The 52,068-nt window shown below is 61.2% G+C and carries 47 protein-coding genes; 31 read left to right on the forward strand and 16 right to left on the reverse strand.

Going from position 1 to position 52,068, the window contains the following annotated elements; all coding sequences use genetic code 11:
* Window positions 1-274: 274 nt before the first annotated feature.
* The 6 genes from QQJ96_RS05505 to QQJ96_RS05530 all read left to right on the forward strand — a co-directional run bounded on the left by QQJ96_RS05505 (window position 275) and on the right by QQJ96_RS05530 (window position 6,678).
* Window positions 275-568, forward strand: a complete 294-nt coding sequence (locus QQJ96_RS05505) for a co-chaperone GroES (RefSeq protein ID WP_126686521.1) — start codon at window positions 275-277, stop codon at window positions 566-568.
* 105 nt (window positions 569-673) lie between these two features.
* Entirely contained in the window at window positions 674-2,314 is a 1,641-nt protein-coding gene (gene groL, locus QQJ96_RS05510; RefSeq protein WP_284330967.1) for a chaperonin GroEL, read from the forward strand.
* 157 nt (window positions 2,315-2,471) lie between these two features.
* Window positions 2,472-3,659, forward strand: a complete 1,188-nt coding sequence (locus tag QQJ96_RS05515; RefSeq protein ID WP_284330968.1) for a YjgN family protein — start codon at window positions 2,472-2,474, stop codon at window positions 3,657-3,659.
* A 2-nt stretch (window positions 3,660-3,661) separates the two neighbouring features.
* Window positions 3,662-4,690: a M48 family metallopeptidase gene (locus QQJ96_RS05520; RefSeq protein ID WP_284330969.1), complete on the forward strand. Its 1,029-nt coding sequence runs from the start codon at window positions 3,662-3,664 to the stop codon at window positions 4,688-4,690.
* Window positions 4,691-5,080: 390 nt separating this feature from the next.
* The gene (locus tag QQJ96_RS05525) at window positions 5,081-5,836 is read left to right on the forward strand and encodes a hypothetical protein (RefSeq protein ID WP_284330970.1); all 756 of its coding nucleotides are present in this window, start codon (window positions 5,081-5,083) and stop codon (window positions 5,834-5,836) included.
* Window positions 5,837-5,934: 98 nt separating this feature from the next.
* Window positions 5,935-6,678 carry an MHYT domain-containing protein gene (locus QQJ96_RS05530; RefSeq protein WP_284330971.1) on the forward strand — a complete coding sequence of 248 codons (744 nt, stop codon included), beginning with the start codon at window positions 5,935-5,937 and terminating at the stop codon, window positions 6,676-6,678.
* 55 nt (window positions 6,679-6,733) lie between these two features.
* Here the strand turns inward: QQJ96_RS05530 and QQJ96_RS05535 are convergent, their stop codons facing one another.
* Both QQJ96_RS05535 and cysG read right to left on the reverse strand, forming a co-directional pair.
* Window positions 6,734-8,593, reverse strand: coding sequence for an LTA synthase family protein (locus QQJ96_RS05535; protein WP_345782686.1), 1,860 nt, complete (start codon window positions 8,591-8,593; stop codon window positions 6,734-6,736).
* A gap of 285 nt (window positions 8,594-8,878) precedes the next feature.
* Entirely contained in the window at window positions 8,879-10,264 is a 1,386-nt protein-coding gene (gene cysG, locus QQJ96_RS05540) for a siroheme synthase CysG (protein WP_284330973.1), read from the reverse strand.
* Window positions 10,265-10,562: 298 nt separating this feature from the next.
* Here cysG and QQJ96_RS05545 point away from each other — a divergent pair, with 298 nt between their 5' ends.
* Window positions 10,563-11,570 carry a LysR substrate-binding domain-containing protein gene (locus QQJ96_RS05545; protein ID WP_284330974.1) on the forward strand — a complete coding sequence of 336 codons (1,008 nt, stop codon included), beginning with the start codon at window positions 10,563-10,565 and terminating at the stop codon, window positions 11,568-11,570.
* 71 nt (window positions 11,571-11,641) lie between these two features.
* Here QQJ96_RS05545 and QQJ96_RS05550 read toward each other — a convergent pair whose 3' ends face one another.
* Genes QQJ96_RS05550 through QQJ96_RS05565 form a run of 4 tightly spaced genes read right to left on the reverse strand, consistent with a single transcriptional unit; the run spans window position 11,642 to window position 17,661 of the window.
* The gene (locus tag QQJ96_RS05550; RefSeq protein WP_284330975.1) at window positions 11,642-13,387 is read right to left on the reverse strand and encodes a bifunctional sulfate adenylyltransferase/adenylylsulfate kinase; all 1,746 of its coding nucleotides are present in this window, start codon (window positions 13,385-13,387) and stop codon (window positions 11,642-11,644) included.
* Between the two features lie 52 nt (window positions 13,388-13,439).
* Window positions 13,440-14,162, reverse strand: coding sequence for a phosphoadenylyl-sulfate reductase (locus QQJ96_RS05555; protein WP_284330976.1), 723 nt, complete (start codon window positions 14,160-14,162; stop codon window positions 13,440-13,442).
* Entirely contained in the window at window positions 14,159-15,856 is a 1,698-nt protein-coding gene (gene cysI, locus QQJ96_RS05560) for an assimilatory sulfite reductase (NADPH) hemoprotein subunit (protein ID WP_284330977.1), read from the reverse strand. Before cysI ends, QQJ96_RS05555 begins: the two co-directional genes overlap by 4 nt.
* Before the next feature lie 8 nt (window positions 15,857-15,864).
* Complete coding sequence (locus QQJ96_RS05565; protein WP_284330978.1) at window positions 15,865-17,661, reverse strand: assimilatory sulfite reductase (NADPH) flavoprotein subunit; 1,797 nt, start codon at window positions 17,659-17,661, stop codon at window positions 15,865-15,867.
* Between the two features lie 237 nt (window positions 17,662-17,898).
* On the opposite strand from QQJ96_RS05565, the gene QQJ96_RS05570 reads away from it, so the two are divergent.
* From QQJ96_RS05570 to QQJ96_RS05595, 6 genes are all read left to right on the forward strand, one after another.
* Window positions 17,899-19,104, forward strand: a complete 1,206-nt coding sequence (locus QQJ96_RS05570; protein WP_284330979.1) for an OprO/OprP family phosphate-selective porin — start codon at window positions 17,899-17,901, stop codon at window positions 19,102-19,104.
* 122 nt (window positions 19,105-19,226) lie between these two features.
* Entirely contained in the window at window positions 19,227-20,228 is a 1,002-nt protein-coding gene (locus QQJ96_RS05575; protein ID WP_284330980.1) for a sulfate ABC transporter substrate-binding protein, read from the forward strand.
* Between the two features lie 5 nt (window positions 20,229-20,233).
* Window positions 20,234-21,058, forward strand: a complete 825-nt coding sequence (gene cysT, locus QQJ96_RS05580) for a sulfate ABC transporter permease subunit CysT (RefSeq protein WP_284330981.1) — start codon at window positions 20,234-20,236, stop codon at window positions 21,056-21,058.
* Window positions 21,016-21,915: a sulfate ABC transporter permease subunit CysW gene (cysW, locus tag QQJ96_RS05585; RefSeq protein ID WP_284330982.1), complete on the forward strand. Its 900-nt coding sequence runs from the start codon at window positions 21,016-21,018 to the stop codon at window positions 21,913-21,915. Before cysT ends, cysW begins: the two co-directional genes overlap by 43 nt.
* Window positions 21,916-21,928: 13 nt before the next feature.
* Window positions 21,929-23,074 (forward strand): sulfate/molybdate ABC transporter ATP-binding protein, encoded by a 1,146-nt coding sequence (locus QQJ96_RS05590; protein ID WP_284331010.1) that lies wholly within the window; start codon window positions 21,929-21,931, stop codon window positions 23,072-23,074.
* Between the two features lie 159 nt (window positions 23,075-23,233).
* Window positions 23,234-23,566 carry a YnfA family protein gene (locus QQJ96_RS05595; protein WP_425605331.1) on the forward strand — a complete coding sequence of 111 codons (333 nt, stop codon included), beginning with the start codon at window positions 23,234-23,236 and terminating at the stop codon, window positions 23,564-23,566.
* Window positions 23,567-23,922: 356 nt separating this feature from the next.
* Here QQJ96_RS05595 and QQJ96_RS05600 read toward each other — a convergent pair whose 3' ends face one another.
* Entirely contained in the window at window positions 23,923-24,564 is a 642-nt protein-coding gene (locus QQJ96_RS05600; RefSeq protein ID WP_284330983.1) for a hypothetical protein, read from the reverse strand.
* A gap of 174 nt (window positions 24,565-24,738) precedes the next feature.
* Here QQJ96_RS05600 and glnE point away from each other — a divergent pair, with 174 nt between their 5' ends.
* Window positions 24,739-27,591, forward strand: a complete 2,853-nt coding sequence (glnE, locus tag QQJ96_RS05605; protein ID WP_284330984.1) for a bifunctional [glutamate--ammonia ligase]-adenylyl-L-tyrosine phosphorylase/[glutamate--ammonia-ligase] adenylyltransferase — start codon at window positions 24,739-24,741, stop codon at window positions 27,589-27,591.
* A gap of 12 nt (window positions 27,592-27,603) precedes the next feature.
* Here the strand turns inward: glnE and QQJ96_RS05610 are convergent, their stop codons facing one another.
* The 5 genes from QQJ96_RS05610 to QQJ96_RS05630 all read right to left on the reverse strand — a co-directional run bounded on the left by QQJ96_RS05610 (window position 27,604) and on the right by QQJ96_RS05630 (window position 31,085).
* The gene (locus QQJ96_RS05610; protein ID WP_284330985.1) at window positions 27,604-27,972 is read right to left on the reverse strand and encodes a hypothetical protein; all 369 of its coding nucleotides are present in this window, start codon (window positions 27,970-27,972) and stop codon (window positions 27,604-27,606) included.
* Between the two features lie 147 nt (window positions 27,973-28,119).
* On the reverse strand, window positions 28,120-28,761 hold the full coding sequence (locus QQJ96_RS05615; protein ID WP_284330986.1) for a response regulator: 642 nt from the start codon (window positions 28,759-28,761) through the stop codon (window positions 28,120-28,122).
* Window positions 28,762-28,965: 204 nt separating this feature from the next.
* A complete protein-coding gene (locus QQJ96_RS05620; RefSeq protein ID WP_284330987.1) occupies window positions 28,966-29,664 on the reverse strand; it encodes an LrgB family protein in 699 nt (232 codons plus the stop codon).
* A 55-nt stretch (window positions 29,665-29,719) separates the two neighbouring features.
* Window positions 29,720-30,088 (reverse strand): CidA/LrgA family protein, encoded by a 369-nt coding sequence (locus QQJ96_RS05625; RefSeq protein WP_284330988.1) that lies wholly within the window; start codon window positions 30,086-30,088, stop codon window positions 29,720-29,722.
* Window position 30,089: 1 nt separating this feature from the next.
* Window positions 30,090-31,085: an NAD(P)-dependent oxidoreductase gene (locus QQJ96_RS05630; RefSeq protein ID WP_345782687.1), complete on the reverse strand. Its 996-nt coding sequence runs from the start codon at window positions 31,083-31,085 to the stop codon at window positions 30,090-30,092.
* Between the two features lie 109 nt (window positions 31,086-31,194).
* On the opposite strand from QQJ96_RS05630, the gene QQJ96_RS05635 reads away from it, so the two are divergent.
* The gene (locus tag QQJ96_RS05635; protein WP_284330989.1) at window positions 31,195-32,154 is read left to right on the forward strand and encodes a LysR family transcriptional regulator; all 960 of its coding nucleotides are present in this window, start codon (window positions 31,195-31,197) and stop codon (window positions 32,152-32,154) included.
* Window positions 32,155-32,225: 71 nt separating this feature from the next.
* Here QQJ96_RS05635 and QQJ96_RS05640 read toward each other — a convergent pair whose 3' ends face one another.
* Window positions 32,226-33,224, reverse strand: a complete 999-nt coding sequence (locus QQJ96_RS05640) for an NADP-dependent oxidoreductase (protein ID WP_284330990.1) — start codon at window positions 33,222-33,224, stop codon at window positions 32,226-32,228.
* A 132-nt stretch (window positions 33,225-33,356) separates the two neighbouring features.
* Between QQJ96_RS05640 and QQJ96_RS05645 the strand changes: the two genes are divergently transcribed.
* The 10 genes from QQJ96_RS05645 (at window position 33,357) to QQJ96_RS05690 (ending at window position 42,715) form a co-directional block, all read left to right on the forward strand.
* The gene (locus tag QQJ96_RS05645) at window positions 33,357-34,259 is read left to right on the forward strand and encodes a LysR family transcriptional regulator (RefSeq protein WP_284330991.1); all 903 of its coding nucleotides are present in this window, start codon (window positions 33,357-33,359) and stop codon (window positions 34,257-34,259) included.
* Window positions 34,260-34,913: 654 nt separating this feature from the next.
* Window positions 34,914-35,489, forward strand: a complete 576-nt coding sequence (locus QQJ96_RS05650) for a fimbrial protein (RefSeq protein WP_284330992.1) — start codon at window positions 34,914-34,916, stop codon at window positions 35,487-35,489.
* 88 nt (window positions 35,490-35,577) lie between these two features.
* Window positions 35,578-36,327 carry a fimbrial biogenesis chaperone gene (locus QQJ96_RS05655; protein ID WP_284330993.1) on the forward strand — a complete coding sequence of 250 codons (750 nt, stop codon included), beginning with the start codon at window positions 35,578-35,580 and terminating at the stop codon, window positions 36,325-36,327.
* Between the two features lie 84 nt (window positions 36,328-36,411).
* Window positions 36,412-38,985: a fimbria/pilus outer membrane usher protein gene (locus QQJ96_RS05660; RefSeq protein WP_284330994.1), complete on the forward strand. Its 2,574-nt coding sequence runs from the start codon at window positions 36,412-36,414 to the stop codon at window positions 38,983-38,985.
* 80 nt (window positions 38,986-39,065) lie between these two features.
* Window positions 39,066-40,121, forward strand: coding sequence for a fimbrial protein (locus QQJ96_RS05665; protein WP_284330995.1), 1,056 nt, complete (start codon window positions 39,066-39,068; stop codon window positions 40,119-40,121).
* Window positions 40,122-40,296: 175 nt separating this feature from the next.
* Window positions 40,297-40,593: a hypothetical protein gene (locus QQJ96_RS05670; RefSeq protein ID WP_284330996.1), complete on the forward strand. Its 297-nt coding sequence runs from the start codon at window positions 40,297-40,299 to the stop codon at window positions 40,591-40,593.
* A 26-nt stretch (window positions 40,594-40,619) separates the two neighbouring features.
* Complete coding sequence (locus QQJ96_RS05675) at window positions 40,620-41,000, forward strand: hypothetical protein (RefSeq protein WP_284330997.1); 381 nt, start codon at window positions 40,620-40,622, stop codon at window positions 40,998-41,000.
* 17 nt (window positions 41,001-41,017) lie between these two features.
* Entirely contained in the window at window positions 41,018-41,386 is a 369-nt protein-coding gene (locus QQJ96_RS05680) for a hypothetical protein (RefSeq protein WP_284330998.1), read from the forward strand.
* Window positions 41,346-41,759 (forward strand): hypothetical protein, encoded by a 414-nt coding sequence (locus QQJ96_RS05685; RefSeq protein WP_284330999.1) that lies wholly within the window; start codon window positions 41,346-41,348, stop codon window positions 41,757-41,759. The genes QQJ96_RS05680 and QQJ96_RS05685 overlap by 41 nt, the downstream gene beginning before the upstream one ends.
* A 104-nt stretch (window positions 41,760-41,863) precedes the next feature.
* Window positions 41,864-42,715, forward strand: a complete 852-nt coding sequence (locus QQJ96_RS05690) for a hypothetical protein (protein ID WP_284331000.1) — start codon at window positions 41,864-41,866, stop codon at window positions 42,713-42,715.
* Window positions 42,716-42,897: 182 nt separating this feature from the next.
* Here the strand turns inward: QQJ96_RS05690 and QQJ96_RS05695 are convergent, their stop codons facing one another.
* The 3 genes from QQJ96_RS05695 to QQJ96_RS05705 all read right to left on the reverse strand — a co-directional run bounded on the left by QQJ96_RS05695 (window position 42,898) and on the right by QQJ96_RS05705 (window position 46,872).
* Window positions 42,898-44,136, reverse strand: a complete 1,239-nt coding sequence (locus tag QQJ96_RS05695) for an MFS transporter (RefSeq protein WP_284331001.1) — start codon at window positions 44,134-44,136, stop codon at window positions 42,898-42,900.
* A gap of 41 nt (window positions 44,137-44,177) precedes the next feature.
* Entirely contained in the window at window positions 44,178-45,098 is a 921-nt protein-coding gene (locus QQJ96_RS05700; protein WP_284331002.1) for a hypothetical protein, read from the reverse strand.
* A gap of 760 nt (window positions 45,099-45,858) precedes the next feature.
* Window positions 45,859-46,872 (reverse strand): mitochondrial fission ELM1 family protein, encoded by a 1,014-nt coding sequence (locus QQJ96_RS05705; protein ID WP_284331003.1) that lies wholly within the window; start codon window positions 46,870-46,872, stop codon window positions 45,859-45,861.
* An 81-nt stretch (window positions 46,873-46,953) separates the two neighbouring features.
* Between QQJ96_RS05705 and QQJ96_RS05710 the strand changes: the two genes are divergently transcribed.
* The 6 genes from QQJ96_RS05710 to QQJ96_RS05735 all read left to right on the forward strand — a co-directional run bounded on the left by QQJ96_RS05710 (window position 46,954) and on the right by QQJ96_RS05735 (window position 51,877).
* Window positions 46,954-47,547 carry a malonic semialdehyde reductase gene (locus QQJ96_RS05710; protein WP_284331004.1) on the forward strand — a complete coding sequence of 198 codons (594 nt, stop codon included), beginning with the start codon at window positions 46,954-46,956 and terminating at the stop codon, window positions 47,545-47,547.
* Between the two features lie 94 nt (window positions 47,548-47,641).
* Window positions 47,642-48,232, forward strand: coding sequence for a YceI family protein (locus QQJ96_RS05715; protein WP_284331005.1), 591 nt, complete (start codon window positions 47,642-47,644; stop codon window positions 48,230-48,232).
* A gap of 115 nt (window positions 48,233-48,347) precedes the next feature.
* The gene (locus tag QQJ96_RS05720) at window positions 48,348-48,557 is read left to right on the forward strand and encodes a zinc-finger domain-containing protein (protein ID WP_284331006.1); all 210 of its coding nucleotides are present in this window, start codon (window positions 48,348-48,350) and stop codon (window positions 48,555-48,557) included.
* 88 nt (window positions 48,558-48,645) lie between these two features.
* Complete coding sequence (locus QQJ96_RS05725) at window positions 48,646-49,770, forward strand: glycosyltransferase (RefSeq protein ID WP_284331007.1); 1,125 nt, start codon at window positions 48,646-48,648, stop codon at window positions 49,768-49,770.
* Between the two features lie 90 nt (window positions 49,771-49,860).
* Window positions 49,861-51,129, forward strand: coding sequence for an O-antigen ligase family protein (locus QQJ96_RS05730; protein ID WP_284331008.1), 1,269 nt, complete (start codon window positions 49,861-49,863; stop codon window positions 51,127-51,129).
* Entirely contained in the window at window positions 51,119-51,877 is a 759-nt protein-coding gene (locus QQJ96_RS05735) for a glycosyltransferase family 2 protein (protein ID WP_284331009.1), read from the forward strand. Before QQJ96_RS05730 ends, QQJ96_RS05735 begins: the two co-directional genes overlap by 11 nt.
* The last annotated feature ends 191 nt before the right edge of the window (window positions 51,878-52,068 follow it).

Here is a 52,068-nt window from a genome sequence, read left to right on the forward strand (position 1 = left end):
CCACTGGGTCGCTGCGAGGCGCGCATACAGTGCGGTGACGGGTACGTGGAATAGATCAGAGCGTCCCTAGCCATTTCCAAACCGCATCGTTCTATTGTCCTGCCCTTGAAAGCCCTCCCTGGCCCCCCATAACCCTTGCACGACCTGGTCGGCCCCTATTGCAGGGGTTTTTTTGGTGACTAGAATTGGCACTCGTATACCTCGAGTGCTAACAAAGGCGCCAAGGCCGGCCCGGGGCATCCCTTTTTTCATACCCAAAGCTGGAGTTCATCTCATGAGCAAACTGCGTCCGCTGCACGATCGCGTCATCGTCAAGCGCCTGGAGGAGGAGCGTGTCTCCGCCGGCGGCATCGTCATCCCCGATAGCGCTACCGAAAAGCAGACCCGCGGCAAGGTCGTCGCCGCCGGTGAAGGCCGCATCCTGGAAGACGGCAAGGTTCGCCCGATGTCGGTCAAGGCCGGCGAAACCGTGCTGTTCGGCAAGTATGCCGGCCAGGAAATCAAGATCGACGGCGAAGAGCTGGTCTTCCTGAAGGAAGACGACATCGTGGCGGTGCTTGAGGGCTGATGGGGGTTGGCGCGCAGTCAAAAGCGCGCACCCAGTCGCCTTCGGCTCCTTCCGAAGTCCTACCGCAAGATTTTCCGTATTCACTAAAAATTTGAGGCAATAGTTATGGCAGCCAAAGAAGTCCGCTTCGGCGAAGACGCCCGCTCGCGCATCCTCAAGGGCGTAAACACCCTGGCCAACGCGGTCAAGGTCACCCTCGGCCCGAAGGGCCGCAACGTCGTGCTCCAGAAGAGCTTCGGCGCTCCCACCGTGACCAAGGACGGCGTCTCCGTCGCCAAGGAAATCGAGCTGGCCGATCCGTACGAGAACATGGGCGCCCAGATCGTCAAGGAAGCCGCTTCCAAGACCTCCGACAACGCCGGTGACGGCACCACCACCGCCACCGTGCTGGCCCAGGCGTTCATCCGCGAGGGCATGAAGGCCGTGGCCGCCGGCATCAACCCGATGGACCTGAAGCGCGGCATCGACAAGGCCGTGCACGCCTCGGTGGAAGAGCTGAAGAAGCTGTCCAAGCCCACCGCTGACGACAAGGCGATCGCCCAGGTCGGCACCATCTCCGCCAACTCCGACGTCGCCATCGGCGACATCATCGCCACCGCGATGAAGAAGGTCGGCAAGGAAGGCGTGATCACGGTCGAGGAAGGTTCGGGCCTGGAGAACGAACTGGACGTGGTGGAAGGCATGCAGTTCGACCGCGGCTACCTCTCGCCCTACTTCATCAACAACCAGCAGAGCCAGCAGGTCGAGCTGGAAGACCCGTTCATCCTGCTGTACGACAAGAAGATCTCCAACGTGCGCGAGCTGCTGCCGGTGCTGGAAGGCGTGGCCAAGGCCGGCAAGCCGCTGCTGATCGTGGCCGAGGAAGTGGAAGGCGAGGCGCTGGCCACCCTGGTGGTCAACACCATCCGCGGCATCGTCAAGGTTGCCGCTGTGAAGGCCCCGGGCTTCGGTGACCGCCGCAAGGCGATGCTGGAGGACATGGCCATCCTCACCAACGGCCAGGTCATCTCCGAAGAAGTGGGCCTGCAGCTCGAAAAGGCCACCGTGGCCGATCTGGGCCGCGCGAAGAAGATCGTGGTGACCAAGGAAAACACCACCATCATCGACGGCGCCGGCGAAGCGGAGAAGATCCAGGCCCGCATCAAGCAGATCAAGGCGCAGATCGAGGAGACCACCTCCGACTACGACCGCGAGAAGCTGCAGGAACGCGTGGCCAAGCTGGCTGGCGGCGTGGCAGTGATCAAGGTCGGTGCCGCGACCGAAGTCGAAATGAAGGAAAAGAAGGCTCGCGTCGAAGACGCCCTGCACGCTACGCGCGCTGCGGTGGAAGAAGGCGTGGTCCCGGGTGGCGGCGTCGCACTGATCCGTGCGCTGAAGGCCACCGACAACCTGAAGGGCGACAACGAAGACCAGAACCTCGGCATCGCGATCACCCGCCGCGCGCTGGAAGCGCCGCTGCGTGAGATCGTTGCCAACGCCGGCGCCGAGCCGTCCGTGATCGTCAACCAGGTCAAGGAAGGCAACGGCAACTACGGCTACAACGCCGCCACCGGCGAGTTCGGCGACATGGTCGAGTTCGGCATCCTGGATCCGACCAAGGTCACCCGTTCGGCGCTGCAGTACGCTTCGTCGGTCGCTGGCCTGGCGATCACCACCGAAGCGATGGTGGCCGAGCTGCCGAAGAAGGAAGAGCACAACCATGCCCCGGCCGGTGGCATGGGCGGCATGGGCGGCATGGACTTCTAAGTCCGTCTTCCCGCGCAAAGTGTCGAAGAAAGCCCCGCGTCAGCGGGGTTTTCTTTTTCCCTGATAGCGTGACTTCCCCGGTAGTGTGACGCAGAGCACATTTTGCCGTTACACTCGGCCTTGCCGCGGGAGAGCGGCATCGAACAGGGGAAGGGACATGCACAACCAAGGGAACGCCGCGCATATTTTCCTGCCGGAGATCGAGGACACCGTCTTCGAAGGCAGCCACGGCCGGGCGGTATTTGAATTCCACGGCAATACCCGCGACTACTTCCGCATCTGGATCGTCAATGTCGCGCTGAGCATCGTTACGCTAGGCGTCTATTCGGCTTGGGCCTCGGTGCGCACCAGGCGCTACATGTACGCCAATACCACGCTGGGCGGCTCGCGTTTCGAGTACCTGGCCGAGCCCATGCCGATTTTGCGTGGCCGCTTGCTGGCTGCCGCCCTGGTGGCCATTCTTGCGCTTGCGCCGCACGTTTCCCTGCGTTTGCTGGCCGTCTGCATCGGCGTGATCGGCCTTTTGATGCCATGGTTCATCGTCAGGGGTTTGATGTTCCGCGCTCGCTACTCGGCCTGGCGTGGCGTGAATTTCCGCTACGAAGACGATTATGTCGGCGCCTATAAATGGTATCTGGTGATTTATGCGGTGATGGCGGTATTCGCGCTGGTGGCGATGAAGCTGTTGATCACCAACGGGCATCAAATCATCGCCGCGCTGCTGATCATAATCGGCCTGTTCGTGTTCCAGTTCATGCTCTATCCCTGGGTAAGGGGCAAGCAGCAACAATGGATGGCCGAGCAGCATTGCTTCGGCGGCAAGGCTTTCCACTTTCGCTTCGATGCCAAGGTGTATCGCCGCATTTATCGCCGGGTGTTGGGCATTTACATATTGAGCGCGATTCCCGCGGCCATTCTCGTGTTCGAGATACAGCGGTCCTTGGGCTGGACGCCGGCGGAATTGCACCAGCATCCCCTGACCGTCAAGGCGCTGAGCTATCTCTATGCCGGGCCGATCAATCTGGCGATCTGGGCGTACATCCGGGTGCGCATGACCAATGCGCTCTACAACCACACCAGCATCGGGCCGTTCCAGTTGGAGTCCTCGTTGAGTTATGGGGACATGCTGCGCATCTACTTCGTCAATGCGGCGGCGATCATCTGCACACTGGGCTTGGCCACGCCTTGGGCCGTTATCCGGGTGGCTCGTTATCGCGCGGAACATTTGCGGCTGGAGGGCACGGGCAGCCTGGATGACTTCGTGCAAACCTCCTCTCGCCGGACTCGCGTGGGCGCCGTGGGTGCCGAGGTCGACAGTCTGCTGGGCTTCGACATCGGGCTTTAAGCATGGTGAGTGGCGAGTATCACGACGGGCGGAGTACCCGCATACGGCGCGTGCAGGTCATGCTGGAAGGCGATCAGCTCAGCTGGCGTGGCGATGACGTGCAAGGCGCTGCGCAGCTTGTACAGGTGAACGTCAGTGCGCGCATGATCGGTGTGCCATTTACGCTGCGTTTGCCGAACGGTGCGCAGTTGCAGATCGCCCATGACGATATGCCGGGTGACTGGTTGCGTGGCCGGCATCGCATCGAAACGCTGGTCGATTGGTTGGAACGCAAGCGCTGGGTTGCCTTGGCCAGCGTGCTGGTCATCGGCTTGAGTCTGTTCGGTTGGCTGGAATACGGCATGCCGTGGATGGCCGATCGCATCGCTGCCCGCATGCCGCAGCGCATGGACGTGGCGATGGGCCAGCAGGCCCTGACTTTGATGCGCGGCCGCATGCTGTTGCCAAGCCATCTGCCAGCCGAACGGCAAGCGCACCTGCGCGAGCTGTTCGACCGGTTTTCGCGCAACGTCACCGGACTGCCCGCCGTTCATCTCGCCATCTACGATTCGCCGTCGATAGGCGCCAATGCGTTTGCCTTGCCTGACGGCACCGTGGTGTTTACCGATACCCTCCTGAAGGCCTTACCCGACGACGCATCCTTTATCGCCGTGTCTGCCCATGAACTGGGCCATCTGGCGTACCATCACCAGATGCGCGAAGTCATGCGCAACGTGGGCTTGACGGTGATGATCAGTATGGCGTTCGGCGATGTGACTTCATTGAGCGGGATCAGCGCCGCCGTGCCGACTTTCCTGCTGAACAACCATTACTCGCGCGCGTTTGAAGCCGATGCCGACGATTTCGCCTTCCAGGCGCTGGCGCGGCAAGGCATCGATCCGATCGCCTTTGCCGACGCCATGCATGCGCTGGAGCGAGCCCATCCGGGTGCGGCCGACGGGCGTGAGGTCCGCTATATGTCCAACCATCCCCTGGATGCGGAGCGGATCGCGAAGGCGGAAGCGGCCTCGCGCCAATTTCGCAAGTTGTAGGCTGGGATTGTCATCCTGAGGTATCCCCACGTTTTTTGCTCTTGGATCCCGTAAAAATCAGGCAGCTGCGTTTTAGCCCGCTGACATCCAAAGAAACGGGCCGTCATTCCCGCGAAAGCGGGAATCCATCTCGCTCTGATGCATCCTGAAAATGGATTCCCGCTTTCGCGGGAATGACGGCATTTGGGGCACGTATGCAGCTAAAGGAAAAACGTGGGGATACCTCAGGATTGTCATCCCAGCCTACAAACCTTCGTCATGCCGAAAACGGGTATTGACTCCGCCGCGCATGTCGGCTTTTGGGAGTTCGATCACGTTTCTTGTGGTGGCCGCTCAGCGTAAATTTCACTCCGTTTGCGAGGATGTGCAAAACAGGGAGAGCTTCATTCGATGGTCGAGCTGGAAATCCAGATCCTGTCCAGTCGCCGCGAAGGCCTGTTGGTGGAGCTAGGCCACGTGGTGGTCGCCAATGGCTTTACGCTGCTGCGCCAGCGCGTATATCAGGATCATCAAGGCGCATGGCTGGTCATGGTCGTGCGTGGCGAGCCAGCGAAACAGCTTGGCATCGAGGAAGTGCTGGCCACGCATGATCGTGTCCTGAGCTTCGAGGCAAGGCTGCTGACACACGGCGCTGTTACACAAGCTGCAACGTCGTGCGCGCCAGCAATTGGTTCGGCACCTGTCTCGATCAGCCCTGTCGGGCCCGATGTGCAAAGGGTCGAGAGCATGCTGCCTCAGCTTGCCCGTGATTATCCGAAGATCTATCCGTGGCTGCTCGCGTTGGAGCATGAAGTCGCCGCCGAGGCGCGCGAAGCATCGTTGTTGCTGGCCGGCCGGCGCACCGGAGTGTGGGTGTTCAAGCGCGACTATGAGGCAGGCGGCAAGCTGGGTCTGGCCGATGCGATCAAGCGCATCGCGGTGCCTGCCTTGCGTTCGCTGGTGGCGGTCGAGGTGCGCGATCGCCAATTGCATATGCAGGACAGCCCGATGTGCCCGCGGGGCGGCCAGTCAGGGTGCAAATTCTTTTGCGGCTATCTCGAAGGCATGCTCGGCGCGTCATCCGCGCCGCAGAGCGTATTCGTGCGCAGTCTGCATTGCCGCAGCAACCATGGCACGGCCGATTGCGTACTTGAAGTTTCGCATTGAGGCGGGCGTCAGCTGTCCGGTTGTGGCTGAGGGACCAGTCCGGCAACAGGGGGAAGTAAAAAACGCGGTACACGTCAATGCCACCGGAGGTAGTAGCCGTGCCTGATCATCAGCATTACAACACCTGGCTGGTCCTGCTCTCGTACCTGATATCCGTGCTCGGATCGTTTACCGCCCTGCAACTGGCCGTAGTCATTCCCTTGGCGAGTACATCGCGCCAGCGCATGGCGGCAGTGCTGGCGTCGGGTGCGGCCATGGGCGTGGGAGCGATCTGGGCCATGCATTTCATTGCCATGCTCGCCTGCGATATGGGGATGCCGGTGACTTACGACCCTGTGCTCACCGCGCTGTCGGCCATCATCGCCTTCGTCGCCTGTTCGCTGGGCCTGTTCATCGCCAGCAGTGGCGCCTTCAGCTGGGCCAAGCTCGCCGCGGCAGGCATCTGCATGGGCCTGGGCGTCACCGGCATGCACTACCTGGGCATGGCGGCAGTGATGATGGCGGCCTATGCGACGTATGACATGAACCTGGTTGCAAGCTCGCTGTTCATCGCTATCGTGGCCTCGATCGTCGCGCTGTGGCTGGCTTTCCATCTGCGCGGCCGCGTGCAGATGATCGGCAGCGCGCTGGTGATGGGGATTGCCGTATGCGGCATGCATTACACCGGCATGGCCGCGTTCAATATCGATGACAACGGTGGGCAACAGCCGGCGGGCTTTGCCCACGGCATGCGCGGCGACTATCTAGGCATGACCATTTTCGTGGTAGCCCTGGTGTTGCTGGCGGCAGCCCTGATCGTCCATTACAAGCGGCAGCAGCGGCGGGCAGCGATCACCATCTAATGGCAGAGGGGAGCGGGTGTTTTTCCCGTTCCCCCTTTTCCAGTGATGCATGTTTCTAGTGATGCATGCCGATGGCTGCGGCAGCTTTAACATTCGATGAGTCTCGGTCCTGTTTCGCCACCACGGTGTTGGCGGGCAACAGGCTGGCGGGCAGCAGCCGGTCGAGCTTGCCCTTCATGCGCAAGACGGCAACGCTGGCCATGTCCTGGTCGAACAGCTGCTGTTGATTGTCGACAGCAGGCGGTATCGCGCCGGGCGCGCGAGTGAGATCGGCCAGCGACGGCGCCAGCACTTGCGTCAGCGCGAAGTACGCGTCGTCATGGATGCCAGCGCGTTCCAGCAACAGGCCCGGCAACATCCACGATGCCATATCGATGCGTTGCGGCTGCCCAGGATTGCGTGGATCCACCAGCAGCCACGTGCCTGCCTGCGCAAGCATGTCCTGCCCATCGACGAAACCCGTCGCGCGATAGGCTCCGGTAAGGCCCGGCAAATGGTCGCCGTAGAACAGCAGCAGGGTGGGACGGTTGCGTTTGGCGAGCAGGTCGGCCAGGCGGCCTAGTTCGGCATCCGCGTGCTGCATGTGATACAGGTAGGTCTGCACCTCGGTCTTGTCCTTGGTGTTGACCGCGGCAGGCACCAGGATTGCGTTGCGCGCAGCGACATCCTTCGGCGGCACGTCATACGGTCCATGCGCTTCCAGGCTGATGGCGAACAGGAACTGGGGCGGACCGTAATCCTTCAATTGCGCCATGATCTCGTCGGTCATCGCACTGTCGGCCATGTACTTGCCGTCCATCGCCGCGTTGGCAGGAAAGCTCGACTGTGACGTGAAACGATCGAAGCCCAGGGCCTTGAAAGCGGTGTTGCGGTTCCAGAACGTGGGATCGTTGCCGTGGATGGCCACGGTCTCGTAGCCGTGCGCGCGCAAGCCTCGCACCATGCTCGGCACCACTTTGTCGTGCATTTGCAGATACGGGAACTGCATGTTTTTGAAATAGCGCAGCGACAATCCGGTGAGCACTTCGAATTCGGTACGGATGGTGCCGCCGCCATAGGTGGGAACGTGCAGCGGACCGCTCATGCCTTCGGCGGCGAGGCGGTCGAGATTAGGCGTGAGCTTGGCGTTTTCGTAGCCTCGCATTATGCGCGGATCGAAGAACGATTCGCTCTGAATGACCACGATATCGGGCAGGGCTGTAGCCGGATCCGCAACAGCTTGCATGCGCGCGCGCACTGCATCGCCAGTGGTCTGCAGCAGATTGTTCACGGCGTTGGGATCGGCTTTCTGCTTGCTGTTGCGGTCCTGCAAATGGAACATCACCAGCGAGCTGACCAGGCCGGAATGGCTGGCGGTGGCGGTGGCCGACCAGGGTTCCATCCACAGCTTGTGGCCGTTGTAGACATTGCGCCAGCCCGGCATGCCCAGCACCAGGGTGGCCAGGGTCACGCCCAGCAGCGTACCGGTCACCATGCGCCGGCCGCCGGTGCGCTCGGCGAACAGCGGCGGCTCGTAACGCCAGATGGCCGCGACCAGCGTGATGCCGCCCAGCAACGCCAGGTAAGGCCATGGGCCATGTGGCAGATAGCTGCCCAGCACATGCAGGCCGCCCTTGTGCAACTGATCCACCATGCGGAAGTCGGCCGGCAGCAACGGCGTGCCAAGATTGGCCACCTTCAGGGCGTTTACCCCGTACATGGCGCCTTGCATCAGGTAGGCGAGGCCGAACGACAGCAAGCTGCGCCGGGTCAGTACCAGCAACAGCAACGCCAGCATCAGGCCTGGCATGGCATTGGCCAGCGGGAAGGCGGGTTGTGCAACCAGTTGGGACGCCGCCACGCCGTCGTTGCCGTCAAGCAGGCCGGTGAGCAGGACGAAGGCGGCCGACAGCGCCAGCACCAGGATGGCGCGCACGGCCACGGATCGTTTTGACAGCAGGGTGGGGGGAGCCAGGGTCATACAGGCTTAAGACCCGTCATCTTGGGGGAGTTCGGACTGTAACGTACCTGTCATGAATCGGTTGTCAGCTGACCGGCCGGGGTCAGTACGGGTTCATGCCGGTTTGCGCTGGTTTTCAGCAAGGCGAAGGAAACCGCGCCGCGCCGTCATCGCCCGATGAAGGCCTATTTGGCCTATGTAGGCTGGGATGCCAATCCCAGCATCGGGATCCCCATGGCAAGCTGGGATTGGCATCCCAGCCTATGCCGCATCAGCCAGGGGGCTGGCCAAGGTGAAACTTGGTGGCGTCGCGCCGAGCAGTTCGCCATACCAGTGCGAGGCGTTCGCCTGCGCGGCCACCTCGCCAAGAATGAGCAGGGCAGGCGCCTGAATGGCGTGGCGTGTCGCTAGAGCAGGCAACTCATGCAGTGTGCCGGTCAGGGTGCGCTGCTGCGGCAACGAGCCATTCTCGATCAATGCGAAGGGCGTTGCGGCAGCACGTCCGTGGGCGAGCAATTGCCGGGCAAGTTCATCGAGCTGGCTCACGCCCATGTAGATCGCGAGCGTCTGCCGTTCGCGTGCCAGGTCCGACCAGTCCAGCGTGTTCAAGGATTGCTGGCAGTGCGCGGTGACCAGGCGCACGGATTGGGCGCAATCGCGATGCGTCAGCGGCACGCCGCTGTACGCGGCACAAGCAAGCGCAGCTGAAATGCCCGGCACGACTTCGTAGGCGATGCCATGTTCGCGCAGGTATTGAAGTTCTTCGCCACCGCGGCCGAACACGAAAGGATCGCCGCCTTTCAAGCGCACAACGCGCTTTCCCGCGCGTGCATGTTCGAGCAGCAGCGCATGAATGCTTGCCTGTGGCGTATGCATGGCGCCGCCGCGCTTGCCGACGGCAATGCGTTCGGCATCGGGGCGTGCGAGGTCAAGGATAGGCTCGCTGATCAATGCATCGTGCAGTATCACGTCGGCTTCGTTCAAGGCACGCAGGGCACGCAGGGTAAGCAAGTCGGGATTGCCCGGACCGGCGCCGACAAGGATGACCGAGCCGCATGCTTGTGCCGTAGCGAGCTGATTTTGCGCTCGCGCAAGCGGCGCCATGCGCACTGACCCAGGTGTCGAACTGGCATGAAAACGCCGGCGTGCGTGTATGCGCGCGCGATAACGATGCACAAGCTGCGGTAGCGATCCGAGCGCGGGATCGAGCAGGCGTTCGATGCGTTCACGCAGGCGGCGCACCAGCATCGGCGCGGTTCCTCCGCCGGAGATCGCTACCAGCAAGGGGGAGCGATCGATCAAGGCCGGCACCTGGAAGCTGGATAGCGCCGGATCGTCCACCACATTCACCAGCCGCTGCCTGGCGTGGCCATCGCCGGCGATGCGCGCGTTGAGTGGGCGAGAACGGGTGGCGGCAATCACCAGCCATGTCTGATCGAGCCAGTTGGCCTGATAGGCGCCCGCATGCCAGGTGATGCGTCCCTGTTTGGCCCATTCCCGCAATTCGGGCGCCAGCACCGGGGCGCCTACGGTGACCCTGGCGCCAGCCTTCAGCAACAGGGCGCTTCTGCGGACCGCGGCGTCGCCACCACCCACCACCAGCACATGACGGTCGCGAAGATCGGCGAAAAGCGGGTAAAGCGGCATGGGGCGTCCGAAAGGGATCTATGGACTGTCACGCTAACGCTGCTCGGCAGTGATGGGAAATGGCTGCTGAGACGGAAGATATGGCTGTTTGGCATAGGTTTCGCCGTCCAAAAGCAGGGACTTATAGATGTATAGACGTCCAAATAACGCTGTGTTAAGGTCGATCGACCACCGGCACAGAGGCCGGCAAGTGTGTGGAGATCGTGATGAAACGCCGTTCAGGGTGGTTCGTAAGCTGTATGTGTTTTGGCCTGCGTCAAGCACAGCCCTGCACGCGATTTTCTCCGGAGCCGATCTCATGACCCTTACGCAACTTCGCTACATCGTCGCCATCGCCGACGCCGGCCTTAACATCACCCTTGCCGCCGACAACGTCCATGCCACCCAGTCCGGCATCAGCAAGCAGCTCAAGCAGCTGGAGGGCGAGTTGGGTTTCCAGGTGTTCACCCGCCGTGGCAAGAGCCTGGATGCGGTTACCCCGGCCGGCGCACAGGTGCTGGAACGGGCTCGCACCATCCTGCACGAGGCGCGCAACATCCGCGCATTGGCCGCCAACCTGCGCGAAGAAGCGCAGGGCGAGCTGTCGGTGGCGACCACGCACACCCAGGCACGCTTCGTCCTGCCTGAGGCCATCGCCCGCCTGAAGCAGCATTACCCCGAGCTGGGTGTGCACATTCGCCCGCAAGGCGAAGGCCGCATCATCAGCCTGTTCGAAAGCGGCGAGGTAGACCTGGCGATCGTCAGCACCAGCGGCCAGGCGCCGGAGGGCGGCATCGCGGTGCCTTTGTTCCGCTGGTACCGCCGTGCCGTCGTGCCCAATGGCCATCCGTTGGCCAAGCTTGGGCGCCCCCTGCGAATCCAGGACCTGGCCGAATACCCGCTGGTCAGCTACGAATCCTCTCTGCAGCCTGAATCCTCCTTGCGCAGGGCGTTTTCGGCGGTGGACCTGAACCCGCGCATCGCCTGCACCTCGGTAGACGCTGATCTCATCAAAACCTACGTGCTCGCTGGCCTGGGCGTGGGCATCCTGGCCGAAATGGCGATCACCCCGGCCGATACGCGCGAGCTGGTCACGCTCGATATCGATACCTTGTTGCCGGTCTGCACCAGCTGGATGGTGCTGCGCCGTGACCATGTGCTGCGCAGCTACGTGGCGCAATTCGCGCGTCTGGTGGCGCCGCAGGTCGATGAGGCGGAATTGCGCCGGGTCGTGGCGGGCTACGCCGAGCCGAAGTGGCCGACGGCTCCGCTATGGAGCGAGCTTCAGCAGCGCAACGTGCGACGTACGGTGAATCGCGCGGCGTAGGCTGGGATGCTAATCCCAGCTTTCTCCATGGCATCCCGATGCTGGGATTGTCATCCCAGCCTACCAAAGGTCTAAGCCAGCGCCTGGGTTTGCAGCCACTCCCATACCTTGTCGGCCGCTTCGCTCACCGATACCTGGCTGGTATCGATGCGCAGCTCCGGCGCCACCGGCGTTTCGTAGGGATCGTCGATGCCGGTGAAGCCCTTGATCTTGCCGGCGCGGGCTGCCGCATACAGGCCCTTGCGGTCGCGCGCTTCGCAGATCTCCAGCGGCGTAGAGACATGGATTTCCACGAAGCGTCCATGCGCTTCCACCAGTTGTCGCGCCTCGGTGCGTGCACTGGCGTAGGGTGCGATCGGCGCGCAGATCACAATGCCGCCATGGCGCACCACTTCGCTGGCGACGAAGCCGATGCGGGTGATGTTGGCGTCGCGATCCTCGCGCGAAAACCCGAGCCCCTTCGACAAATGCCGGCGCACTTCATCGCCATCCAGGATGGTCACGGGACGGCTGCTGGTCTCCAGCAGGCGCGCCAATACGGCTTGCGCGAGCGTGGATTTGCCTGAGCCGGAAAGGCCGGTGAAGAACAGCGAAAATCCCTGTCGTTGCTGGGCCGGGTGACGTTCGCGCAGGATCTTCACCACGTCCGGAAAGGTGAACCATTCGGGGATCGCTTCACCGGTCTGCAGCCGGCGCCGCAACTCGGTGCCGGAGATGTCGCGCACTTCGTCTTCCGGCTGCACTTCCGTTTGCGGCACATAAACATCGCGATTGGCGGCGTAGACCATGGCCGGGAAGGGCACGATCTCGATGCCCAGTTCAGCCTGGTGCCTGGCCAGCAGATGCTGCGCGGCGTAGGGATCGTAGAACGGCTTGCCCTGCGAATCCTTGCCTGGACCGGCATGATCGCGTCCGACGATGAAGTGGCTGGCGCCATAGTTCTTGCGGATGATCGCATGCCACAGCGCTTCACGCGGACCGCCCATGCGCATCGCCAGCGGCAGCAGCGAAAGAGTGGCGTGATCTTGCGGATAATGCTTCAGCAGCGCGCGGTAGCAGCGCACCCGCGTGTAGTGATCGACATCGCCCGGCTTGGTACGCCCCACCGATGGCTGAATCAGCAGCTTCGCACCCACTTGTTCGGCTGCCCGCAAGGTCAGTTCGCGATGCGCGCGGTGCATCGGGTTGCGCGTCTGGAACGCCACGATGCGATGCCAGCCATGCTGGTGGAACCAGTCGCGCAATTCGCGCGGGCTACGGCGCAGCGAGGAGAAATCGTAATGCGCCGGTGGCTGGATGCCTTGCAGGCGTCCGCCCAGATAGACCGAGCCGGTGCGGTCCAGCAGTTCGGCTACGCCTGGGTGCGTGCGATCGGTAGTGCCGAAAACTTGGCGCGCTTCGGCGATGCGATCGGGAAAATAGACGTCTTCCACCGTCAGCACCGCCAGCGGCGTACCCTGCGTGTCGTTGAGGCTGATTTGAGCGTTCTCCGTCAACTTCGCCGCAAAGGCTTCGTCGACGTCGAGCGTGATCGGGATCGGCCATAAGCTACCGTCCGCCAGCCGCATCTCGCTTACCACGCGATCGTAGTCGGCGCGTCCCAGAAAACCCTGCAGAGGTGAGAAGCCGCCGTTGAGCAGCAGTTCCAGGTCGCACAGCTGGCGCTGATTGAGCGTCCACTGCGGCAGCGACGCGCTGCGCCGCTTCAACGCTTCGGCTTCGGCAGCCGGAAGATACAGCTCGCGCAGCACGCCGCCATGCGGCGCAACCAGCGCTTCAAGTTCGGCCGAAGCTAGTTCGGCGGCGAGAGCTTTCATAGGGATTCCTTGAATCGGGCAGTATTTGGTTCTTGAGTGTTATGGGTATCGCTTACACGTCCAGATGCAACCCGCATTCGCGCTTGATGCCGAAAAAGCGGGTGTCCTCCTCGCGCATGCCGGGTTCCCAGCGGCGCGTGGTATGCGTATCGCCGATCGAGACGTAACCCTGGTCCCACAAGGGGTGATAGGGCAGGTCGTGACGGCGCAGGTACATGCCGACGTCGCGGTCGGTCCAGTCGACGATCGGGTGCACCTTCCAGTGTCCGTGCCGGCGATCCAGTACCGGCGCTGCGGCGCGGCTCAACGATTGCTGGCGGCGCAAGCCCGCGAACCACGTGCCGGCGCCCAGCTCGGTCAAGACGCGCTGCATGGGTTCCACTTTGGCGAGCCGGTTGTAGTGATCGAGTCCTTCACGCCCCTGGTTCCACAGTTCGCCATGCCGGGCTTCGAGCCATGCGGAGGAAAGGCTAGGGTGGACAACGTGGAGATTGAGCGAAAGGCGTTCGGTCAATTCGTCGATAAAGCGATACGTTTCGGGAAACAGGTAGCCGGTGTCGATGACGATGACTGGAATGCCTGGCGCGCGCAATGACAGCAAGTGCAGCGACACCGCCGACTGCGCGCCGAAGCTGGACGAGAGCACGTGCTGGCCGGGCAGCTGTTCCAGCGCCCAATCAACGCGTGCTTCCGCGCCGAGCGCGAGCAGCTTGGCTTCGAGCTTGTCGCGTGCGCGCGGGTCGTGCGCCGCTTGCTCGGGCGTGGGCAGGTTCATGCGAAAACCTCTGCGTCGATAGCGTGGCGCGCCGATGGCAATACGCCGCTGCGTACAAGGAAGTCGCCAAAGTGTTCGCCTTCGTTCCGCTCGGCGGCATAGCGGGCAAATAAACCATCCAGTTCGGCGAGGATCTGCGCTTCGTCGATGTTCTCGCGCACCGCGCGATTGAGCCTGCGTCCGGCGAAGTCGGCGCCCAGGCGCAAGTCATAGCGGCCGATGGCACGGCCCACCAGCGCGATTTCGCCGAGGTACGGCCGCGAGCATCCATTCGGGCACCCGGAAAGGCGCAGCAGGATCGGTTCGTCGCGTAGTCCATGACGCTCTAGCAAGGCTTCCAGCTTGGGCAGCAATTGCGGCAGATAGCGCTCGCTTTCGGCCATGGCCAGGCCGCAGGTCGGCAAGGCCACGCAGGCCACGGCGTGGCGACGGATGCCGCTGAGCCGGCGATAGCCGTCCAGCTTGTATTCGGCCACCAGCGCGTCGATGCGCTCGCGTTGCGCCGGCGGCACGTTGGCGATGGTCAGGTTCTGGTTGCACGTGAGGCGGAAATCGCCCTGGTGCTCCTCGGCGATGGCGCGCAGGCCACTCAAATGCGGCTGTCCGGGAAGATCGGCCAGCCGGCCCGATTCGATCTGCAGGGTAAGATGCCAACGGCCATCGTCACCCTCGGTCCAGCCGTAGCGGTCGCCGTTATGGTCGAAGTGATACGGGCGAGAGGCTTGCAGCGCGAAGCCCAGGCGCCGTTCCAGCTCAGCCTTGAACGCCGACACGCCCATCCGGTCGATGGTGTATTTCAGGCGTGCGTGCTTGCGTTCCTGGCGATCGCCATGATCGCGTTGCACTTCGATCACGCCCTCGGCAGTGCGCAGCAATTGCTCCGGCTCGACGAAGCCGATCACGCTGCCAAGGCGAGGATAAGTGCTGGGATCTCCGTGGCTGGCACCCATGCCGCCGCCGACGGAGACGTTGAAGCCGAGCAGTTCGCCGCGATCGATAATGGCGATGAGACCCAGATCCTGCGCGAATACATCCACGTCATTGGTGGGCGGCACGGCGATGCCGATCTTGAACTTGCGCGGCAGATAAGTCGGGCCGTACAGCGGCTCGCTCTCTTCTTCGCCACCGGCAACCCGCTCTTCATCCAGCCATATCTCGTGATAGGCGCGCGTCTTCGGCTTCAGGTGATCCGACAAGCGTTCGGCCCAGTGATAAGCCAGGCGATGCGCCGGCGACTGCACCGGATTGACGCTGGCGACTACATTGCGGTTCACGTCGCCGCAAGCGGCGATCGTGCTGACCAAGGCCTGGTTCATCGCGGCAATCGAGCGTTTCAAGTCATGCTTGAGGATGCCGTGCAACTGGAACGTCTGCCGGGTGGTGATGCGCAGCGTGTGGTTGGCCCAAGTGCGCACGATCCGGTCGAACGACAGCCACTGCGCGGGGCTGAGCACGCCGCCGGGCAGTCGTGCGCGCACCATGAACTGGTAGGCCGGTTCGAGCTTCTGCTTGCGGCGCTCCTCGCGCAGGTCGCGATCGTCCTGTTGATAGCTGCCGTGAAACTTCAGCAACTTGTTGTCGTCCTCGCTGATCGCGCCCGTCACCGGGTCGGCCAGGCTTTCCACCAGGGTGCCGCGCAGAAAGCGGCTGTTCGCCTTGATGCGTTCGAGATCGGAGAGATTCGCTTGGCTCATGGCACGCCTCAATACACGTCGCGGGCGTAACGGCCCTGCTGGATCAACTGGCTCAGCCAGGCTTCGGCGGCTTCGTTCGAGCGGGCGCCATGCTCGGCGACGATGGCGACCAGGGCTTTGTGCACGTCCTTGGCCATTCGATTGGCGTCGCCGCATACATACAGGTGTGCCCCGCCGTCCAGCCAGTCGTACAGCCGGCGTCCCTGTTCGACCAGTCGATGCTGGATATAGATTTTCTCGGCTTGGTCGCGCGAGAACGCCAGGTCGATACGATGCAGCTGTCCGCTCTTGAGCGCCTGCTGCCATTCCACCTGGTAGAGGAAGTCGGAATGGAAATGCGGGTTGCCGAACACCAGCCAGTTGCGTCCACCGGCGCCGCGCTCGGCGCGCTCCTGCACAAAGGCACGATACGGCGCCACACCAGTGCCCGCGCCGATCATGATGATGTCGCGATCGTCCTGGGGCAGGCGAAAACGTTCGTTGGCCTCGATGAATACCGGTACGTTCTCGCCTTCCGCATGTTGCGCGAGATAACGGCTGGCTGCGCCCCAGCGCGCCTCGCCGTCCAATGCATAGTCGACATGACTGACGGTGAGATGCACTTCGTCGCCCACCACCGACTGGCTAGACGCGATGGAATACAGGCGCGGCGCCAGCGGACGCAGTGCGGCGACCAGCGATTCCGCGGTCCAGTCGGCGGGATGGCGGCGCAGCAGATCCAGCACCTGCCAGCGCGAGAACAGGTCGGCCAGGGCGTCGCGCGCCGTGGGCAACAGCAGCTCGCGCAACTGTGCATCGCCGCTGTGCTCGGCATGCGCAGAGAAGAAAGGACGCGTGAGCTGGGTCAGTTCGCGATGCTCGGCCAACCACGTGTGCAACGCATGTTCTTCGCTGCCGATACGAACGGCAGCATCACCATCGAGCCGCAACGTACCCAAGACGGCTTCGACCAGCGCCGCAGATTGCGTCGGCCAAATACCGAGCGCGTCGCCAGGCGCATAGTGCAGGCCGGAGCCATCCAGCGAGAATTCCAGATGGCGCACATCGCGATCGCTGCCACGGCCGGTTATGCGCTGATTGAGCAGCAGCGGCGCCGGGAACGGTTGTTCGCGATGCCACGTCGGCGTGCTGCGCGCCGTACGCAAGGTGGTGACCTTGGCCAGCGGTGCCGAGGTCTTCAGTTGCTCGCGGGCCTGCTGCAGCGCTTGCTCTGCCCATGGCTGCGCCACGCTTTCCAGATCGACATCCGCTTCACCGGCTGCCAAGAGACGCTGGGCGCCGAGCGCCGCAAGACGTTCATCGAGCTGGCGGCCGATGGCGCAAAAGTTCGGATAGCTGGAGTCGCCCAGTCCAAGCACCGCGTAGCGCAGTGATTCCAGTTTGGGGGCACGGGCGCTGGCGAGGAACTCGACCAGGGCGCGTGAATCGTCCGGCGGCTCGCCATCGCCTTGCGTACTGATCACCACGTAGAGCAGGCGCTCCTGCTTCAGTTCACGCGTCGCATACGCATCGGCTCGAACGATACGAACAGCAAGGCCGGCGGCGGAGGCGCGCCGCCCGAGATCCTCGGCCAGGCGCTTGGCGTTGCCGGTCTGGCTGCCATACAGCACGGTGAGCCGGGTTTGGGTTTCGGCGGGCGCCGCGGGTTCGGCGACTGGCCCCTTGCCGGTGAGCTGGCGTTGACCGGCGACACCCGCAAGATAGCCGGAGAGCCACAGCAGTGTCGGCGCTTCCAGCCCGTCGATCAGACGCGCAACCAGGGGCTGCTTGTCTTCGGGCAATGGCGATAAGATGGCGGCGGTCATGGATTGGACATCCTTGGACGTTTAGACGTCCATCTGAGTGAGGGGATGTTAGGACTTCGTTTTTTGGCGAAGAAATGATGGGCTGGCATATCCCAATGCCATTCCCTCCTTTCCATTGAGGGAAACCTCGCGGGCAGCATGGGATCCAGGACGCTTCCCCCCCCCCTCGTCGGGCGTTCCACCGGGGTTTCCCTCACCAGTCCGTCACAGACGCCTTAACTGGCGCCGGAGCCGCCCATGCCGCGACGATCCAAGCTCGCCTTTGCCGTGTCGGCCTGCGGCGCATCGGCCTTGTTGGCGGTGCTGACCCCAGCCACGGCGAGGGCGGGCGGCGATGATTGGCTCTATCACTGGCCCACTCTCATCAAGACCAGCGACGGGACCGAGCTGGGGCTGGTGCTGCGTTATCAGTACGACGTGAACGATTTTTCGCACGACGACAACAAGTTCGCCGATGCGCATACCAATCGCCGCAAATACCTGGGTTTCTACCTAAAGAAGCCAGGCGTGTATGACGCGACTGTGTATTACGACTTCCAGTCGAAGCAGTGGCAGGACGTATTCGCCCGCCTGCAATCCCGGGCGGTGTTGGGCGACGACTATGGCGCCCTGCGCTTTGGCCAGAGCAAGACGCCGGTGAGTTTCGAGGGCGTCACCACTTCGACCCAGACCACCTTCATCGAGTTGGCCCTGCCCTCGCAGGCGGTCTATGAGAATCGCCGTGTCGGCGTGGATTGGGCGATCCAGCGCCCGCATTGGCTGGCCAGTCTGGGTTACTACGGCAAAAGCCTGACCGGCAAGAATCGCGGGCATACGCTCGCGGCGCGCGCTGCCTGGGTGCCGATTCACGAGGCGGCGACCGTATTGCATCTGGGCATCGCCGCGTCACAAGAGCATCCCTATGGCCTGGTCAACGCACTTGGCGTGCAGCAGCCTGCAACGGCCAGCTTCAAGACGACTCCAGAGGCCGGACTTACTGGCGTCAACTTGATCAGCTCAGGCACGCTTGCCGGCGTCAATCACATCAATCGCCTGGGGCTGGAAGAAGTCTGGATCGCCGGTCCCTGGTCAGTGCAGGGCGAATACCTGCGGGCGCAGACCCGCTTTGACCTGCCCAAGCCGCACTACAACCTGGACGGCTATTACGTCTTCGGCAGCTGGGTCCTCACGGGCGAATCGCGCCAATATCACGATGGCAACGTCAGCAACGTGATTCCTACGCGCGAATGGGGCGCGGTTGAGCTTGCGCTGCGCTATAGCGAACTGAACCTCAACGATGGACGGGTGCTTGGCGGCAGGGAGCATGACTGGACCGCGGGCGCGAACTGGTACATCGGTTCGCATCTGCGTTTGCAAGCCAACTACATCCGTGCGTTCAGCAACCGCAGGGGGCTGGTGGTCGATCCGCGCATCTTCGAATTGCGGGCCGAAATCTTTCTGTAGGTCAGGGCCTAAATCTGATACGCGGGAGCCATATGGATAGAACGATCGGCGCTTTCAGACGTCCGGCCGGCCAAACCTATAGTGCAGCATGGGCGAACCTGCCTCGAAGGAGTTTTGTGGGTATGAGACGTCTACTGCTGGCTCTGGCAGCACTGCTGGCACTGAGTGCGGGCCACGTGCGTGCGCAAGACGTGAAGTTGCTGAATGTCTCCTACGACCCGACCCGCGAGTATTTCCAGGACGCGGATGCGGCTTTCAAGGCGGACTGGGCCAAACAATCGGGGCGCAATGTAACCGTCACTACGTCCAATGGCGGCTCCGGCAAGCAGGCGCGCGCCGTGTTGGATGGCTTGCAGGCGGACGTGGTCACCCTGGCATTGGCTTACGACATTGACGTGTTGGCGGATAAGGGGTTGCTGGCGAAGGACTGGCAGCAACGATTGCCGAACAACAGCTCGCCCTACACCTCCACGGTCGTGTTCCTGGTGCGCAAGGGCGATCCGAAGCAGATCCACGATTGGCCGGACCTCATCCGCCCCGGCGTGCAAGTCATCACGCCCAACCCCAAGACCTCCGGCGGTGCGCGCTGGAATTTCCTTGCTGCGTGGGGTTGGGCTTTGCGCCAGCCGGGCGGCAACGCGGACAAGGCGCGCGCCTACGTCACGGCGCTGTACAAGAACGTGCCGGTGCTCGATACCGGAGCGCGTGGCGCCACCAATACTTTCGTCCAGCGTGGCATGGGTGACGTGCTGATTGCGTGGGAGAGCGAAGCGCTGATGACGCTCAAGGAATTCGGCAAGGACAACTACCAGATCGTGGTGCCGTCCTCGACGATTGTGGCGGAACCGCCGGTGGCGGTGGTGGATGCGAACGTGGCCAGGCATGGCACGCAGCAGGTCGCGCAGGCGTATCTGCAATTCCTGTACAGCCCGCAAGGGCAGGAGATCGCCGCCAGGCATTTCTTCCGTCCACGCCTGGCGTCCGTCGCCAGCAAGTACGCAATGCAGTTTCCCGCAGTGAAGACTTTCACCCTCGGCGAGCTGTTTGGTGATTGGCGCAAAGTGCAGGCCAGCTATTTCGCCGACGGCGGCGTGTTCGACAGCATCCTCGAAGGGGCGCAGTAACGGTCATGACGCGGCACGTATTGCCAGGGTTTCGCCTCAGCACCGGCTATACGCTGCTGGTCTTGGGCAGCTGTGTGCTGCTGCCGCTTACTGCCTTGCTATGGACCGCGTGCGAACTCGGGCCCGCCGGTTGGTGGGCGCAGATCGGTACGCGCCGAGTGCTGGCAGCGTTGAAGTTGAGTTTTGGCGGCGCGCTACTCGCGGCGACCATCGATGCGGTACTGGGCTTGCTGGTGGCATGGGTGTTGGTACGTTATCGCTTCGCGTTCCGGCGGCAATGTGATGCGCTGGTCGATCTGCCGTTTGCTTTGCCAACTGCCGTGGCTGGTATTGCCCTGACTGCGCTCTATGCGCCCAATGGCTGGCTGGGCAGCCGCCTGGCGCCGCTGGGCATTGAAGTCGCCTATACGCGCTTGGGCGTGTTGCTGGCGATGGTGTTCGTCGGTTTGCCGTTCGTAGTGCGTACTTTGCAGCCGGTATTGGAAAGCATGGAGAGCGACCTGGAGGAAGCTGCCTATACGCTGGGAGCTACTTCCTTCCAGCGCTTTTTCCGTGTCTTGCTACCGCTTTTGCTGCCCACGCTGCTGACGGGCTACGCCCTGGCACTGGCGCGTGCGATCGGCGAATACGGTTCGGTGATCTTCATTGCGGGCAATCGCCTGTTTCGTACCGAAATCGCGCCGTACCTGATCGTGCAGAAAATCGATTCGCAGTACGACTACCGCGGCGCGGCAGCCTTGGGTGCAGTAATGCTGGCGGCATCGCTGCTGTTGTTACTGGCTATGGCATGGCTACAGCGCTGGACGCGGCGCTGGGCGGTGGTCCGCTGATGGCTGCTGTCGCTGCCGTGGTGTCCATCGGACGGCCTGCATGGCCGACGCGTATTGCACGAGTTGCTCTGGTGCTTGCCGCGTTAACTGTGCTGGGGTGGCTGATGGTGTTGCCGTTGCTGGCGATCTTCGCTGAAGCGCTGCGTCACGGCCTGGCGTTCTATCTACAGGCGATCCGCGAGCCGGATACGCTTGCCGCGGTGCGGCTGACCTTGACCGTTGCGGCGATAGCCGTTCCTTTGAATATGGTGTTCGGGGTGGCCGCGGCCTGGTCGATGGCGCATTTCGAGTTTCGCGGCAAGACCTGGCTCGGCGCGTTGATCGATCTGCCGTTTTCAATCTCGCCGGTGGTCTGCGGCATGGTGTTGATCCTGGTCTATGGCAAGGATGGCTGGCTGGGATCGTGGCTGGAAGCACAAGGCTTGCAGGTGATCTTCGCCATGCCGGGTCTGGTGCTGGCGACGGTGTTGGTAACGCTGCCGTATGTTGCGCGTGAGCTGATTCCCTTGATGCAGGCGCAAGGTTCGGACCAGGAAGAAGCGGCGCTTACGTTGGGCGCCAGCGGCTGGCAGATCTTCTTCCGCGTTACCTTGCCGCGTGTGCGCTGGGCTTTGCTGTATGGCGTCTTGCTGTGCAATGCGCGAGCGATGGGTGAATTCGGCGCGGTGTATGTGGTTTCGGGGCACCTGCGCGGCCTTACCAATACCTTGCCGCTGCAGGTGGACCAGTTGAGCCAGGAGAATTTTTCCGCCGCCTTCGCGGTGGCTTCATTGTTGGCCCTGCTTACTGTCTTGACGCTGGGCATCAAGCGTTTGGTGGAGTGGCGCCATGGTGGCGAACTGCGCGCCAACACCTAAGGATTACCGCAACATGGGCATCGAGATTTCCCGCTTGCGTCGCCAGTTCGGCACTTTCGTTGCCCTGGACGACGTCAGCCTGAGTATCGGCGATGGTGAATTCGTCGCCGTGCTCGGACCTTCCGGATCGGGAAAGACCAGCCTGCTGCGCATTTTGGCGGGTTTGGATCAGCCGGATTCGGGCAGCGTGTTCCGTGACGGGCAGAATTTGCTCGCACTGGACGCGAGGCGCCGCGGCGTAGGCTTGGTGTTCCAGCACTATGCCTTGTTTCCGCATATGACGGTCGCCCAGAACGTGGCATTCGGCCTGCGTGTTCGCCCGTGGCGCCTGCGCCCCAAGGCGCAAATGATCAAGACGGCGGTCGAGGAGCTGCTGTGCAAGGTGGAGCTGGAAGGCTTGGCGGGTCGCTACCCTTCGCAGCTGTCCGGCGGCCAGCGCCAAAGGGTGGCATTGGCACGCGCGCTGGCGATCGAACCACGTTTGTTGTTGCTGGACGAACCGTTCGGCGCGCTCGATGCGCAAGTACGGGTGACCTTGCGCGGCTGGTTGCGCGAATTCCACCGTTCGCTCGGCATCACCAGCTTGTTCGTTACGCACGACCAGGACGAGGCGTTGGAAATGGCCGACCGCGTGGTGGTGATGAACCGCGGCCGCATCGAGCAGGTGGGTACGCCGGAGCAGGTCTATCGCCAGCCCGCCACGCCTTTCGTTTCGCGCTTCATTGCGCGCGGCCAGTCGTTGCCGGGCGAGGTACGAGGCCAGCACCTGCATTTGTTTGGCCACGCGTGGCGCATCGAGAATCCCGCCGTGGTCGATGCGCATGAGGTCGCGGTCCACGTGCGCCCCGAGGATATCGTGCCGGCCGTGACACCGGGCGATGGCCTCAAGGCGCAACTACTTAGCCTCCGTCACGTAGCCGGTAGCGTGCGTGCGAGCTTGCGCGTAGAGAACTGGGATCAGCCACTTGAGGCGCATTGGAGCGAGCGCGACTGGGCTCGCTACAGCGGCGCAACAGACGATGGACTTGGCATCCATCTGCAGGCCGTAACCGTATTTGCAGCTGACCGGGAGGGCCGTGTGCACATGCGGTCTACTGTGCATCCTCCCAGCGCGAGTGCTCCGGTGGCGGTAGGCCCTTGGCGGCGGATCGAGGCGTGAGCGAGCAGCATTGTGTTCTGCGATTTGTCTCAATTTGTTACCGATGGCCGCGCCATGTCCGCGCGTTGTGAGGAGAAGAAACTCATATGGCGTGCAACGAGATGCGGCGAGGAGATGGCGAAGCTTATAATCTTCGCTTTCGATGACGCAGCCGTAAACATGATGGATCTATTAAGGCAGCTTGCGCTGTTTATCGTGACAGCTCTTGCCGAAATTGTCGGTTGCTATCTGCCGTGGCTGGTATTGAAGCAAGCAAAGACCGGATGGCTGCTCTTGCCCGCAGCCCTGTCGCTGGGCCTGTTTGCATGGCTATTGACCATGCATCCAGCCGCCGCAGGCCGTACTTATGCCGCCTACGGTGGTATCTATATCGCGGTAGCGCTCATTTGGTTGCGATTTGTCGATGGCGTCAGGCTGACCGGCTGGGATATCGGCGGCGCCTGCGTGGCCTTGCTTGGAATGGCCATCATCGTGGCTCAGCCACAGTCCTAGTCGGTAGGCTGGGATGGCAATCCCAGCATCGCAATAGGCATGCATGGCAATGCTGGGGTTTTCACCCTGAGGTATCCCCACGTTTTTGCTTTACCTGCATACGTGCCCCAAATGCCGTCATTCCCGCGAAAGCGGGAATCCATTTTCAGGATGCATCAGAGCAAGATGGATTCCCGCTTTCGCGGGGATGACGGCCCGTTTCTTTGGATGTTAGCGGGCTAAAACGCAGCTGCGTGATTTTTACGGGATCCAAGAGCAAAAAACGTGGGGATATCTCAGGGTTTTCACCCCAGCCTACGATGGCTATCCCTGCCGCAACCTTGAATACGTGAGAGGGAATCCGGTCATGCGCGGATTCATAGCATCTGGTTCACCAGTGCCGGAAGGACGGCATTGGCGGCTCGAAAATTCAAACCAATTCGCAATCGTTGCCCTGGATTGATCTCGTCAGTTCCCTCGACGTTCCCCTCCATTTGTGGCGATATTGCGCGTATCTGATTCGCTTGCGGTAATGGATGTTGCTCGTTACGCCCCCACACTCCTTGCAACCGAATTTGATAGGTTCCTTGCTGGGGCTCCAGCAGACGGAAATCGAGTCTCAGGCGCGCGGGGATGGGTACGCTTGGTGCGCCAGGCAGCCTGTTCACGGCGAAATAGCTGCCGAGAAACCGGATGGAAAAGTCTTGTCCGGGAGCGACATCCCCCAAATCCAGAAGCGGTGTAGTGAATTGATGGTGGTCATCGATGGAGATGGGGGCGGGTAAGGGGCGTGTATGGCCTTCGCTATCGATATATCTGTCAATGACCATCACCGGCTGTGTGTCAAAGAATGCTTCCATTAGAGTCGCGGAAAAGGCGAACTTCGCACTGATATTCACAGCGTTGGCGTTTGCCGAGGCGAACAGGATAGGAGAAACCATCACCAAGGCTTGCAGCTTTGTCTTTCTTATCATCATCATCTCCACCAGAATCAAGACCAAGCAAATTAGGGCAGGCATGTTTTACCCATGTTTCGCCGCCGGCTGGGATTGTTTCCATTGCTTGCAGTCAGGGCGCCGATAAAGACAACCGGAGCCTGTTCCCGGCACGATTGAGGCTACGTAAGCCCTGATCTTGCTCCTGCCACCTTGGAAGATTCTGCTGCGAGGGTGATAAGGCTTCATAATGGGCGCATGGCCACCATTCCCGTACCCGCCGAATCGCCCGCACTGCGTGCCCTGATCGATGACCGCTATGCTCAGCTCGTAGCCCGTTGCCGTGCGGCAGGCGTGCCTCTGCACGACGATGCGGGCGTGGCCGAACGCATCCGTCGCACCTTGTTGAGCAGCGACTTCGCCTTCGAGACCTGGCGTAGCCAGCCTCAGCTGTTGGCGCCACAAGGCCTGGAGCGGCTGCGCTCCAGTGCCGACGCTGCGGCCCGTATCGAAGCACTGAAGCTGGATGCCGATGAAGCAGCCTGTATGTCTGGGTTGCGGCGGTTCCGGCACGCCGAAGCCTTGCGGCTGGTGTTCCGCGACGTCAATGGGCTGGACGATTTGCCGGAGACGCTATCCGCTACCAGCGTGTTGTACGAGGCTTTGCTCGGCGCCGCGCTGGACTGGTCGGAGCGTTCGCTGGCGGTGCGTTACGGTCATGCGCGCGGCGAAGACGGAAGCCTGCAGCGGCTGGTGGTGGTCGGTTTTGGCAAGTTGGGCGGCAGCGAGCTGAATTTTTCATCCGATATCGACCTGGTGCTGGCCTACCCGCAGGGTGGTGAGAGCGACGGTGCGCGCGTGCTGGACAATAGCGAGTACTTCGTGCGCCTTGGACGCCAGCTGGTGCGCCTGCTGCACGAACCGACCAACGACGGCATCTGCGCACGCGTAGATTTGCGCCTGCGCCCATTTGGCAACTCTGGCCGGCTTGCCTTGCCGTTCAGTGCCATGGAGCAGTACTACCAGCGCGAAGGCCGGGACTGGGAACGCTACGCATGGATCAAGGCGCGCGCAGTAGCTGGTGACCGTAACGGGGGCAAGGAGTTGCAGGAAATACTGCGGCCGTTCGTGTACCGCAAGTATCTGGACTACACCGCTTTCGCGGGCCTGCGCGAGATGAAGGCCTTGATTGATGCCGAAGTGGCGCGCAAGGACCTGGCCGACAACCTCAAGCTGGGTCCGGGTGGCATTCGCGAGATCGAGTTCATCGTGCAGCTGGTGCAGCTGATTCGCGGCGGCCGTGAGCCGAGTTTGCGGGTGCGGGGCCTGCTGCCGGCGCTTACCGCGTGCGAGGCGCGGGGGCATATTCCGGCGACCGGTGCCAAAGCCTTGCGCCAGGCCTATGTGTTTTTGCGGCGCTTGGAGAATCGCGTACAGATGATGCGCGACGCGCAGACACACGATCTACCGGAAGACGAGCTGACCCGCGAGCGCCTGGCGCTGGGGCTGGACTATCCAGCCTGGGAGCCGCTGGCCGAGGAGTTGGCGAAACACCGCGACATCGTCGCCAACGAATTCGAAGCCATGCTGATGCCCGAAGGCGGCGCTAAAGCCAGTGTGCCGGCGGCGGATGCGATCCTGTGGCAGCGGGCCTGCGATGAGTCGCTGGACACGGGCGTGATGGAGGCTTCCGGCTTCGTACCGGGCGCCGAGGCGGCCGAGGCTTTGTTGAAGTTGCCGCAAGCCTCGCAACTGCGCGCCATGTCGGCGCGCGCACGCGAACAACTGGATCACTTGATGCCGCAATTGTTGGCGGCCGCCCGCGAAACGGCGGCGCCGGTGCCGTGCCTGCTGCGTTTATGTCGCTTGGTACAGACAGTCGCGCGGCGTCCTTCCTATCTTGCCTTGCTGGAAGAGCAGCCGTCGGCACGCAAGCGCCTGGCCCAGTTGTTTGCCGGTAGCGCTTTTCTGGCCGAGCGAGTGATTGCGCAACCCTTGCTGCTCGACGACGTACTGGACCCACGCATCGACCAGCTGCCATTCAAGCGCGCCGACATCAGTGCGGAGATTGCGCATGTGCTCACGACCCTGGACGAACGCGAAGCGGAAGCGGAACTGGAGCGCATCAATGAGTTCAAGTCGAGCATTGCGTTTCGCCTGGGGCTGGCTTTCAACGATGGACGGGCCGATGCGGTGGCGACGGCACGCAGGCTTGCTGCGTTGGCGGAATCCGTGGTCAACGCCGTCGCCGCGCTTGCCGAGCGCGAAGTGATAGCCGCGCATGGGCGTTTGCCGGGTGTCGGTTCGGGCTTTTCCGTCCTTGGCTACGGCAGCCTAGGCGGGGAGGAGCTGGGCTTTGCCTCGGATCTGGACCTGGTGTTCGTGTTCGACGGCCAGCGCGCGCAGGCCTTGAGCGATGGTCCGCGTCCGCTGGAGGGTTCGCGTTGGTATCAGCGGCTGACCCAGCGCGTGATGAACTGGCTGACGGTGCTCACGCGTGCGGGGCGCCTATACGAAGTGGATACGCGCTTGCGGCCGGATGGTTCCAAAGGCCTGCTGGTCGGCAGCTTGGAGGCTTTCGTCGCCTATCAGGAAAGCCGCGCATGGACGTGGGAGCATCAGGCGTTGCTGCGCGCTCGCCCGGTGGCCGGCGATGCGGCCTTGAACGCGGAGCTGGCTGAAGTACGGCGTCGCACGCTTGCTGTGCCGCGCGACCGTGCGGCCGTACTGGCGGAGGTCAGCAAGATGCGGCAACGTTGGCGGGCGGAACGAGATCGTTCGGATGCCGGGCAGGTCGACCTGAAGCAGGGGCGTGGTGCCTTGCTCGATATCGAATTCGCCCTGCAAGGACTGGTGCTGGCACACGCCTCGCAGTCCTCCCAACTGCTGTCCACCACAGCCAATGCCGGACTGATCGAAGTCTGCCGTGACGCAGGGCTTCTGGATGTCGCGCAGGCCAATTGCCTCACCCGTGCGCACGCGCAGCTATTGCGTGGCGCCTTGCTCTGCACGCTGGATTTGCGTTCGCGCACCGCGCCGAGGGATGCGGCCCTGGAGGAGTTGTGCAGTGAGGTGCATGTTGTAACGAGTGCGCTTGGATTTGAATTTTAAGCGCGCTTCACCCTAGCGCTTGGTTCTCATGTCGATCCGCCCAGACAGCGTTCTTGCTACCTGCATCAAGCCTTCGACGAGATCGCCGAAGGTGGATTCCGGAATGGCCAGCGTGGCTACTTCCTCGCGCTGTAGATGAATTTTCAGTTCGGCATTGCCGCGCTCAAGTCGAAGATGGCCGTCTCCCTCGTATTGCGCGGGTACCTCTTCGCTGAGAATGCGCTGGCTCTCCCGGAAAAAATGCAGATGCACGAAGCCATCGTCGGTGGGCCCGGTCACGATGATCCCGCTGGCGACTGCGGAAAGGTACTGGCTGTTGCGCACATGCAGCAGCGTGTACGTGTCTCCGTTCTGCAACGCGAGCTTGTCTGGCGATATCAAAAAACGTTCCCCCTTGAATGGCATGGCAGCAGCGCACGCCATTCAGGATGGGGTATTTCATTTCTGCGCATAAGTGGATTCTTTTCAATTCCCATTCCACTGCAGTACGGTGGCCGCCGTGGAATGGAAACGCCTCAGCGCGTCTTGCTAAGCCAAACGGCAATCCCATTGGCGGCAGTAATCCAGCAGTTGCTGGTCGGTGTTCAAACCCAGTTTGGCCTGTGCGTTGTGCTTGTGACGGCTGACCGTTACAGGGCTGCGATGCAGGTGTGCGGCGATTTGCTTGGTTGCGAGGCCCTGGTGGGCAAATAGGCGCAGCACTTCCATTTCAGCCTGCGTCAAAGGCGGGTGTGCTCGTTGTGAGGTGGTGTGAGCGGATAGCAGCACGCCAAGTTCTTCGCCAACATAGGTGCGGCCCTTGCTTACGGCGAGCAAAGCCCGTGCAAGCTCCGCACGATCGTGGGCTTTGTGGACGAGTCCGCATGCGCCTCCCTGCAAGGCAGCGCGTAACAGGCCAGGGTGACGCAAGGCGGTGAAGACAATCACCGGAGTGCCTGGATAAACACGGGCGAGGCGTCGAATCAGCGCCAAGCCGTCGCGCCCTCGCACATCGGGCATGCAGAAATCGGTCACGATGACATCGCAAGGGGTGGTGGACAGTAGTTTTAGAAGTTGCGAAGGCGAAGCCGCTTCGGCGACTACCTCGGCGACCCCCGAGGAATGCAACATATGCTGCAGGATGAACCTGATAATGGGGTGATCATCCGCCAGGATGACTTTCTGTTTCATGCATGCGCTCCCTTGGAATGAGAAGTACGGCGGCGCGAGCACGTCCCTCCGAGGCACTTCTTACAAATCACACTAAAATGGCCTCCTGCTGCCCAGCAGAATTTTCCCCGCAAAGCTGTAGGCGAAAGCCGGGGCGACGATGCTTGAGGTGCTGCCAATACGTTTTGCTCCTCAGTTGCCTGGATGATTTTTTATGTGGACTTCTCAGCTTGCAGGCCAGAGGTGCGCAAGCAGGGGAACGATGAGCGCGGTGAGCAGGCCATTGAGACCGATACCCACGGCTGCGAACGCTGCGGCGAGTCCACTGAGTGGCGCGACTTGCGCGGCGGCGACGCCGCTTCCCGCCACGCCTGCGGCCAAACCATGGGCACGCCAGTCATCCACGCGCAGCCAACGAAGTACGACCTGCCCGATCACGGCAGCGAAGATGCCGCCCGCAATGGCCAGTGCCGCCGTAAGAGCAGGCACGCCACCAACTTCTTCGGCGACCGCCATGGCGATCGGGGTGGTGACCGATTTGGGTGCCATGGAGAGGGCTATGGAACGGTCGCCGCCGAGCATCCGGACAACTACGACACCGGAAAGGGTGGTGGTGATGGAGCCTGAGATCAGCGCCAGACCTACACCGTGCAGGCTGCTTTTGATGTGTGCGGTGTTCAGAGCAAGCGGTACGGCCAGCGCCACGGTCGCAGGGCCGAGGAGGAAGTTGATGAACTGTGCGCCGGCGAAGTATTGATCGTACGGTGTACCGGTCGCGGCAAGCAGGATGGCAACCAGTACGATCGCGATCAACACCGGATTCGCGATCGGCGAATTCCTGCACAGCTTCTGCAGCCATTTGCCAATGAGGTAGGCAAATAGCGTCGTGGCAAGCCAAAGCAACGGCGTCACCGCGAGCGGCATCCAGAAAGCCTTTATCGCATGCATGGTTTTTTATCCTGATGGATTGTATTCGCTCTCATCGCGACGCACGCTGCGTGACCCGATGCATGATGAGCGCCGTGACCACCAAACCCAGGGCTGTCGATACCAACAGGCCGAGAAGGATCGGGAGCCAGTCCCTCCTCAGGACAGTCCATTCCGTAACGATGCCGACGCCGGCCGGAATGAACAGCAGGCCCATGTTCTCAATCAGTGACGTGGACATATTTTCCAGCGCGGACGGCTTGTCCTCCCGCTTCCTTGCCCAACGTCCGTATGAGAAGAGGAGCCCGATGGTCAAAATGAACATGCCGATCACGGGGCCGGGCAACGGCAAGTGCAGCAGCAGGCGTAGCATCTCGCCCAGAAGCTGGGCGCCAACGAGCACCGCGAATGCAGCGGGCATCTCATGGCTCCTTGGTATCCGTCGCGCTATCCAGGCCCGCATCGCGGGCGGCCAATGCGCCCAGCGCCGACCAATCCAGGTCGTCCCAACCTGCGGCCAACAGGGCGACCAGGCGGTCGTGCACCAGGCTCGCCACCGGCATGGGAACGATTTGATGCTCGGCCTCGGCGAGCGCCAGGCGAAGATCCTTTACCCCAAGCGCCGCCGCCATGCCTGGCGGCTTGAAGCGCTGCTCGACGATTTTTTCTCCATAAGCCTTATGCACCCGGCCATCGAACAGCGTGCCGGTGAAGACTTCGAAGGCCAAGTGCGGATCGATGCCTGCCTTGATCAGCAGTGCCAGCACTTCGCTCATGCTTTGCATCGTCGTGGCCGTCATCACGTTGCAAGCCAGCTTCATGATGTTCGCCGCGCCGGGATCCTGGCCCAGCTCAAAAACGCGCTGGCCAAGCTGTTCCAGCAGCGGTCTGGCGCGTTGGATATCGGCGGCGGCGCCGGCTGCCAAAATGAAAATGCGTTGTGCTTTGGCGAGGTCCGGATTGCCCAGTAGCGTGGCCGCGAGAAAGCCTTGGGAAGCATCCGCATGCTTCTTTCCCAGCTGGCGGGAGAGGCTGGTGCTGACCGTACTCGTCGAGATATGCAGTGCGCCTGGCTTGAGTGTCCGAATCAAGCCATCCGACGAGAATGCAACGCTGTGCAACGCGGTGTCGTCAGGAACCGAGCTGATCACGATGTCGCAGCTGGAAAGATCGGCGAGGCGAGCCGCAGCTTGAGCACCTTCAAGCTGCAGAGCCCGGATGTGCTGAGGGCTGCGATCGTACGCCACCACCGTGTGGCCGCCGGAAAGCAACGTAGCCGCCAGGGCGCTTCCCATGTGCCCCAAGCCTACCACTCCTATTCGTGCAGTCTGGTCGTTAGCGCTACCCATCGTGGCGGGTGCGTTGGGCAGAACCGTTGTCGACGGCGATACCGACCTGTGGTCTTTTCTTGTTTTCATGCGGGCTTCCGAACTCACTGAGGCGGTGCATGGTGGGCCACGCCAGTTGCGTCGGAAATCACCAGCGTGGCAATTTACTTTTGCCGATTTGGGACAAGTGAGGTGTTGAATGGATTATTTCGCGGCGATGCGTGCCTTCGTTCGCGCGGCTGAACTGGGCAGTTTCTCCAGAGCCGCTGAAGAGGATGGCCTGAAGGTTTCCACGGTTTCCCGCTACGTGACTCTGCTGGAGAGCGATTTGGGCGCGGCACTGTTCAATCGTTCGACGCGGCGCCTTCACCTTACTGAGGTGGGTAGAAATTTCTACGAGCCCGCGTCGCGCATTCTGGCGGATCTGTCGGATGCACGATTGGCCGCGACCGCGCTCAACGCGCGGCCGCAGGGTCTGCTGCGCATCAACATGCCGATCGCGTTCGGGCGCCGGCATGTCTTTCGTCATCTTCCCGATTTTCTGGCCGAATATCCGGACATACGGGTGGACGCCACGCTGACGGATGACACCGTGGACCTGATCGGGATCGGTGCAGATGTCGCGATCCGCGTTGGCGCGCTGACTGATTCGAGCCTGGTGGCAAAGCGCCTTGCGCCTCAGCATCGCATGCTTGTTGCCAGCCCCGGATATCTTGCCAGGCGGTGCCCCATCCACGAACCCAAGGATCTGGAAGATCACGACTGCCTGTCCTTTGCGCTGCAGCCGAAGGAGTCGTGGTATTTCCGGCCTGTGGGCTTGGCGTCGGCGCAGCTCAACGAAGTAGCCATTCGTGGTCGCGTTCGCGCCAACAACTCCGAGGCGCTGCTTGATACTGCGCTTGCCGGCTTAGGGATAGCGTTGCTTCCGACGTGGCTTATCGGCGAGTCGGTGGCCGAGGGGAAATTGCAGAGAGTCCTGCCCGAATGGGAGGCACGGATAGCGCCAGGCCCGTCCCGGGCTATTTGGGGCGTCTACCCACCCAAAAAGCTCGTCTCGCCCAAGGTAAGAGCCTTTCTGGCGTTCATGGCTTCGCGTTTCGGACAGCCGCCCTATTGGGACAAGGCCATGGAGGTTGCGCTGACCGATTCGGCGGCATGACGTCCGCAAGGCAAAACAGCGCTTGACGCCGCAAAGCATCAAGCGCTGTTCGATCTGAGGCATCTACAAACTTACTTGCTTGACCCCAAGCGAATGACCGACTTGCCCGACGCTTTGCCACTATTGAGATCGATCAGCGCTTGCGGTGCGCTGGCAATCCCTTCATGGGCGGTGTGAACCCACTTCAACTTGCCCGATCTGTACAGCTCGGCCGCAGTCCGTTGGAACGTTTCGGTCAAGTCGAAGTGGTCCATCACAATGAAGCCTTCGTATCGCAGCCGGCGGGTAACGATGTTGTACAGGTTCGCAGGGCCGGGGCGTGGTGCGACATCGTTGTACTGATCGATCATGCCGCTGGCGATGATGCGGCCGAAGTCGCGCATCAGATCCAGTGCCATGCGCAACTGCTCACCACCCACGTTGTCCAGGTACAGGTCTATGCCCTCGGGGAACGCGTTCTTCAGCGATTGTTCGAAATCCGTTGCACGGTAGTTCAGTGCAACGTCCAGGCCGAGTTCGCTCTGAAGCCACGCGCGCTTGGTTTCGTCACCAGCCGTGCCCACGACATAGCAGCCCATCGATTTGGCCACAATCGCGGCAAAAGAACCCACCGCACCGCTTGCGCCGGAGATGAACACGCGCTCGCCCGGCAAGAGCTTGCCGATCCGGAACAGTGATACATACGAAGTCAGTCCAGGGACACCCAATGGCCCGAGAAACATCTCCAGCGGCACGTCCATGGCGTGGACAAAATTGATCAAGGGAGTCACGGCTCCTGCTTTGGCCGTGAAGGCTTCCCGCCAGCCGAGCATGCTGGTGACATAGTCGCCCTCGCGAAACCCGGAGGCTCGCGAAGCGACAACTTGGCCAATCGCCGCCCCTACAAGCGGATGGCCAAGCTCGAACGGTGGAATATAACTCGCCCCTTCATTCATGCGGCCACGCATATAGGGATCGACAGACATCCACAGATTGCGTACGAGGACTTCGCCTTGTGCAGGTGCCGGAATCTTCACTTCGGCCATAAAAAAATTGTCGGCGATGGGTACGCCATGGGGGCGGGATTTCAAGCGGATTTCACGAGAGCTTGTTAGTGCTGGCATGGAGGTGACCTTGCTGAGATTGGGTAGAATGAAGTCTAGGAGCCGGATGTCATGCACGGGCAGTCGCGCAGGACGCAACAAGGAGTTGCAAAATTCACCATGCCGATCGATTCGCAACTACTCAGAATTTTTTCCGGCGTTGCCCAGCTGGGAAGCTTCAGCCGCGCCGCCAAGCATCTGGATATCGACAAATCCGCAGTCAGCCGCGCGGTGAACAAGCTGGAGCAGCAGCTTGGCATTCGCCTGCTTTACCGCAGCACGCATGCCCTGCGCCTGACCGACGCGGGCGAGATGGTCTGGCTCGTGGCCAAGCAGATCAATGATTCGTTGGATACGCTGGAGCACTACGCGCAAGACTATGCCAAGGAGGCCATGGGCGTATTGCGCGTATCGTGCTCGTCGGGATTCGGTCGGGTGGTGCTGCTGCCGGCCATCGACCGGTTCTTGAACGACAACCCCCGCGTGCAATTGCAGTTGGCATTCGAAGACCGCTTCACAGACCTGATCGCGGAAAACATCGACGTGGCGCTACGCCACTCAAGCGTATTGCCCGATTCCGCGCTGGTTGCGCGACCCCTGGCTGACAGCCCGCGGGTGCTGGTGGCCGCGCCGGCCTATCTAGCGAAGGTCGAGCCGCCAAGTTCGCCTATGGATCTGTCGTCCCACGCTTGTCTCGCGTATGGCAAAGCGACACAACTGCTTGACCGATGGCGATTTGAAGCGGATTCCGAAATCACCGAGGTACGCGTGGTTCCACGGGTGATATTGAACGATACCGAGGCGCTGAAGAACCTGGCCATCCAAGCTCAGGGCTTGGTTTTGCTGGATCGGTTTCTGCTTCAGCCTGATATCGACCGCGGCGCCTTGGTCGAGGTGCTGCCACAGTATCGTCCGACTCCCGGCTTTCCCATCCATGCGGTCTATCCGGCGCGCAAATGGCTGCCACGCAAAGTGACTGCGTTCATTGAGTTCGTGGAGCAACTGCTGGAAAGCTGCCGGTAGCCAATAAATCATCGCATGGGTGACTGCGCGCCCATCGCGACCGGTCAGGTCATCCATGTCGATGGCGGCCGCAGCATCACGGTGTAAGTAATGCCCTACACATCGAGGCACTACAACGGTAGGATTTTTTACTGGCCTTCGGACATCTTCGTCCTATCTCTCATTACTCGGACACCACATCCCATGGCGTTCGGGTTTGTACCAGCGGGCAGTGCAGGCTTTACTTGGTAATCGCTGCGAATTCGCGCGCAGATGCGGGAATTCATCGCATCTTGGCTTGTAAGACGCGACGTTGAACAGACTTTGCCTGAGCTAACAATCCCAGTTTTCATCGCGGTCTGCCAATGCAGGGATTGGCACTCCAGCGTCGCGCCATGCCTCATGTGTAGCGATGGCCTGGGCATGGCGGCATAAGTAAAGGCCTACATACCAAAGCATTGCTACGGAAGTGTTTGCCGCTTCCCAACGGACATCTTTGTGATGCCTCCCTTACTAAAGTGAGTGGCGTTTGGCGTTGCACGATGTTGAACCGCGCTCGCATCCAGGGATGCCGGCGAAGAGCAAACGCTTAAGTGAAGTTTCGTCAGAGGCGCGGTGTGCATGACGTGTTGGATGCACCTTCGCCTACCGTCTACCGTGAACAGGAGTACTTCTATGACTGCGCAATTCCACTTGGAAGCCATCCCCTTGGCTGGATGCCTCGCACTGGCAGCGTTGGCGATGCCGGGGACGACGATCGCTGCCGATCAGACCATCAACTTCGAGGGCTCCGTTATTACCGCGACCTGCACATTCACAGCTCCTAATACCGTTCCCCTGCCCAAAGCCATGAAAAGCGATCTGACCGGGGCCGTCGGCAAGCGCGGAGCCGGCACCAGCTTCACCATCAACGTAACCAACTGCAATGACGGAGCCACCCCTACACCTGCCGTGGTGGACGGCAAGATGAAGGCCTTGTTCAAGATTGACGACAAGGTGGATCTGAATACCGGGATGCTCAAGAATGTCGCCACAGGTGGCAAGGTAGCCGACGGGGTACAGTTGCGGCTTCGTAATGCGGACAACGACTCGCCGATCATGGTAGGCGACGCCAACACGGTGCATGCGTTTACCTTGGATACTGCCGGTGCCGCCAACCTGATTTACAAAGTGGAGTACGAATCCAGTGAGGCTACGGTCACGGATGGTGCGGTAAGGGGTACCGTGGCACTCGATATCGCCTACGAATAAGCCTTCGGCAGGCATAGGGCGGCGGCTGGTTTCCTGACTGGCCGCCCATCCGTTCCGGGACGGTTCCCGGTTTCTCCAGGTCACTCCCATGAAGCATTTTCTACCGCGCCTGCGGTGGCTCGTAGCCGCATGCCTTTTTTTGTCCACCGCGGCCTCGGCCGGCATCGTCATCACCGGTACACGGGTGATCTACCCGGGCCATGAGCGCGAGGTATCGATCAAGCTCACCAACCAGGGCAGGGCGCCGGCGCTGGTGCAAGCATGGCTGGATGGTGGCGATGCAAGCTCGACGCCGAGCACAGGCTCGGCACCGTTCTTGATCACACCGCCGATTTTCCGCATGAATTCGGGCAAGGGCCAAACCCTGCGCCTGGCTTACACGGGCGAGCCGTTGCCGCGAGACCGCGAATCGGTGTTTTGGCTGAATGTGTACGAGATGCCACCGGTACCCTCCGGCACCAGCGAGAACTATCTGCAGTTCGCGATGCGCACGCGCATCAAGGTGTTCTTTCGCCCCAAGCTGGAGGGCCATTCCAACGACGCACCCGCGAAGCTGCAATGGCACGTGGTGAAGTCGCCAAGCGGTTCGGGCTATGCCGTGGAGTGTGAGAACCCCACTCCGTACCACGTGTCCTTTCGCAGCGTGGCCCTGCATGCGGCAGGGCTCAGCTATGCCGCCGAGCAGGGTGGCATGGTGGCCCCGTTCGCCAAGGCCGTGTTTCCCCTGGCCGGTCTCGATCAATCACCCAGTACCGGCGCCAAGCTGGCGGCGGAGGTCATCAATGATTACGGCGGCATCCAGACGCTGAAGGTAGATGTGGCGCCGGCACGTTCGTAGTGATTGAAAATGATCGAGCGAACCAGGATCGACCCACTAAAACGACGACCATGGCGTGCCGTGGCCGGGCTGATGGCGTACGGCTTGAGCCATTCCGGCTTTGCTGCGGAAGCGGCCAATGCCCTCGTCGCAGGAACCGCCGATGCTGCCAATCCGAATGACGCTAGTTCCGGCGCCAGCGACGCGAACGAGGCTCACTTCAATGCTTCCTGGCTGCAGGACGACACCCAGGGCATAGATCTCTCCCGCTTTGAGCACGGCAACGGCGTGCTACCCGGCACCTACGAGGTTGACCTGCATGTCAACGGTAACTGGATCGGCCGACAGAGCGTAGCGTTCCGGGCCATTGGCACCAACGACGCAGTGCAACCCTGCTTCAAGCTGGAGGAGCTGGAGCGTTTCGGCGTCGATGTGAGCAAACTGGCCCAGACCGCCGCTGCTCACGACGCGTGTCGCCCGCTTGAGCAATGGATCGCACAGGCCTCCAGCAACTACGACAGCGCCGAACTCAACCTGGAGTTGAGCATTCCGCAGGCGTGGATGCGCCGGAATGCCCGCGACTATGTGGCGCCACGGTACTGGGATCGAGGCATCAATGCCGGCTTTCTCAACTACCACATCAACACCAACCAGTTGCACAACTCGCCGCCGGGTTCGGGCAGGTCGTCCAGCCAGAACACGGGTTATCTCGGCCTTACGGCGGGCCTGAATCTGTTCGGCTGGCAATTGCGCCAGACCTCGTCGACAACCTGGCAAAGCCACCAGGCCGCGCGCTGGCAAAACATCAATACGTACGCCCAGCGCAGCCTGCCCGGCTTGCGTAGCGTCCTCATGCTCGGTGACACCAACACCAGCGGAGAGCTGTTCGATTCGGTGCACTTCCGTGGTGCGCAGCTGGCCTTCGACGATCGCATGCTGCCCAACTCGCTGCGCGGCTACGCTCCCGCCATCCACGGCATTGCCAACACCAATGCGCGCGTGGAGGTTCGCCAGAACGGAACGGTGATCTACCAGGCCACGGTGACACCGGGCCCCTTCGTCATTGATGATCTGTATCCCACCGGCTATGGCGGCAACCTCGATGTCACCGTCACCGAAGCGGACGGCACGCAAAACTCGTTCAGCGTGCCCTATTCGTCAGTGGTGCAACTGTTGCGTCCTGGCATCTACCGTTACAACGTTGTGGCTGGCCGGGTGCACGAATATGGCTTGCCCAGCCATCCTTACCTGTTGCAGGGCAGCTATCAGCGCGGCCTCAGCAACCAGCTGACCGGCTACGCTGGCCTGTCCTTCATCCGTGGCTACCGTTCCGCGCTGGTGGGCAGTGCCCTCAACACCAGGCTTGGCGCGCTTTCGCTCGACGTCACTCAATCATGGGCCGAAGTGTCAGTGGCCAAACAGCGCTCAGGCCGGGCCATCAAGCTCGGCTATAGCAAAGTGGCGACCGGCACGCGAACAAACGTGTCCGTGGCCGCCTATCGCTACTCCACTTCGGGCTATCTCAGCCTGCGCAACGTGCTGGCCGCACGCGATGCGATCCAACGCGGCAAGCACAATGACTACACGGCGCGCGACCGCAATCGCTTCGATCTGACGGTCAGCCAGCCGCTGGGACAGGGTTCCCTGTATGTCACTGCATCGACCAATGACTATTGGGGGCAAACAGGCAGGAACCTGCAGTACCAGCTCGGCTACACCAACCACGTTGGTCCAGCGAGCTACACCGTCTCGGCCATGCGCAGCCGTGACTCACTGGGTCGCAATGACAACCAGGTCATGCTCTCTCTCACCCTGCCGCTGGGTCGCGGCAGCCGTGCCCCGTTGATGACGGCCTCGGCCAGCAAGAACCGTCTAGGCGATCCTGCCGCCAACGTCAGTGTCTCCGGCACAGCCGGCAAGAACAATGACCTCAGCTACACCTTGGGCTTCAATCGCGATACGCAGGGCCGCAACAGCGGCTCGGTGAGCGGACAATACTGGAGCCCTTACACCACCCTCGGCGCTTCCTACGAACGCGGCCAGGGCTATCAACAAACCTCCTTCAACGCCGAAGGCACGATGGTGCTGCATAGCGGCGGCCTCACCATCGGCCCGCAGGCGGGCGAGACGATGGCACTGATCGAGGCCAAGCATGCCAGCGGCGCGCAACTGCCAGGCTATCCAGGCGTGCACATCGACATGCATGGCTATGCCCTGGTGCCCTACCTGACGCCCTATAACCTCAATACGGTAGAAGTGGATCCCAAGGGAACCTCCATGGATACCCAACTGCAAAGCACTAGCCGACAGGTGGCGCCGTACGCCGGCGCGATCGTCAAAGTGAAGTTCGACACACGTTTCGGTCGCTCGGTGATGCTGCATGCGCTGCAGCACAACGGCAAGCCCTTGCCTTTTGGCACCCAGGTACTTGATCAGGAGGGCCATGAGGTCGGCATCGTGGGACAGGACAGCCGGATGTTTTTGAGCGGACTCAAGGATGAGGGAACACTCGCGATGAAGTGGGGTGCGCTGCGTGAAGAGCAGTGCCGCATCGATTACAACCTGCCCAAGGCTGACAAGCATGGCAAGCCCGTCTACTACACCACGCTGGAAGCAAGTTGCCGCAAGACCGACCGCGCACGCACCGACAAACACGAGCAAGGAGCACGCACACCGTGAGTAGAGTTCAGAGTGCGAAGAAGGGCTTCGTTGCGAAAACGTCTCAGACGAGACTATTCCACCTCGCAGGGGTGGCGTGTATGGCTTTGGCATTGCTGTCCTCCGCACGGAAAGTCTGGGCGGAGGACTGTTCTTCATCTCCCGAGATGATGATCCCAGGGGGGCCGATGAGCTACACGAGGGGGATCCACGGCATCGAGCCCGGCGCGTCGTTGAATCCCGTATGGACACGGACGCATGAGGTGAGGCAATACAAAGTTTTTTCGTGTGAAGGGCGAGGTGATTTGTTCAGAGAGACTGTCACCATCGCAGGTCGCCCCATATCAGGCCTCGATTACCAGTACGAAGGGCTAACGTATCCCGTCTTCGCCACCGGTGTAGAGGGCATCGGCTACGTTATCCGGATGGGAGGATTCGCCCGTAGCGCCAGCGGCAGCTTTACAGACTACGGGCCGTGGCAGGCGCTCGGAGTCGATACGCTGACCATTTTCCCTTGGCCAGGTGGCGGGAGCTGGGGTGCGTTCTTCGTTGGATTTGCCGCCGGAATTCAATTTATTTTTACCAACCACCAGCTCAGGCCGGGAACCTACATGATCCCGCCCCTGCACATTGGAACAGCCAGTGCCTATGGGGGTTCAGGCCAACTAAAGGGAACCTCTAGCCTTGATTTTGCAGGCGCCACGATCACGTTCACGGCGTCAACATGCCAGGTGCCGCAGAGCAGCCAGGCCGTGCGACTTAACACCGTACGCACCTCGGATTTTAGCGCCGTAGGTACCGAAGCCGCTGGCGCACCGTTCCATGTCCAGGTCAATTGCGAGTATGGCGTGGCGCTCTACGCCACCATGAGCGACGTGACCGACCGAAGCAACCGATCCGATACCTTGAACCTGACCGGCAACTCCACTGCTACCGGCGTCAAGTTGCGTATCTACCGCGAAGGCGAACGGCCCGTGTCCTACGGGCCGGACTCCACCGCGCCCGGCAACTCGAACCAATGGAAAGTCGGCGGCTCCAGCACCACGCAAGCCACGAATTACAGTCTTCCTTTCGAGGCACGTTACGTCAAAACCGAGGGCAATATCACACCGGGAAAGGTCCAGGCGCAGGCTTCGATTACCTTCTCCTACCAATGAACCATGCGCCATCGCGGCAACAATTTGAAATGAAAGCTCCGGGCGCTGAAATACGGCGAAAACATCTTCCGCCTAGCCTTTAAACAAGGGCTATCGCCGTGTGACACCTAAAGAGGCTTCGACCATGCATTGCAGGGCGTCCTTTCTCTTGTTCACTTGTATCCAGGTCACGTGCGTGAAGCCAGCGTTGGCTACGGAAAGTATCTGCGCGGAAAAAGTATCCATCACGGAAATATCGACCGGCGCCTATGCCGACGACACACGCTATTTAGGGGTTTCGTATATAGGCGACAGTGGCAAGGCGGGATTTATACGGTCGGAGCTGCGGCTCAATACCCCTGAAGGTGGGGTATTGCTGACATTGCTGGAGGCTGCGCGCCAGCATGGCTATCAGGTCACATTCAAGCGATTCAATCGTCCAACGTGCGCCGGTGAAGGCGGGGAATGGTTCGACCACATAAGTTCGAACTAGCGGTTTTTGAGCGGGGTTTTTACGCCATGAAATACACCATGCTGGTTGTTTGCATTGGTATGGCTTGTCCGGGAGCGGCTTTGGCCAGTTCAAGGGTATGCCAGGATCAAAAATACATTACAGAGATCGCCACGGACCGTTCAACCGGGGAGGTCACTAGAAAATGGTTCATTGCGTATTCCAATGAGCCGAGAGGGGCGCTGTTGGGCGCTATCGAAGGCAGAGACAGTCCTAAGATAAAGATAAGGATAAATGGCGACAGGGCGAGTATGGCCGATGAGCGCGGCCGAGCGCTCTATGTGCTTGCTACGAATGCCATGAACAATGGCTACCAGGTTCGCCTGGTCGATAACTTTGGGAAAAATTGCGAGGTTATCGACGAAATAGACATTTTTCGTGGGAAGTAAAGGAGTACGCGCCGATCATGGTCAAGCAAGCTCTATTCATCGTCAGCCTTGGCGCCTTTGGCACAAGCGTAGCAGCAACGACGGAATGCGGGACGGAAGAATATATTGTCGGCATCGACTCGTCGCGCGCGGATAATGCCAACGGATGGGCGATTTGGCTCAGTGACAAACCGTTCTTCGACAATACGGCGACCAAATTCCCGAGCGACCTGGGTTCTTCCATGACCGGTGGCGGGAGGTTGGATCTCAACAAAGACCGAGGTCGATTCATCTATTCCATGGCCATGAATGCCATGAACATGGGTTACAGGGTGAGCATATTTGACGGCTACGGGACACAATTCTGTGATGACTTTCAGTATATGGAAGTACAAGGTAAGTATTAGCGGCGCCGGCATGGTCAGGAAATGGCTTCCCTGGCTGCTTCTGCTGGCATGCGTGTCGGCCCATGGGCGACAGGTCTGCAAGCAGGGCGTGTATATCGTAGGCGTGGGTTCGGCGCGCCAATTCGAGGACAGTGGTTCGCATATGGGTTGGACCATGCTGGTGAGCAAACAAGCTTATTACGACAGCACGTCCGAGTTCGTGCGGAGCGACAAGGGAAAGCGAGTGGACATCAATACGGACCGTGGCAGGGCATTGTTCGACATGGCGGTGTACGCGATGAACATGGGTTACAGGGTTGATGTGGTGGATAACCATCGAACCTACTGTGACGATTTTGATGAGCTGGATATAAGGCGATTGCCTCGGCGGTAATTGAAGCCATAAGGCTGTTAATACGGTGAATCATCCACGGCCCCTCACATGTATGCGGTATAACGGCATCGGGACGGATCGGGCTGCTACCAGGATGTAGCGACATGAATTTCAGAAGCGTGGCTAAGCTTTGTCGAACACTCCTCGCGGCTTTGTTGCTGATCGCTACGGTCATCGCCTACGCAGAGCCGCCTGGGCTCCTCTACCGAGCGGACGTCAGGGCGCCTGACGGCGAGAGCGGCATTTTCAGAACGGGCTTCGTGTCATGGGGCAACAATCAGGACCTTAAGGCCCACCAGCTAGGGTACTCCTGTGGGACAGGCGATCAGGTGGCCTGGGGATCCGCTGATTCGGCCTATGTCAGCCTGGCCAATAGCCTGGAGCGGGCGCGTGAGTTCGCAGATCGCTCGTTCGAGCCCCCTCGCCCGGACGTTTGGATATATACCGTGAGGGCGACCCCTACTTTTTATGATGCCGCTGCGACCGTCACCAACGCTATGCGCAGCCAGGATCAAGCGATACGCAATAGCGCATATCAGGTTAATTATCTTCAGGGTGTAGCTATCGCTGCGGAAGGGGAATACATCTCCCTGGGCGGAATCGATCGCAGCTTGATCAGGGATGCAACCCGATACCGGTGGAATGAATCCGGCATGCGCTATGAAGAAGTCCAGGGGAGTCGTCTGGAAAGCGTTCACTTCGTGCCGGATACGGAGAGTCGGGCCAATGCAGGCCCCATCGATCCGCGAATCGCCTTTGCGGGAATCATGCAGCCCGCGCAAGTTAACCGATATGTATCGATGGGGCTGAGCATTTTTGGGGTATGTGCTTGCCTGAGTAAGTCGGGAGCTTTTTCAACCCGGGCCGATCAAGTCAGTGGCGGCAACACCTATTGCCACCCCAGGCTGCAGGACCGAAATGCGACCAGCATGGTCAATCTTCACTTGTTCAACTGAATGTTGTTCACCTGGTCGGCCACGCGTTTGACTGGGAAGTCTTACCCGTAATAGCTAACGGCAAGAAGTCTTGACTATGATCGCGGGCGAATCACGTAACTATCGCTTCACCAGCTCGCGGAACATCGCTATTTGGTCTTTTCTTCTGCAGAAATGAGTGTCTTTGTGTAGCCGCTCGAAGCTCAGACCAGTTCGACGTTCTTGAGTTCTGGAATCAGCCACAGCGTCGCGATCACATCCAGGACATACAGGCCGGCAAGCATAGCGATCGCGGTTTGAAACGAGTAGTGGGCAGCAACGCTACCGACCGCTACGGGGCCCAAACCTCCCACAGCTCGGCCCACATTCCACAGTACATTTTGCGCCGTAGCACGTGCGGCCGTCGGATAAGCTTCCGACAACAAGGTTCCGTAGCCGCCGACCATGCCATTGACGAACATGCCCATCAGGGCGCCTGCCCACAGCGTCGCGGCCGGGGAAGTGAGTTGCGCATACACGATAGCCATGATGACCGAACCGACCTGATAAAGCAGGAACATGGGCTTGCGTCCGATGCGGTCGGCGAGTTGCCCGAATAGCCCTATCCCGATCATCATGCCGCCCACCGTAATCGCCGTCCAAAGCCCCGATTGGGTGAGTGACAAACCCATCTGCTTGGACAGAAACGACGGCAACCAGATCATGATGCCGAAGTAGCCGAAATTCTGGACAGAGCAGAGGATGACCATGCCTAGGCTGGTTAGTGCGGTGCGGCGGTCGGCGACCAGCAGTTTAAACCTGTTCGGGCCTTTGCTTGTCGCCTGCCTTTGGCGCATGAATACTTCGGGCTCATGCAGCTTTTTGCGCATCGCCCAGGTAACAAACGCCGGCAAGATGCCAACCAGGAACATGCCGCGCCAGCCGATATAGGGTAGCCATAATGGAGTCAGCAGCGCAGCCAGCAACACGCCGGTCTGCCATCCTAGCGCTACATAAGACGATACACGTGCGCGCTTGCTGGCCGGCCACGCTTCGGCTGCGAGCGCCATGCCAATGCCGAATTCGCCGCCCAACCCGAGGCCGGCCAGGGTCCGGTACGCCAACAAATCCCAAAATCCCTGCGCGAATGCGCATAGGCCGGTGAAGATCGCAAACAGCAGGATGGTCCACGTCAACACATGCACCCGCCCATAGCGATCACTCAGCGCCCCGAAGAGGATGCCGCCTATCACCGCTCCGACCAGCGTCCCTGTCGCCAGCGCGCCACTTTGCGGGATCGTCAGCTTGAGTGCCACTGCGATGGTGGGCAACATGAAGCCGAGGATGAGCATGTCAAAACCATCCATCGCATAGCCGAGCGCAGATCCTGCCAACGCCTTCCATGCATACTTGTCGACCAGTCCAGTCGAATTTTGCTGCGCATCGAGTATCGAAGACTCCATATTTACGTCCGTGCCATCCTTATTCCTTAGTTTGGGGGTATTCAGTCCAACAGCAGAGTTATGGACGGTTGTAAATTGCGCATGGTTTCACGATTGAATTGCTTGGCTGTCATCACCGTTGGATGCAGGCAACTATCCTGATAGGCGGCTCGCTGCGAGAGTGGAAGCGGACGTGTTTCGAACACCTGGCACTGGAGCACGGCCAAGGCATGCCGCCACCAAGATGAATGGACCGTCTCGACCTGTGGGTCAAGACGTTCATAAGCAAGGCTGGGATCAAAAAGTCGAGACGCATCATCCCGCATTTGCGTCGTCGGGGCCTGGTATGCCTGATTGTTTTGAGGGGCGCCTTGCAGCTGTCCGCGGTCGACAGTCCAAGCAGCATTGATGGAGGTAGGAACGATGTGGCCTCCCTGGAAGCCGGTAATGCCGGACACGGGATACCCTTGATTGACCCATCGGCCAAGGGCGTTTGACACGACGGCGCGAACGTCCAGATTGGAGCCAACGGGACTCCACGTCACGGCGACAAAGCGGTCCAGCACTGCCTCGGCCTCGAAGAAATTGTCATCCAAGGCAACCTCAAAAAGCACGCCCGTGGGCAGTGTATCTGATGATTGTTGCACGGCGTGCCAGTCCCTGTAGGCCATGATGAACAGGGGATTTGTATGGGGACGCGAGAAGAAATTCCAGAAATCGATGCCATCCCGGCCCGATGGTTGTCCTTCTGGACGGAGGCCGTGGGCGAATGCCTGGTGGATGACTACCTGCGCGTTGGCAGTTGATACGGGAACAAACACGTACCCCCATTCCACGGCATGGCATACCGGGACCGACAACATCAAAAACAACGCGGTAAGCAAATGCTTCATTGCCTTCTTCCATTGAGCATTTTTGTATCCATCGCCGATGCCGGTATCTTCTCGGTCAATCAGTCCCGTCCCATAGTTCAATGGTTCCAAATCCCGACATTGCGCACTTGTAGGAAGGTGACTTCAGCTGAACTTTGCTGCGTAAGCTGTACGCGAGTTGAGCTTGAGCCAGCAGTGCACGCCCTAATGGGTTAGTCAATGCTATGTCGGTAGAATCGTGATAGAAGAACTTGGCCTCACGGTCATAGTATGGTTTCTTGCTTAGATACACGCCAAATTCATCCCAGGTCGTATTTCCTGGCCTGCCCGCTTGGTACGGACCCGCAATGCCTACGATATATCCAATATTAATGCCTTCCAGCGCGCCACAATTTTGTCCGGGGGTGGCAAATGCTGATGAGCTGGCTGCTAGGGGAAATAAGGCCAATGGCCAGTGATTTCATTTTCATCAAGTTTCCATGTAGTAGCGACACGTTTTTCAACCCATTGGAGTTGAGAAAGTTTCCGTCAAGGCAGCTGATATAGTAAACGGATCGGATCTATTACATATTTCATCTATGGATGACATTGTTTAAATAAGTTGCAAGCTAGGGCGGTCGGCTTTCTGTATGGTCCTAATGCAAGATCGGCGACCCATTGATGGGTAGAATCAAATATCATGAGCAGATATCCCATGAAGGATATGTTCGACGAACTCCTTGAAGGTCGGAGTAGTCTCAAACAGGCGCCGGTGTTGAGCGGCAGTCATGGCCGGGGCATGTGATGAGAATTAAAGCCGCTACGTAGGCAGGGATAGCAATCGCGGCATCGCCATGCACGCAGCACCGCGATGCTGGGATTGCCACCCAGTCTACGATGGTCGGGCGAGGATGCGCTCGCGCAGCGCTTCGGCAATGCTCTCCGTCTCCCGTAACGGCGCTTGCTGTGCAGGCGCATCCTGATTGATGTCGTGCAACAGGTCCGCCTTGCGCAAGCTGTCATGAAAGCGCGTCAGCTTCGGCGGCAAATTCCCCACCACGAAAGTGTGCACTGCGCATCCCACGGCGCAGGCTTCGCTCAGCATGTTCACCGAATCGGGCGTCACCACCAGGCGGTCGGCCCAGCCGAGCACGCCAGGGTAGGGGTTGTTGCCGTCGTCAGGGCCGGTCCAGAGCAGGCCGGGAACGCCACGCAGCGCGTTGCGCATTACCTCGGCAATGGCGGAAGGCGTGCGACGCGAAGTCAGCACCAGCAGGCTGCCGCCCTCGCGCTGCCGGCGCTCCAGCAAGTGTTCGACAAGGCGGCGCGCATAGTCGCCATCCATGCGAACACCTGCGCGCGCGCCGCCCAGCAACACACCTACGCGTGGGCGTGGCAGATAAGCCAGTGCCGGAGTGGCTTCGCGGCCATCCGCCAGCCAGGCATCGTCGATTGGGTTCAGCGATCCCAACGGGTTCAGCACATTGGGGCCGGCGAGGTCGTCATGTCTGGGCGCGACGACGGTGTCCCAATGCGTGGGATCGACACGCGGATCGAGGATCTGCACGGTATGGCAGTAGCCTTCCGTCAGGCTACGCAACAGGCGTGTCAGCAAGGCCGCGCTGCGTCCGCAGCCGATGGCGAGGGAAGGCCAGGGTGGCGCGAAGGCCGCGCGCTGCGAGGCGGGCAGCACCAGCCGGCCGCCCATGACCAGGCGCGGTGACAGCCATGACCATGGCGCGCGTGGCGAAAGAACCAGGTGTCGCACCGGCATGCCCATTCGTTCGGCCAGCGCCAGGGCCTGGCGCTGATTGCCGGCGGCCTGGTCGGTGATCACCCAGCATTCCCCCGCCAGGCGGGGCAGGGGTTCGCGCTCGGGAACGTCGATTGTTGCCGGATCGTGCACAGTACGTTCGCCTTGTTCGCCGCTGGTACACCCGGGTTGCGCTTACACTTTGGGATTCGTTCCCGCAGCCAAAGGATACCCATGAGCGAGAAGCTTGCCGAGCCGGCATTGGATCAGCTGTTCCGTACCGCCCGTACCTACAACGCGTTCCTGCCCAAGGAAGTGACCGACGAGCAGTTGCACGCGCTGTACGAGCTGGCCAAATTCGGCCCGACCAGCGCCAATTGCTCGCCCATGCGCCTGGTGTTCGTCAAGTCCGCGGAGGCGAAGGAAAAACTCAAGCCGTTCCTGTCCGATGGCAATCGCGCCAAGACCATGGTGGCGCCGGTCACGGCCATCGTGGCGAGCGACTACGCTTTCTATGAAAACCTGCCCAAGCTGTTTCCGCACGCCGATGCGCGTAGCTGGTTCGCTGGCAATCAGCCGCTGATCGACACCACGGCGTTCCGCAACGCCACGTTGCAGGGGGCTTACGTAATCATGGCAGCGCGTGCGCTGGGCCTGGATTGCGGCCCGATGTCCGGTTTCGACAATGCCGGCGTGGACCAGGCGTTCTTCGCCGGCACCACGGTGAAGTCGAATTTCCTGATCAACATCGGCTACGGCGACAGCAGCCGTGACCTGTTCCCGCGCAGCCCGCGACTCACGTTCGATGAGGTAGGCCGCATCGCGTGATGCTTTTCCACCAATGGCCACGAGGCTATTGGCGCTGTTGAACGTGAAAGTGCTTTATTTCCCCACTTTTTGATCAAGGCAGGAGACTTTTTTCATGCGCAATCTTCGCTACGTATTGCTGGCCGGGCTGCTCGGCACGGCACTCTCGGCCCAGGCCGACCCGGTCAGCTACAAGCTCGACCCGGGCCATACCATGGTGCTGTTCAGCTGGAGCCACTTCGGCTTCTCCCATCCCGTCGCCGATATCGGCATTACCGACGGCACCTTGGTGTTCGACGAGAAAAATCCGTCCAAGGCCTCGGTGGAAGTGACCATGCCGCTGAGCAATCTGGACACGCACGTGCCGGCGCTGGACAAGCACCTGAAGGAACCGGATTTCTTCAATGCCGACAAGTACCCCACCATCACCTTCAAGAGCACCGGTGTGAAGCCGCTCGGCGGCAAGAAGTACAAGGTGATGGGCGACCTCACCGTGCATGGCGTGACCAAGCCGGTGGTGCTCGATGCCACGCTCAACAACGTCGGCCCGCACCCGATGACCGGCCAGCAGGCGATCGGCTTCAACGCCACCGGCATGATCAAGCGCTCCGATTTCGGCCTGGGTGCCTACGTGCCGAAGGTGAGCGACGAGATCCAGATCAACATCACCACCGAGGGTTCGGTGCCCAAGGCCGGACAGCAGTAAGCTCCAGGCTTAAGAACGAGGGGCGAATGGTCAGGGGCGGCAACTGCCCTCGCTACTCGCCCCTCGTCCCTTGCTAAGATAGGCGGTCTCATAGCCTTGCCCGGAGCAACAGCCCATGTCGGGTCACCCTGCCGCAGCCCAGAAGCTCATTCCGGCGAATGCCGAAAATCGTTACGAAGTGACGCGTTCGGACCTGCCGCTGTCGTGCCCGATGCCCGGCATGGCCCTGTGGAACTCCCATCCCAAGGTGTATCTGCCGATCGTGGAGGACGGCGGCGAGTCCGTATGTCCTTACTGCGGCGCACATTACGTGCTGCGCGACTGAATCCAGGCCCAGCCACGAGCATAAACCGCGCCAAACGGCACGATTGCTGCTTGGGTTTTTACGGATGAGAGTCGCTAACGAGGCAACCATGTCTGTCGCCGCCACACCGGCCAGAACGCTGACCGTTGTGCAGCTTATCCCTGCGCTGCACTCCGGTGGCGCGGAGCGCTCGGTGCTGGAAGTGGGGCAGGCGCTGGTGCAGGCCGGGCATCGGTCGGTGGTGATCTCCTCGGGCGGCCGCATGACGGCGCAGCTGCAGGCCGAAGGCAGCGAACACATCACCCTGGATGTGGGCCGCAAGTCCTTGCTCACCTTGGGGCGCCTGGGCCGCTTGCGAAGTATCCTCAGCGAACTCAAGCCGGACGTCGTCCATGTCCGCTCGCGGCTACCGGCATGGATGGGTTGGTGGGCGCTCAAGGGTCTCTCGCCCAGACCGCATTTCATTACCACCGTGCATGGGCTCAATTCGCCGGGCCGCTATAGCTCGATCATGTTGCGCGGCGAACGTATCGTGGTGGTCTCGCAGACGGTACGCGACTACCTCATCAGCCATTATCGAAAGCTCGATACTGCCCGTATCCGTATCATTCCCCGCGGTATCGATCCGGAGGCCTTTCCCTACGGGCATCGCCCGGAGGAAGGCTGGCAGAAGGCCTTTTTCAACCAATTTCCGCAGCTTGCCGGTGCGCCCCTGCTCACCTTGCCCGGTCGTGGCACGCGTCTGAAAGGTCACCATGACGCGATCGAGCTGGTGGCCGAACTCAAGCAGCGCGGCATCGACACGCGCCTGCTGCTGCTGGGTGTGATCGAGCCCGGACGCGAAGCCTACGTGCGCGAACTGAACGAGCTGATCAAGGGCCGCGGGGTGGAAAGCCAGGTGGTGCTGACGGCAACGCGCGATGACGTACGCGACATCTTCGCCATGTCCGCCCTGGTGCTGCAGCTTTCCAACAAGCCCGAGGCTTTCGGCCGCACCGTGGTGGAGGCGCTGGCCCTGTGCCGCCCCGTGCTCGGCTATGCCCATGGTGGCGTGGGCGAGCTGCTGGCCGAACTCTATCCCGCCGGGCGCGTGCCGCCTGGCGACCGCGAACGCCTGGTGGAGCGTGCAGCGGAGCTGCTGCGCGTTGCGCCGCCCATTCCGCCCTTGCAGCGCTATCGCCTGATCGACATGCAGCACGCCGCCTTGGCGCTGTACGAGGAAGTGACCGGCTGATAGCCGCCATGGCAAGCGCGCAGCTTGCAGTTGTGCCGATTGTCTGGCTCAGTTGTCATCCACCGTTGATCGGGCCTTGAGCCGTTTAGTGTGATTGAGCACCGCTTCCTGAATGCCGTGAAGAGCATCGGTTTCACCGTTTGGTGGCCGTTGTGGCTGCTCGCGCTGCTGTTGCCGTTTGGCCGCAGTGCGGAGCTAGGCACCTTGCTGTGCCTGGTGGGCGTGGTGCTGGTGCTCGGTCGCCAGCGTGCAGCATGGCGTGGTGACCCGGGGGCGCGGCTGTTTGTGCTGTTGCTTGCCTGCTATGTCGGTGCGGCGCTGCTGTCGTCATTCGTCGCCGTGATGCCCGGCAAAAGCTGGGGCACTACCGCAGGCCTGCTGCGCTATCTGCCGCTTGGGCTATACGCCGCCTATGCGTTGCGCAACCGGCGCTTCTTGCATGGGTTTTATGCCGCGCTGGCTGCCGTGATCGCCTTCTGGGTGCTGGATGCCTGGATGCAAATGCTCACTGGCTGGAGCTTGCGTGGCCAGGCCGATCCTGAGCGCATCTCCGGCCTGTTCGGCGCGGATGATCCCAAGCTGGGGTCGACGCTGGCGGTGCTGTCGCCGTTCTTGTTGTGGACCGCCCGTCAATATGGAAAAAGAACGGGACTGATCCTCGCCTTTGCGCTGCTGCTGGGTCCGGTATTGCTGAGCGGGTCGCGTTCCGCATGGATCGGCTTCGGGCTGGTGACGCTGCTGTTCATGTGGCGCGAGGCAGGTTCACCGCTGCGCTTTGTTGCCGTATGTGTGGCCTGTGGCGTGGTGCTGCTGGCGGCGGGTGGCATCGCCTGGAAAACCTCCACGCGTTTCGAGGCACGCTTTGAGCGCACCCTGATGGTGTTGGGCGGTGGCGAGCAATCCATCAACGCGGCGACGACGGGCCGGCTCGACATCTGGCACACCGGTCTCAGCATGATCCAAGCGCATCCCCTGCTAGGCGTGGGTGTGCGTGGATTCCGCTATGCCTATCCGCATTACGCCCCGCCGAATGATCACTTCCTGGTGGAGGAGAATTGCGGTGATGGCTCCGGCGCCTGCCATCCGCACCAATTGGTGATGGAGGTGGTCGCCGAAACCGGGGTGGTGGGCGCGCTGCTATGGCTGCTCGGCGTGGTGTTCGCTTGCCGTGGCTGGCGCCGCGCAGGTGCAGCCGGACGCACGGGCGCTTTTCCGGTGACGGCATCCCTGGCGGCGATGCTGTTTCCGCTCAATGCCCACCTGGCTTTCTATTCGGCCTGGTGGGGCCTGTTGTTCGCCTGGCTGTTGGCGCTATGGTGTGCGGCGCTGTATGCGAAGGAGCAGGGCGATGGCGCGTGAACCGCTCTCGGTAGTGCTGATCACCTACAACAACGCCGACACGCTCGATGCCTGCCTGCGCGAAGTGGACTGGGTGGATGAAATCGTCGTGCTGGATTCCGGCTCCACCGACAGCACCGTGGCGATCGCGCGCATGCACGGCGCGCAGGTGGAAGTGCATCCGTTCGACGATTATGGGCCGCAGAAGCAGCGTGCCTACGAGCTGGCGCGCAACGACTGGATCCTGAACCTGGATGCGGACGAGATTCTCTCGCCCGGTACGCGTGCCATTATCGAGCGCGCGTTGGAAGATCCCAAGCATGCGGGGTTCCGCATCCCGCGTCGCGAGCGCATGTTCTGGACCGTGCAGCATCGCTGGAGTCATCGCAACGGCCATCTGCGCCTGTTCAATCGCAAGCATGGCGGCATGAACGATGTGGAAGTGCACGCCGCGGTCGAAGTGCGGGGGCCGGTAAAGACCCTGTGGGGAGCTGATTTCGTCAACAACGGCGACGGCGATATCGCCACCCGCGTGGAGAAGATCAATCGCTACAGCAGCGGCATGGTGGCGCACAAGCTGCGTCGCGGGCAGCGTTTCACCGGCGTGCGCATGGTGATCTATCCGCCATTGTTCTTTGTGCGGCAGTTTGTGTTGAAGCGTTACTTTCTCAGCGGCTGGGCGGGCTTTATCGCCAGCGTGCTGGGCGCGTTCTACGTGTTCCTGAAATACGCCAAGTTGCACGAGGCGCGTCGAGCGCAGAACAAGTAAGCATCTTCGCCTCGAACCAGCTCCCTCCCCTACGTGTAGTAGGGGAGGGTTGGGGTGGGGTGAAGCAACCTCGCGGTGAGCTTCAACTGTGCGGCAAGCTCGTGCAACCCCACCCCAACCCTCCCCTGCCAAGCACCTGATTAGCGTCGAGTCTCAGCTGGGTTTCGCAAATCCTGCTCGGTCCTGGAGCA

The sequence above is a fragment of the Dyella flagellata genome, from assembly GCF_030160275.1.
Classification (GTDB): domain Bacteria; phylum Pseudomonadota; class Gammaproteobacteria; order Xanthomonadales; family Rhodanobacteraceae; genus Dyella_B; species Dyella_B flagellata.

Excerpts from the sequence above, each read along its gene's own strand:
- QQJ96_RS05505 (WP_126686521.1), top strand. The coding sequence starts at position 275 with ATGAGCAAACTGCGTCCGCTGCACGATCGCGTCATCGTCAAGCGCCTG.
- groL (WP_284330967.1), top strand. The coding sequence starts at position 674 with ATGGCAGCCAAAGAAGTCCGCTTCGGCGAAGACGCCCGCTCGCGCATC.
- QQJ96_RS05515 (WP_284330968.1), top strand. The coding sequence starts at position 2,472 with ATGCACAACCAAGGGAACGCCGCGCATATTTTCCTGCCGGAGATCGAG.
- QQJ96_RS05520 (WP_284330969.1), top strand. The coding sequence starts at position 3,662 with ATGGTGAGTGGCGAGTATCACGACGGGCGGAGTACCCGCATACGGCGC.
- QQJ96_RS05525 (WP_284330970.1), top strand. The coding sequence starts at position 5,081 with ATGGTCGAGCTGGAAATCCAGATCCTGTCCAGTCGCCGCGAAGGCCTG.
- cysG (WP_284330973.1), bottom strand. The coding sequence starts at position 10,264 with ATGCCGCTTTACCCGCTTTTCGCCGATCTTCGCGACCGTCATGTGCTG.
- QQJ96_RS05545 (WP_284330974.1), top strand. The coding sequence starts at position 10,563 with ATGACCCTTACGCAACTTCGCTACATCGTCGCCATCGCCGACGCCGGC.
- QQJ96_RS05550 (WP_284330975.1), bottom strand. The coding sequence starts at position 13,387 with ATGAAAGCTCTCGCCGCCGAACTAGCTTCGGCCGAACTTGAAGCGCTG.
- QQJ96_RS05555 (WP_284330976.1), bottom strand. The coding sequence starts at position 14,162 with ATGAACCTGCCCACGCCCGAGCAAGCGGCGCACGACCCGCGCGCACGC.
- cysI (WP_284330977.1), bottom strand. The coding sequence starts at position 15,856 with ATGAGCCAAGCGAATCTCTCCGATCTCGAACGCATCAAGGCGAACAGC.
- QQJ96_RS05565 (WP_284330978.1), bottom strand. The coding sequence starts at position 17,661 with ATGACCGCCGCCATCTTATCGCCATTGCCCGAAGACAAGCAGCCCCTG.
- QQJ96_RS05570 (WP_284330979.1), top strand. The coding sequence starts at position 17,899 with ATGCCGCGACGATCCAAGCTCGCCTTTGCCGTGTCGGCCTGCGGCGCA.
- QQJ96_RS05575 (WP_284330980.1), top strand. The coding sequence starts at position 19,227 with ATGAGACGTCTACTGCTGGCTCTGGCAGCACTGCTGGCACTGAGTGCG.
- cysT (WP_284330981.1), top strand. The coding sequence starts at position 20,234 with ATGACGCGGCACGTATTGCCAGGGTTTCGCCTCAGCACCGGCTATACG.
- cysW (WP_284330982.1), top strand. The coding sequence starts at position 21,016 with ATGGCTACAGCGCTGGACGCGGCGCTGGGCGGTGGTCCGCTGATGGCT.
- QQJ96_RS05590 (WP_284331010.1), top strand. The coding sequence starts at position 21,929 with ATGGGCATCGAGATTTCCCGCTTGCGTCGCCAGTTCGGCACTTTCGTT.
- QQJ96_RS05595 (WP_425605331.1), top strand. The coding sequence starts at position 23,234 with ATGATGGATCTATTAAGGCAGCTTGCGCTGTTTATCGTGACAGCTCTT.
- QQJ96_RS05600 (WP_284330983.1), bottom strand. The coding sequence starts at position 24,564 with ATGCCTGCCCTAATTTGCTTGGTCTTGATTCTGGTGGAGATGATGATG.
- glnE (WP_284330984.1), top strand. The coding sequence starts at position 24,739 with ATGGCCACCATTCCCGTACCCGCCGAATCGCCCGCACTGCGTGCCCTG.
- QQJ96_RS05615 (WP_284330986.1), bottom strand. The coding sequence starts at position 28,761 with ATGAAACAGAAAGTCATCCTGGCGGATGATCACCCCATTATCAGGTTC.
- QQJ96_RS05620 (WP_284330987.1), bottom strand. The coding sequence starts at position 29,664 with ATGCCGCTCGCGGTGACGCCGTTGCTTTGGCTTGCCACGACGCTATTT.
- QQJ96_RS05625 (WP_284330988.1), bottom strand. The coding sequence starts at position 30,088 with ATGCCCGCTGCATTCGCGGTGCTCGTTGGCGCCCAGCTTCTGGGCGAG.
- QQJ96_RS05630 (WP_345782687.1), bottom strand. The coding sequence starts at position 31,085 with ATGAAAACAAGAAAAGACCACAGGTCGGTATCGCCGTCGACAACGGTT.
- QQJ96_RS05635 (WP_284330989.1), top strand. The coding sequence starts at position 31,195 with ATGGATTATTTCGCGGCGATGCGTGCCTTCGTTCGCGCGGCTGAACTG.
- QQJ96_RS05645 (WP_284330991.1), top strand. The coding sequence starts at position 33,357 with ATGCCGATCGATTCGCAACTACTCAGAATTTTTTCCGGCGTTGCCCAG.
- QQJ96_RS05650 (WP_284330992.1), top strand. The coding sequence starts at position 34,914 with ATGACTGCGCAATTCCACTTGGAAGCCATCCCCTTGGCTGGATGCCTC.
- QQJ96_RS05655 (WP_284330993.1), top strand. The coding sequence starts at position 35,578 with ATGAAGCATTTTCTACCGCGCCTGCGGTGGCTCGTAGCCGCATGCCTT.
- QQJ96_RS05665 (WP_284330995.1), top strand. The coding sequence starts at position 39,066 with ATGGCTTTGGCATTGCTGTCCTCCGCACGGAAAGTCTGGGCGGAGGAC.
- QQJ96_RS05675 (WP_284330997.1), top strand. The coding sequence starts at position 40,620 with ATGAAATACACCATGCTGGTTGTTTGCATTGGTATGGCTTGTCCGGGA.
- QQJ96_RS05680 (WP_284330998.1), top strand. The coding sequence starts at position 41,018 with ATGGTCAAGCAAGCTCTATTCATCGTCAGCCTTGGCGCCTTTGGCACA.
- QQJ96_RS05690 (WP_284331000.1), top strand. The coding sequence starts at position 41,864 with ATGAATTTCAGAAGCGTGGCTAAGCTTTGTCGAACACTCCTCGCGGCT.
- QQJ96_RS05695 (WP_284331001.1), bottom strand. The coding sequence starts at position 44,136 with ATGGAGTCTTCGATACTCGATGCGCAGCAAAATTCGACTGGACTGGTC.
- QQJ96_RS05710 (WP_284331004.1), top strand. The coding sequence starts at position 46,954 with ATGAGCGAGAAGCTTGCCGAGCCGGCATTGGATCAGCTGTTCCGTACC.
- QQJ96_RS05715 (WP_284331005.1), top strand. The coding sequence starts at position 47,642 with ATGCGCAATCTTCGCTACGTATTGCTGGCCGGGCTGCTCGGCACGGCA.
- QQJ96_RS05720 (WP_284331006.1), top strand. The coding sequence starts at position 48,348 with ATGTCGGGTCACCCTGCCGCAGCCCAGAAGCTCATTCCGGCGAATGCC.
- QQJ96_RS05725 (WP_284331007.1), top strand. The coding sequence starts at position 48,646 with ATGTCTGTCGCCGCCACACCGGCCAGAACGCTGACCGTTGTGCAGCTT.
- QQJ96_RS05735 (WP_284331009.1), top strand. The coding sequence starts at position 51,119 with ATGGCGCGTGAACCGCTCTCGGTAGTGCTGATCACCTACAACAACGCC.